The sequence below is a fragment of the Clostridium sp. UBA7339 genome, from assembly GCF_002470865.1.
Taxonomy (GTDB): Bacteria; Bacillota; Clostridia; order Clostridiales; family Clostridiaceae; genus Clostridium_J; species Clostridium_J sulfidigenes.
The window spans coordinates 1-57,671 of record NZ_DKPI01000014.1 but is presented as its reverse complement, the minus strand read 5'-3'; the positions used below and the strand labels follow the sequence as shown (position 1 = coordinate 57,671).

The following is a 57,671-nucleotide window of genomic DNA, read 5'->3' as shown; positions in this document are numbered from 1 at the left end:
AGTAACTACATACTTATGTTTACTGTATTCTAAACTATCCAAAAGTATACCTAAAAAAGTCATATCATAATTTAAAGTCATTCTGCATAAATTAGAAAAATTATTTTTTATAGATATACATAACCCACAATAGTAAGCTTTGAACATTTCATAGTCTTTAATTTTTAATTCCATTTTATAGGGTGTTACATAACCAAACATTATACTCCTTTTACTGATCCTTCACCATTTAATATTTCAAAGATTGTTTTAGAGGTGGTATCCTCCATAGTATATCCAAGTAAAGCTACAATTTCTTTTATTTCTTCCTCATCCGTTGATTCTATTTCTAAATAAGGAAAGGGACAAAAGCTCTTATCATTTATATCAATTTCAATAAGAGAATTCTTATATTTATAACTTTCTCTATGTTTTTTTATTGATGCTACTAGCTCAAGACCAAGGGAGGTGAAGATTTGACTTCCAATGGTGCTATTGTCTATAACAATTTCATTTTCTTCCATAACCTTATACTTTTCTTGGCTTAGAAGTTTTTTTGTAGTCATATAATTTATTATTACATTATTTAAATTATCTTCCACTATTCTAATTCTAGCATAACCTTTTTTACTTAGCAGTCTTCTATCTGGAAAATCATAGAGGTTATTAACTTGATTTTCATCCTTAACTTTTTCACAGCCTAGACTGTTAAGTTTAGATTTTATTTCATCTACATCTATCTTTAAGATTCTAGTTTCCATTTCTTCCAAGGATAGCACCCCTTTTTCTTTAATGATGACATTATACCTTATGTTTAAGATTATAACAAATTTTATTGATATTGTTAAAAAAAAATATATAATTATTCTTATACTGTTAAAAATCTATAGTAGATATACTAGAATAGTAAATATACATAAAGATATGTATACTAAAATTTATGGAGGTAAGTGATGGAGTATATAAATGAAATTAATATAAATGAAGCTATTATTCATATTTTAGATAACAATTCCGATGAGCCAGTTTTAAATGAGTATCCCTTAGAATTAGCAGAAGAGGTGTATACTTTTATTTTTAAACACATTCAAAGATGTTTAAAGGATGAGGAACTTAAATATGCTATTTTTAATAAGGAGAGAAATATTGTAAAGGAAGTATGTCAAGAATATTTGAATGGAGAAAATAATCTAACAAATGTATCTAAGGAGTTAGCTAGTCAGATGTTTATCTTGATGAGATCAAAGGGGAGCATACCTTCCTGTGATTTGCTTACTGTATCCTTTACTACAGAGTATGGAGCATTTATAGGTATATTTAAGATGGATTATATTAAAAATTATATGCACAATGTAGAGTTTGTAGATGGAAAGATTGGAATAGATATAATACCTCAATTTACAGGACTGCCTTCAAGTAGTTCAAGGATACAAAAGTGTGCATTTATCAAGGCTATGGCTAGTGATAATCCTTATGATTTATTAGTAATTGATAAGCAAAGTAAAAGCAATAAAGAAAATAAAGAATATGGAGCTAATTATTTTATAGATAATTATTTAGGCTGTACTATAGTAGAAAATGAAAGAGATAAGACAAAGCAGTTTTTGAAAGTAGCAGAAAAATGGACTCAAAATGCCCTTAGTGAAAATGCAGAAGGACAAGAAACAGTACGTAGAGAAGTTAAGAAGAGGCTCAGAGAAGAAGATTCTATAGACTTGAATAATTTTGCAGAAGAAGTTTTTAAAGAAAATCAGTCTCTAAAAGAGAACTTTAGAACCTTTGCAATTGAAAGTGGAGTAAGTGAAACTGTAGATTTAGATAAGCAGTGGGTAGAAAAGAAATTGAAGAGAGTTAGGCTAAAAATAGATAAAGATATAGATTTATATATATCAGAAGAAGCTTATAATGATATTAATAGATTCGAAATTGAAAGAGTCGGGGATGGTAGTATTAATATGATAATAAAACATATTATCAATTATACTGAAAAGTAGATAAAATAAAAAAACATGGAATAAAAGTTCCATGTTTTTTTTATCTTATTTCATTGAGTCTATTGAACCTAAAACCGTTGTAATTTTATCTTCTACCAATTGTTGAAGATTAGTTCTTGCTACTCCAAGATATTTTCTTGGGTCAAACTCACTTGGTTTATCTGCAAATACTTTTCTACAAGAACCTGTAACACAAAGTCTTAGGTCTGTATCCATGTTAATTTTGCAAACAGCCATAGATGAAGCTTTTCTTAGCATTTCTACAGGTACTCCCTTAGCACCTTTTATGTCTCCACCATTTTCATTACACATTTCAACATATTTTGGATCTACAGCAGAAGCACCGTGAAGAACTATTGGATATTTTTCAAAACCAACTTCTTCTAATTTTCTTGTTATTGTTTCAAGTCTTTCAAAGTCAAGTTTAGCTTCGCCTTTAAATTTGTATGCACCGTGGCTTGTTCCAATAGCTATTGCTAATGAATCAACACCAGTTCTCTTAACAAAGTCAACTGCTTGGTCTGGATCAGTGTAAGTAGCATCTTTAGCAGATACATTTACATCATCTTCAACTCCAGCAAGTTTACCTAGTTCAGCCTCTACCACAACTCCATGAGCATGAGCATATTCTACAACTTCTTTTGTAAGTCTTACGTTTTCTTCATAATCATAGTGAGAACCATCAAACATAACAGAGGTAAATCCATTGTCTATACACTCTTTACAAAGTTCAAAAGAATCGCCGTGGTCTAGGTGAAGAGCTACATCAACTCCACTTTCCTCAACAGCAGCAAGTACCATATGTCTTAAATAAGCTGGTCTCATATATTTTATAGCTCCACTAGAGCATTGAAGTATTACAGCAGAGTTTTGAGCTTTAGCTCCATCTACAATTCCCTGAATTATCTCCATATTGTTAATATTAAAAGCTCCTATAGCATATTTGCCTTCAAAAGCCTTTTTAAACATTTCTTTAGTAGTTACTAATGCCATAACATTATTCCACCCTTCTATTTATAAGATTAAGTCTATAATTTTATTATAGTTCAATCTTTAGTTAAATGCTATATAGAAAACCATATTTTGAAATCGTAACCAAAAACTTATCAAAAAATGTTTCCTATTGATATAGATTCTAATTCTTTTACTTGGTTAATTAAAGTTTTTACCACGTGAATAGATGAAAGAGCTTCATCTTTATTTTTGCATTTAGAATATTGACTAAGCTTTATAACTTCACTATAAATGTTATCAAAGTCTGTATGATTTAAAAATAAAGTTAAGTTTGCCACGTGTCCTTCATAGATGTTTAACAATTCAAAAGACAACATATAGCTTTCATCCCAATTATCATTTACTATGTTTTCTTCTATTTCTGATGAAACATCTAAAAGCTTATCACAAGTTAATACTATATATTTGCTTGCAAAAAAAAGAATGAATATCATTAGAAAGAAGATGATGCATGTTGCTATCATGTTTTTCATTGTATAGGAACTCCTCCTTAACTCTCTTTTTCATTAGCACTAGCATTAGTAGTTTGATTTTTAAGTTGAAAGTAGAACTTTTGGTTATTTGAATAAACTATTGCAATGAGCACATCTTTATAGCTTTTAATATTATTTTTAGCTAGTTTTTCTTCTAACCAATAATTATCTTTTTTAATAGACTTAAGATTGGCCTTGTTTATAACACCATCTAATATTACGGGAATGGGAAGAGGTTCATCTTCTATTTTTATATTAAAATCTTCCCTTGTAGGTGGTTCATAGTCTTTGTAAGGAACAATAGATAGAGAACCATCAGTTTCTAAAATTGCATAATGTATTTCTTGTAAATTAAAATAACCATTTTGTCTAAGCTCACCTAAAAGGTCATCAAGATTATATCTAACTTGCTTTAATTCCTTCACATTTACTAGTCCGTCTTTTATAAGTATACTAGGTTGACCGTTTAGAATAGAGCGAATGTGTTCACTTTTAAGTTCTAAAAAGGAAGTCATTACTTGAAGAAAAACTAAAGTAGTTATAGGAACTATAGCATATATTAGCGGAATTCGGTTATCACCCATAGGGAGAGTTGCAAGTTCAGAAATCATTAGTGCAACTACAAAATCTACAGGTTCTAACTGACCAAGCTGTCTTTTACCCATAACTCGCATAATGAAAATTAAATAAACATATAGTATAACTGTTCTAATTATAAGTATAAACATAAATATCACCTATATTTCTAATATAATGCTAAATATAGTATGCACAGAATATAATAAATTATTTGTGGTTTGTTGGTTTCATATTTACAATTATGTAATATAATAAGTAATACAAATATATAATATAATTTAAGTTTAAATTTTATTAGGATTATGATTTTATTAGTTAATTAAGGGATTAGGAAATAATATATGATAACTAAATAATTATAATAGAGGTGAGGGTATGGATAAAATCAAGATAAGAATAGAAGAAAGAATCATAGAAGTTCATAGAGGAATAACGTGTTATAATTTGATAAAAAGATATGGCCATGACAATAAAGTACCTATAGTTTTGGTTAAAGTGGACGGTAAACTTAGGGAGTTATCAACTGTTCTTGAGAAGGATTGTGATATAGAGTTTGTTGATATTACAGATAAACAAGGAATGATGTGCTATATAAGAAGTTTACAATTTGTTTTAATAAAAGCTACCAAGGATTTATTTCCAGATAGTAAAATAACCATAGAACATTCTTTAAGTAAAGGATTATTTGGTGAAATATATAAAGACATAAATCTAAGCATAGATGATGTATATGCCATAAAAAAGAGAATGCTTGAGATAGTAGATGCTAACATGGAAATTGAAAAGAAAAATTATAGTAAGGAAGATGCTATAGATTTATTTAGAGAAGCTGGCATGGATGATAAGGTTAGTGTTTTTAAAAATGTAAATGAGAGCAGTATAATAATTTATAAGTTGGGTGAAGAAATTGGTTATTTTTATGGACCAATGATACCTAATACAGATATACTAAAATGTTTTGATTTAATTTACTATGATCCAGGGTTTATTCTAAGATTTCCAACTCAAGAAGAGCCAACCCAAATTCCACGATTTGAAAAACATAGGAAGTTAGCAAAGATATTCTATGAAGCTGAGAAATGGGGAGATATACTAAATATAGCCCATGTAGGTGCTTTAAATGATGAGATAGAACATGGTGATATTGTGACTTTAGTACGAGTTGCAGAAGCTTTGCACGAAAAGAAAATAGCTAATATTGCTGATAAAATAAAGAAAAATCGTGATATAAAGTTAATATTAATAGCTGGACCATCATCTTCAGGAAAAACCACATTTTGTAAGAGGTTGGGAATTCAAATGAGAGTTAATGGATTAATTCCAGTACCAATATCACTAGATGACTATTTTATAGATAGAGAGCTTACTCCAAAGGATGAATTTGGAGAATATGATTTTGAAAGTATAACTGCATTGGATTTAGAGTTATTTAATGAACAACTAAAAATGCTTTTAAATGGAGAAGAAGTTGAGCTTCCAACCTTTAATTTTATAACAGGTAAAAGAGAGTGGTTAGGAAATAAAGTGAAGCTTCCAGATAGGGGAGTAATAGTAATTGAGGGAATACATGGCTTAAATGAAGTCCTAACAGCTTCAATTCCTCATAATCATAAATTTAAAGTATATATTAGTCCATTAACTCAAATAAATATGGATGCTCACAATAGAATAGCAACAACGGATGTAAGGATGATTAGAAGAATAGTTAGAGATTATTTGTCAAGAGGATATGATGTAGAATATACACTGAAAATGTGGTCTTCTATAAGACGAGGAGAAGATAAGAATATATTTCCGTATCAAGAAGATGCAGATGTAATGTTTAATTCAGCACTTATATATGAGTTAGCAGTTTTAAAGAAATATGCATTAGAAGAGCTATATAAAGTGAAACCAGAAAGTTCAGTCTACAATGAAGCAAGAAGACTTATAGAATTTTTACATTTTTTTAAAGAAGTAGATAAGGATGTTGTTCCAACAAATTCTTTAATTACAGAATTTATAGGGGGAAGTTGTTTTTATCAATATTAAATTTAAAATGAATATTAATTAAATAGAGCTAGGTAATAATGGTATACAAAAAAAACACTATTACCGAGCTCTATTTATATCGAAAAAATATATATATTGTCAATAAGTTTTATGGTATAAATATTATAGATATATTTTTACATAATTCTTATTTAAAAGTTACATATTTTTAATCTTTAACTAATGGTATTATATAAAATGGATATACTAAGTAATAACTATTAATTCAGGAGTCAATGAAATAATAAATTTTAGTATATTCTATAGTGGTATTTTATAGGAGGAAATTATGAAAAGTTATAGCGTGTTTGACATTCTTGGTCCTATAATGATTGGACCTTCAAGCTCACATACAGCAGGAGCTGCAAGACTTGCAAAATTAGCTGCAAAGATTGCAGAAGATGATGTTAGGGAAGTTAAATTTTTACTTCATGGCTCCTTTGGAAAAACTTATAAAGGACATGGTACAGATAGGGCACTAGTAGCTGGAATTTTAGGAATGGATCCCTGGGATTATAGATTAAAAGAGTCTTTTACTATAGCAGAAGAAAGAGGAGTAAAATTTACCTTTGAAGAAACGGATCTAGGTGATGTACATCCTAATACAGTTAAATTTGTAATGAAGGATTCCAAAGGAATAGAAACCACTGTTACAGGTTCATCCATAGGCGGAGGAAATATTGTTATATTCGAATTAGATGGACAAAGCATCCATTTTACAGGAGAATATCCAACTATTATAATTACTCATCTCGATGTACCAGGAATGATATATAATGTTAGCAATCTTTTATTTAATGAAAATATAAATATAGCTTCAATGAATGTATATAGAAAAGCTAAGGGATTAGAAGCTTCAACGGTGGTTGAAACTGATGGGATAGTGAATCATCAAGTGGTAGATAAAATAAGAAAGATAGAAAATGTGAAAAATGTAGAGGAAATATTACCACCAATGAAAGGAGAGTAGCTTTAATGTTTTTATCAAAGGCAACAGAAATAATTGAATTATGTAATAAAGAGAACATAACCATTGCAGAATATACTATAAGAGAGGAACTGGAATCTTCAGAAACTTCTAGGGAAAAATTAATTGAAATGATGAGAGAAAATCTAAAAGTTATGAAGTCTGCAACTCAAGAAGCTATGGATAAAGAGATTATATCTATAAGCGGTCTTATAGGTGGTGATGCAACTAAGATTAGAAAGTACTTCCAAGAAAAAGAAACCTTATGTGGTAATTTTATAGTCAAAGCTATGGCAAGAGCATTATCTTGTTCTGAGGTTAATGCAGCCATGGGAAGAATAGTAGCAGCACCTACTGCAGGGAGCTGTGGTATTATACCTGCAGCTATTATTACAGCAGGGGAGAAATTAAATAAAACTGATGATGAAATGATAACTGCTTTATTTACAGCTTCGGGGGTTGGGATTTTAATTGCTAAAAATGCAACTCTAGCAGGTGCTGAAGGTGGATGTCAAGCAGAATGTGGTAGTGCAGCTGCTATGGCTGCAGCTGCCATTGTAGAAATGATGGGAGGAACTCCTAAAATGGCATTTGATGCAGGGGCTATGGTAATAAAAAATGTGGAAGGCTTAGTTTGTGATCCAATAGCGGGATTAGTTGAGATACCATGCGCTAAAAGAAATGTAGCAGGAGCGGTAAGTGCCCTTACCATGGCAGACGTGGCAATGGCAGGTGTTGAGAGTAAGATTCCTTTTGATGATACAGTCATATCTATGTACAAAATAGGAAGAGCCTTGCCTAGTGAATTAAGAGAAACTGCCTTAGGTGGTCTTGCAGTAACTCCATGTGGTCAAAAGTTAAAAGAAAAAGTATTTTCTAATAAATAAAAAACTAAAATAAAGTATTTCATTACAGTTACACCTTTAGTAAAAAATATAGGTGTAACTGTTTCTTTATGAAATGAATAGAGTAAATATATATCTATGTTATATTGTGGAGGAAAATATGAAAGACTTTAAGAAAAAAGATTTTATTGGAAAAGAAGAAGTAGTAACATTAACCATAGTATTAATCTCTATTGTACTGCTTTTTATAAATATAAATTCTAACATAATTAATGTTATAATGTATTCATTAGTAATGATCCCTTTAGCCATTTTATTAGGAAGAGGAACTTCAAAAATATCAGATTATATAGGTGAAAAAAGAGGCGGCCTTATTTCAGCTACAGCAGGTAATGTGCCAGAACTTATGATGGGACTTTGGTCTATAAAGTATGGTATGATTTCCATGGCAAAGGCAGGGCTCTTAGGTGCTGTTATTACAAATATGCTACTGGGGTTAGGAATTGCAGTGTTTTGTGGTGGTATAAAATATAGGGAACAAAAATTTAATAAAATAATTGCACGTACAAATTTAAATATGTTATTTTTAGTTATGTTTACTATAATAATTGTATCCGCTTTAAATAGATACTCTATTGTTGATAATGGTAGTTTTCAAAAAATAAGTTTAATCATAGGTGTTGTATTGATATGCGTATATATATTAGGGCTAATATTTTCCTTATATACCCATAGTAATTTATTTATATTAGATGAAAAAAAAATGTTACCTAAGAATGGTGATAAGAACGACACTAGAAAAGTATTTGGGTTAATTATTATTGTAACTATACTTTTATATTTTATAAGTGAAAGATTAGTTGGTGGTGTAAATGCCATTGTTGAAGAATATAAAGTTTCACAAGAATTTTTAGGAATAATATTGATTCCACTTTTAGGCTCCTTTGGTGAAAATGCATCAAGCATAGTATGTGCTTTAGAAAATAAAATAGATGCTAGTCTAGAAACTGCCATAGGTTCTAGTATACAAATTACTATGTTTGTGATTCCTATATTAGTTATTTGCTCTTCCTTTATGGGGTTCCAAGTAAACCTACTGTTTTCAACTTTTCAAATAGTAACCATGTCTATAGCTATGGGAATGTCTTATTTTGTGTTTCAAGATGGTAAGACCTATTGGTTTGAAGGGGCGTTACTTATAGCAGTATATTTAGTGGTTACTCTTTCATACTATTATGTGGTTTAGAATATATTCATGAGTAATATTAAAAGCGACTATTTTTAATAGTCGCTTTTAATATTACTATTTTATTTTTTCTTAATTTGAAAATGACTAACCATAAGGTATGAAAGCAATGTCATAAATACCATTGGAATGATTGATGGGATGGGTCTTACCGTAGAAAAAATCTCAAGTACAGCTAGTAAACTACCAGCTATAGTTATAGGTATGCCAGTAAAAACATTATTAAAATCTGTACAATTATATCTAGCTAAACGAAAAGCTCCTGCCACAGGGAATAATACTAATAAAATTTTACCTAAAAGTCCAAAATTACTAAATCCATATAGGGAAAAGGCTAAAATTGATGGAGCTACGCCAAAGGAAACTAAGTCCGCTAGAGAATCAAGTTCTTTTCCCAGTTCACTATGAGTGTTTAAAAAACGTGCTACAGTACCATCGTATCTATCAAGGATTCCTCCTAATAAGATTAAAATTCCAGCTGTAGTAAAATCATTATTTATAGTAAATTGTATTGATAAAACTCCACAAATTAAGTTACCCAAAGTCATAGAATTTGGGATAATAGATTTATTCACACTATCACCTCTATTTTATTATATACATTTTGGTTACCATTGTAAAATATATATGCAGTGAAAGTAAAAATTAATTGTTAAATATAAAAAAGCATGAATAAATTTTAAAATTTGAAAAAAGGTTTTTAAAATGGTAATATGATATAGATTAAGGTAAATAAAGTATTATATATAATTATAAATAATATTCATGGGTATAATTAAGTTATATTGTTTATAAATAATATAGGAGGAAATTATGAAAAGAGTTAAATTTATTTATAATCCTTACTCGGGAGAAAATTCAATAATAAACAACATAGATAAGGTAATCAAAATTCATCAACAGTATGGATATACTATAGAACCTTTTAGAATTAGTCATGATTCTGATATTAGAGATGCGCTCATTGAAATAGATGAAAGCTATAAGTATATACTAATAGCAGGTGGAGATGGGACTATTGATTCAGTAATAAATAAGATGAAGCAAAATAACGTAGATATTCCTGTAGGCTTTTTACCAGTAGGTACAGCTAATGATTTTGCTAAATACTTAGGAGTGCCTAATGATATATCTGCTTCTTGTAAGCAAATTTTAGATGGGAAGGTCAAGCGTTTTGATCTTGGTAGAATAAATGATAAATACTTTGTAAATGTAGCTAGTGCAGGACTGTTTACAGATATATCTCAAAAAACTGATAATAGTCTTAAAAACACAATGGGAAAGCTGGCTTATTATGTAAAAGCTGCAGAAGAGGTTAAAAATCTAAAAAAAATAGATGTTAAGATTACTTCTCCAGTAGTAAATTTTGAAGGTAAAATATATACTATACTAGTATTTAATGGTCAAACAGCAGGAAATATTAAATTTGCAGATTACTCAGAAGCAGATGATGGATTATTAGATGTGGTTGTTATAAAAAAGGAAATTTTGAAAAATGCTTTTAATAATTTAATTATTATGATGAAAAAGGGTCAAGTTGCTGATATGGATGGAATACTTTATTTCAAATGTAAAGAGCTAACCATAGATTGTGATGAGAATATAGCTACAGATATTGATGGAGAAAAAGGCCCTGATTTTCCACTTAAAATCACCTGCGAACGTAGGTCTATTAAAATAATAGGATGCAAAGAGGAGTAATGTTTTCATAAAACATATAAAAAAGTAATATATATAAATATAATTATTATTTTGGAGTGTGGATATTGAATATTTATATATATTTGTTTTTAATTTTAGCCATGATATTTTTGAGTTATGAGTCTATAACCTCAAGCATAAGGTATTGCCCTGTTAAAATAAAAGAAGTACTTACCATATCTTTTATCCTAATTATATTAAGAATAGTTAGCTTACTAGTGCTTCTTCTAGCAGATAACATGAAAAGTGTATACTTAATGAAGAATTTAGTGTTTTTAAACATTATATATATTCCTATAATTATATATACTTGTTTATATGTTTTTTATAGAAATACAAGGATGGATATAAAATGGTTTTATGGAATTTTTATTATGGGCATAGTTATTTATTTGATATGTATGTTTAAAGTTCCTATGGAGTATTATATATCATTATCCTATGGATATAATGTTATTCTAAGTAATCTGTTACCATATAAAATATTATTGTGTATTAATGGATTATCGTTTTTTATGGGGATAAAAAGCTTTAGGTATAAGCATAGTGTAAAGTGGGGGGCAGCATTAATTGGTATAGCTTCTCTAGTATTTGTAGGAACCACTGCAGTAACATTACAAAGCAGTGAGAATATAGGTTATTTGTTGTTAGGTGATTTATCATGGATGATAGTACTTTATGGAAGCATTAGAACTTTTAAACAGAGAATAGTAAAAGGTATAAGATAGATATAAAATAAAAGGCTATTTGAGATTTATGTTTAATTAAAATCTTAAATAGCCTTTATCAGTTAGATGAATGATAATAAGTTATTTTCTATAAGAAGTTTTCTTAGCTCTTTTATTTGGGGTAGTATTTTTAGATGATTTTTTAAAATTAGTGTTCTTTACATTACTTTTTTCCTTATTATTAGGAGTTTGAGAAGACTTTCTTTTTATAATAGGATTAGTTGGAATTAGACAATTCTTACCGTTACCTATTAAATCTTCTCTATGACAACTAGTTAAAGCTGATTTAACTAGATTGTGATTTTCAGGGTTCCCAAATTGTAAAAGAGCTCTTTGCATATTTTTTTCCTTTTGACTTTTGGTTACATAAACTTTTTTATTAGTAAATGGATTTATACCAGTATAATATATGGTAGTTGATAAACTACCTGGTGTAGGATAAAAGTCTTGAACTTGTTCTGGCATATGTCCCATGGATTTTATATATTGTCCTAGCTCTATGGCAGCATTTAAATCACTACCAGGATGACTAGACATAAGATAGGGTACCACAAACTGTTTCTTTCCTAATTTTTTATTAATGGCATGATATTTTGTTATAAACCTTTCGTAAACATCTTTAGAAGGTTTACCCATTTCACAAAGTACCTTATCACTTATATGTTCAGGAGCTACTTTTAGCTGACCACTTATATGGTGTTCACATAGTTCATTAAAAAATTTTGGATTTTTATCGTATATTAGATAATCATATCTGATACCAGAACGAATAAAAACTTTTTTTACATTAGGTAAGGTTCTAACTTTTTTTAGAAGACTTAAATATTCAGTATGATCTACTATTAAGTTTTTACAAGGTGTAGGAAACATACACTGCCTATCCTTACAAACTCCATGTTCAATTTGTTTTTTACAAGCCCTCTGTCTAAAATTAGCTGTTGGACCACCAATATCATGTATATATCCTTTAAAATCTTTATCTTCAGTTAAAAGTTTAGCTTCCGATACTATAGAATCTTGACTCCTATTTTGAATAACTCTACCTTGATGGTAAGTTAGAGCACAAAAGGAACAACTTCCATAACAACCTCTATGACTAGTTATAGAAAACTTAACTTCTTTAAGAGCAGGTATACCACCAGCTTCTTCATAAATAGGATGATAAGTTCTAGTATAAGGTAAATTATAAACCCTATCCATTTCCCTAGTACTTAAAGGTTTTTGAGGTGGATTCTGAACTACAAATCTATCACCATAAGGCTCTACTAAGGGCTTACCCCATACGGAGTCTTGTTCTCTAGAAGAAAGAAAATAGCTGTTAGCATAAGCTTTTTTATCAGAAGTAATTTCGTCAAATGAAGGCAACAATATATAGTCTTTAATGTCATCTAATTTATTGGTCACGTAAGAAGTTCCTCTAACTGAAGTAATATGATTAATTGGTTTTCCATATCTTAATAAATTGGCAATTTCAACTATAGGTTTTTCACCCATACCATATATTAAAAGATCGGCCTTGGAATCAAGAATTATACTTTTTCTAATTTTATCATCCCAATAGTCATAGTGGGCAAATCTTCTAAGACTAGCTTCTATACCACCAATAATTATAGGTGTATTTTTATATGCTTCTCTAGCTCTGTTTGAATACACTATAACAGCTCTATTTGGTCTATAACGACCCTTACCACCAGGAGAATAAAGATCATCATGTCTTTTCTTTTTAGCAACAGTATAGTGGTTTACCATAGAATCTATATTTCCGGAGTTTATAAGAAATCCATATTTAGGTTCACCAAGTTTTTTAAAGTCTTCACAAGAGTCCCAACTAGGTTGAGCTATAATTCCCACAGAAAAACCTTCGCTTTCTAAAAGCCTTCCAATTATCGCAGTTCCAAAGGATGGATGATCTATATATGCATCTCCAGTTATTATTATAAAATCAAGTTGAGAAATATGATTTTTTTTCATATCTTCTCTAGAAATAGGTAAAAATTGTGTATTACTTTTCATAGGTTTTCTTATATAAACTTACTTCGAGTAATTAAATTCTTAAAGAGAATACTAATGACAATAATAATTTCAATAATATCAGCAAGTTTATAATAAGATACCTCCTTTCTCGCACTAATTTGTACATTAAACTATATTATCATAATAAGAGACAAATATGAATAGGACTATCATAGGAAAATTTTATATAAAAGTTAGATTGACTTAGAATAAGATAGTAAATTGAATAAAAATAGAGAAAAGTCATGATATTAAATAAATATGAAGAAATTCAACCAAATTTGAATAATATAGTTACAAAATTAAAGATGTAGACTATAATAAGTAATATAAATATATTTAATTAGGTGGTGAGAAATTAATGGACGGTGGGCCTTTGTTGTGTAAGGACTGTGATGACATTTATAAATCGAATAGAAATAGAGGAGTACTGTTTATTAAGTTATAGACACTTATATACATATTCCTCTATTGAAGGAGGAATAACATGGATAGACTATCAGAATTTTATCTAAGTAGTATTTTAAACAGATGGGTTTATGATGAATTAAATTATTGTATAGGAAAGTTAGAAGATATTTATGTAACTACAGATTATGGATATCCAAGGGCTATTGGATACAAGATTAAAAATGGAAGAGAAATTGAAAACTTTGAATTTAGAAATATTGATGTGTATAAAGAAAATGGTAAATTCATTATAAAGGTTGTACAAGTTAAAGATATAATTCCAAGGAAATATTCATATCTTTTATCTCAACATTTATTAGATAAAGATATAGTAGATGTAAATGGTAAAAAAATAGTTAGAGTTGTTGATTTGAAAATGGTTAAAAGAAATGGCTATTTAACTGTGATTGGAGTAGAGTCGGGTACTTTAGCAATTGCTAGAAAAATGAAAATTGAGAATCCAATAAAGCATGTATATGCTCTATTTAATAAAGAGCCAAAAGAAAATTTAATAAGTTGGGAGAGCGTTCAATCTTTAGAGATGGTAGATTCTTCTTTAAAGCTAACAACCCCATACAATAAGTTAAGTAAGTTACATCCAGCAGATATTGCTAAAATTCTTGAAGATTTATCATTAGAAGACAGAGTTAAAGTAATAGATGGACTAGATATAGATTTAGCTTCAGATACTTTAGAAGAAGTTGACCATGATATGGTAAAGGATATTTTAAAAAATTTGAGTGAAGATAAGGCAAGGGAAATATTGGATATTATGCCCAATGATGAAATTGCTAATATGCTAGATGATATGGACGAAGAAACTACCAATCGTGTATTAGTGAATTTAGATGATGATGATGAAACTGAAATTAGAGATCTTATGAAATATGAGGATGAAGTAGTTGGTAATATAATGAATACTGATTTTATATCCTTTAATATAGATATAACTGTAAAAGAAACCATTAATATACTAAAAGAGCTTAGACCAGATGAAGAAATAGCTCATTATATATATATTGTTGACAAAGAAGAAAGGCTACAAGGAGCTGTTCCTCTAATTGATTTAGTGATATCTGATTCAGATGCTAAACTAAAGTCAATGATGAATACACAACCATTTAAAGTGGTGGACACAGATGAAATCGATGTTGCTATAGCTATAGCTGTAAAGTATGATTTATACTCTGTACCCGTTGTGGATGAAGAAGATAGGTTATGCGGGATTGCAGTTATGGGAGATATTATAGATGAAATTTTATCTCCAAGCTGGAAGCGAAGAATAAAAAGAATGTCATAGTACAATATAATATATCTTAAATAATTTTAATAGGCACTTGGATTAAGGATTTAATCTAAGTGCCTATTTTTGAAAATTTATAACTACATATTATAATGACTTACTTAGACTCATATATTTTATATATGGAGGTGAATGGTTTGAAAAAAAAGTTTATGGGAATAACTTTTCTATTACTAACAATATTGTTTATTGTTTGTTCTTTCATATTAATAAAGGTACAAATTATTATTAGAAATCATGAAAATTTTATATGTAAAGGAATTAGTATTAACAAAATAGATGTTTCATTATTAAGTAAAGAAGAAGCTATTTTTAAAGTAGATAAAGATATAACAGATATAAATTTAAATAGAAATGTAAAAGTTCAAATTGATGAAAAGAGTTATGAAATATCTTTTAGTGAACTAGGTGTTAGTGAGAATATAGAAGAGATTGTTGATATGGCATTACTTTGGGGAAAGGAAGGCAGTTTTATAGGTAAATATAAAAATATTAAGAAAGGTATAGACAGGGAGTTTTATACGGAAACAAGTCTAAAGGCTGATAGTTTTAACAAGTTTTTAAAGGTTATAGAAAAAGAACAAAATAAGTCACCGGTAAATGCAACAGTAGATCATGAATGGAGTGGATTTCTTATAACGCCTCACGAAATAGGTAGAAAGATAAATGGAGAAGCATTAAATAAAAGTATTATAGAAGCTATAAATAATAGTGTAGATGATGGTGATATTATCATAAATGCGGATTTTAATAAGGTGTTTCCTAAGATTATGGAAGATGACTTAAAAAGTATAAATACTAAGATAGCATCCTATACAACTAGTTTTATAAATTCTAGTTTTGGAAGGTGTAGGAATATTGAAATGGCAGCTAAGTATATAGATAATACTATAATTATGCCAGGAGATGAATTTAGTTTCAATAAGGTTGTAGGTGCAACCACCCCAGGAAAAGGTTTTGAATATGCAAAGGTAATTAAAAACGGAGCTTTTATAGATGAAATTGGAGGAGGGGTATGTCAAGTTTCTTCAACTTTATATAATGCCGTACTAAAAAGTAATTTATATATAACGGAAAGGAAAAATCATAGTAAGATAATATCATATGTGCCCATGGGACAGGATGCCATGATAGCTTATGGAGCTTCAGATTTTAAGTTTAAAAATAATTATAGCTATCCTATTTTACTTGAAGTTATTGTCAAAAACAAAGAAATAACTTTTAATATATTTTCTAATGAAGAAGAACGGGACCCCCATTATGAAATAAGAAGTGAAATTGCAAAGGAAATAAAGCCTAAAAAAGAAATTATTTATGATTATAGCTTAGAAGAGGGCAAAATAGTGATAGAAAAAAATGGTGTAAATGGATATATAGTAAATACCTATAGAATTAGATATGAAAATGGTGAAATAGTAGAAAAGATTTTAGTTGGTGAAAGTATATATGCTAGTAAAAATACTGTTGTTAGAATAGGAAAAGATTAAAATTATTACCCAGATATAGGCATAGAATGTCTATATCTGGGTAAAATTTTTAAAAAATTCAAAAAATTAAAAGGTTTTTTTGGTGATGTTACCGAAATAGTAAGAATAAAATAAGGGACAAAATTGGGAGGATTAAAATGAAAAACAATGTAGAACTTATTGAAAATATTGTTACTAATATAGAAAAAGTTATAGTTGGAAAACAAAAGGAGATTTATGATATCATGAAAGGTATGATTTCAGGAGGTCATATTTTAATAGAAGATGTACCAGGAGTTGGAAAGACAACTTTGATAAAAGCCATAAAAGAAAGTTTGAGCTTAACATATAGTAGAATTCAATTTACACCTGACTTACTTCCATCAGATATTACTGGTATCTCAATTTACAATGCTGGTACAGGGAAGTTTACTTTTAATAAGGGACCTATATTTTCAAATATAGTGTTAGCAGATGAGATTAATAGAACATCACCAAAAACACAGTCTGCACTATTAGAAGTCATGGAAGAAATGCAAGTTTCAGAAGGAGGCATAACCTATGAGGTAGAGAAGCCATTTTTTATAATGGCTACAGAAAATCCTATCGAATATGAGGGAACTTTTTCTTTACCTGAGGCTCAACTGGATAGATTTATGATAAAAGTACATCTTGGTTATCCAAGCAAAATGGATGAAGCTTATATTTTAAATTTGTATAGACAAGAAAATCCATTAGATAAATTAATGCCAGTGGCTTCAAAAGAAGATATAATAAATATTCAAAAACAGGTTAAGGAGATAAAGGTTAATGATGAGATTAACAAGTATATAGTAAATATTATTGATGCCACAAGAAACCATAAAGAGATAGTATTAGGTGGAAGTACAAGAGCTTCATTAGCATTACTTAGGGTTGCACAGGCTACAGCCTTAATAAAGAATAGAAATTATGTAATACCAGAAGATGTTAAAGAAAATGTTAAGTTAGTTCTTTCTCATAGGATAATATTAACCAATGGCTCCATTGCAAGGGGAATAAAGGCTGAAAATGTTTTAGAAGAAATTTTAAATGTGGTAATAGCTCCAAAGGTGAGAGTATATGTTGAAGATTAAAAAGTCCTATTTTATATTAACTATTCTGTCTTATATATTTGCTCTGTTTTCAGGAGGGAATTTACCCTATTCTATTTTTTATTGCTTTCTCTTAGTGTTGATCATTACAAGTATATATATTTATTTTGTAAGTAAAAATTTAAATATTGATGTAGTTAGTGATAAAAAGGAAATAATTGCAGGTGAAAATAATAATATAATTATAAAGGTATACAATGATTCAATATTTCCAATATCATATATGGAAATTGAAAATTCTCTTTTAAAAAGAATTATGAATAAATATAGAGGAGATATTATTTCTATAAAAATAAATGGTAATAAATTTATAAAGAAAGATATAAAAATACCAATTAGAGGTGACTATAGGTTAGGTAGCACAACGAGTATAGTTAGTGATATATTTGGAGTTTTTACTTGGAAATGTTCCTATAGCCATAAAGAAACTATAAAGGTATATCCTAGCATATACACTTTGAAGAGCATTAAAATTAAAGGAGCTAATTTAAGAGAGTTTAATACTAAAACAATAATGCAGGAGCTAAACAAAGGACCAGAAAGCTTAGAAACTATCAAAAATATTAGAGAATATAGAATTGGAGATAGTTATAGAAGGGTAAACTGGAAGGTTACTGCAAAACATGGAAAATTATTTGTAAAGGAATATGAAAGTAGTGAAAGTCCTCGTATACATGTGTTTTTAGACTTAAGAAAAGATCCTCTTAGTATGGATAAAGATGGAGTAAGAGAGGAAGAACTTGTAGAGTTTTTCTTATCTCTAATAAAATATATGCAGGAGAAAAGCGCTAATTCACAAGCTATAATTATAGGAGAAAATACTGAAGTTTTTAATATTAGCAATAAAGAGCATTTAGAAGGATTAAAAACTCATATGGTAAGTAAGTACAGTGAGGGAAGAGGTAAGTTGCCTCTTTTTATGAAGAAGTTTATGTATAATGTGAATAAGAAAAGTGCTGTTGTCATAGTAACCTATGATATGAGTAAAGAAAATATAGATTACTTTATAAATTTATCTACAGAGGGATATGAGGTTACATTATTTTATTTAGATAAAATACCGAAGGTTAGTGATGATGCTATTTCACATATGTTAAATAAAGGTATAAATTGTTATAGCATAGAAGAAATAAGGTGATGCCATGAGAGTGATTGAAGAAAAAATATTAAAATCTTTTTTAGTTATTATAAATTTTACATTAGTAATAAAGCTTATAGTAGATTGTTTTAAAATAGAGGAACTAAATTTTGTATTTTTACTTCTACTATTTGCCATGGGTATACTAATTTACCTGTTTTTTTCTAAAGTACTTAATAGTATAAGGAAAAAAATAATCTTTTTTATTATTGTTTTTATTTTAATAGGGATAATTAGCTATAAAACTTCTGGAATATTTGTATTGAAGGAAATTGAAGTAATATCACTTAATTTAAAAAATATAAATAATGCAGCCCTCAAGGCTAAAAATATTAACTTTGAGGAGTTTATTCATATATTTTCAATAGGAATTCCTTTACTTATAGCTGTGCTTATATCTATAACTCAGAAATTCATATATACTCCTTTGTTTTTTTCAATAGGTGTTTTTGTGATTTTCTGGTACCAAATATTCTATAAAAATGTTATTCCTAACATTCCTTATTTTTTAGTAGCTGTTATTATAACATTAGGAACAGGAGAATATATTAAAAAATGCAGAGAATATAGAGGAAGAGAAGTTAAAATAGATATTAATATAACATATATGATTACGTTAATACTAATACTTGCTTTACTAATTCCTGGATTAGTATTTATGTTACCACAGGAATACAAAGGGAAAACTGTAGACAGTGTTACTACTTTTTTTAGAAATGAATTTGCAAGAAAAAAAGAAAAGGAAAAAAATCCTTCTTTAGAAGCTTTGAAGGGAAGCTTTTCAATGAAGCAAAGTGGGTATAGTGATTCATCTACAATTTTAGGAGGATCAATAGCATTAAATCGTAGAGAGGTGTTTAAAGTAATATCAGATAAGCCTTTTTATTTAAGAGGAAAGGCTATGGATTATTATACAGGAAGATCATGGATAAAATCTGAAGATAAAGTAATGAGAAAGGTTGAGATTAATGAAGCTTCCAATATGCCCATGCATAAACTTATGCAACCAACAAAAGATGAAAGTTTTCAGACTGAAGAAAAAACATTAACTATAATTCCAGGAAAAAACTTTAAAACTACTTCTTATTTTACTCCTAATAATAGTAATAATATTATTAATGATAGTAAGGATTTGTTTGTAGATTTAATTCCTATATTTATGAGTGATGTAGAGATAAAAGAACCTTACAAGGTTAGTTATATATCTTATGGTGATTTTGATAATTATCTTGAAGGAATTCAAAATTCTATGTATAAAAAAACTCCATTGAATGAAATTTATATAATGCCTCAAAGGGAGTTTGGAGTTGATGATTATTCTTATAGAGAAAATTTAATGTCATCAATAGATACATCTAAAGGTATGGAGTATGTAAACAAAGAAAGTTCCTTTTTAAATAACTTTATGCTACATTACATGAATTATCTTCAGCTTGATGCTCCGATTAATGATGAAGTATATAAAATAGTTGATGATATATTAATTGGTGAAGCACAAGCAAAAGAAAAGACTGTGGAGGAACTAACCACTCACGAAAAAGCCTTAGCTATAAGAAGTTATTTGATGAAAAATTATAAGTATGTTACTAATGTTGGAGATAATGATGAATATAACGATTTTGTAAGTAATTTTATACTGTTAGATAAGAAAGGATATTGTACTTATTTTGCGTCTGCAACAGTAATGATGTGTAGAATTGCAGGTGTTCCAGCTAGATATGTAGAAGGATTTAAGATGTCAGATGATAAAGGAGAGGATGGTAGCTATAAGGTAACTAATGCTGACGCTCATGCATGGGCAGAAATACTTATAAACCCTTATAGAAATCAATGGGCCATAGTAGATTCGGCACCAACTCCCACAGAATACGAAGAATCTCAAGAAGAAATTGAATTAGAAAATACAGCAACAGAAAGTAATTCCAATAATGAATCTAATAATAATAAAATTAATAAAAATAAGCCAGGATTTAATGAAGAGGAAAGTGAAATAGGAGAAGATGATAAATTAAATAGATATATAGGAATATATGTAACTACAGGAGCATTAGCTGTAATGATAGCTATATTTGCTGGACTGTATGAGATTAATAAGATGAGAATAGTTAATAATAAAAGCATGATACCTTTATATAATTATTATTTAAAAAGACTAAGAACTCAAGGTATAGTAAAAAGTAAAAGTAGTGGAGATTTAGAATTTGTAGAGTCTATAAGGGATAGAGAACTACAAAATAGATTAAGAGATATTGTAAATTTGGTCTATGATGAATTTTATGGAGAAATATTATCAAGTACATTTGAAAAAAAAGAATATTTCATGTATATTGAGAATTATATTAAGGAAAGAGAAAAATGGTATAAATACATTATTAATAAGTATTTTGTATTTAATCTATGGAGGGACTAATGAAATATAAATTAATTTGTGTTGATATGGATGGCACATTATTAAATAGTAAAAAGAAAATATCTGAAAGAAATTTAAATGCAATCAATGAAGCTCATAATAAAGGAGTTAAATTTGTAGTTGCCACAGGAAGAATATTTGTGTCAGCCAATTATTATGGGGATATAATAGGGGTGAAAACTCCTATTATAGCTTCAAATGGAGCTTATATTAGAGAAAAAGATTTAGATAAAGCTATATATGAAGAGTATCTAAATAAAGAAGAATGTAGAGTCATTTTAAAATTATTAAAAAAGTATGATATTATGCCTCAATTTTATAGTACTGACACAATATATACAGAAGAGATAAAGCATTCAGCATTAATATATAGTAAAGCAAATGCAACCTTACCTAAAAATAGACAGGTAGCCATAAGAATTATAAATGAATGGGAAAAGTTATTTGAAGAAAATGGAAATCTGATTAAGGTTATGGTAGTACATGAGGATAAAGAGAGAGTTATAGCTGCAAAGGAAGAATTTTTAAATCTAAAAAGCTTTGAAGTAGTAAGTTCTATGGAGAGTAGCTTTGAGATTATGAAAAAGGGGACATCCAAGGGAGAAGCAGTAAAGAAAATATGCGAGTATTATGGAATTCATAGAGAGGAAGTAATTTGTATGGGAGACAACGAAAACGACATTTCTATGATTAAATTTGCTGGGGTAGGTGTAGCTATGGGAAATGCTGAAGAATTTGTAAAAAAACAAGCAGATTATGTGGCTCTTAGTAATGAAGATGATGGAGTTGCTCATGTCATTGAAGAGTTTATATTAAAATAGAATGTTAAACAAAGTTTTTAAAGTTATAAACTTTACATAGAAATAGAAATGAAGTATTATATCTTTATCAAGCCTGAATAGGCTTATTTTTAGGAGGACGTAATAGTGAACTTAAACATAGTATTATTTCAACCAGAAATTCCTCAAAATACTGGGAATATAGGTAGAACTTGTGTACTTACTAACTGTAAGCTGCATTTAATAAAACCTTTAGGATTTAGCTTGGATGAAAAAGCAGTAAGAAGGGCTGGACTTGACTATTGGCCACAGTTAGAGTTAGAAATTCATGAAAGTTATGAAGCTTTAAGGGAAAAATATAAGAATGGAACATTTTATTTTTGTACTACTAAAGGAACTAAATATTATAATGAACCCAATTTTAAAGAAGGTGATTTTTTAGTATTTGGTAGAGAATCTAAAGGATTACCTGATTATATAAGAGAAGAAAATAAAGATAATCTTATAAAGGTGCCTATGGTAGATACTACAACTAGATCTCTTAACCTTTCCAACACAGTTGCTATAATTGCTTATGAGGGATTGAGACAAATCGGATTTAAAAATATGAAGTAGTGTATTAAAAAGGATATGATTTAAGGTTATATCCTTCCATATTATTATAAACAGAATAAAAATTTATAATTTAAATTATAATATACAAATAAATTTATTGTACATTGGGCGGTTCAAATATATTTTAATAACAATAAAGTACAGAAATTGATTTATAGAAAAAATAATAACCATATTTAAAAAGTTAAAAAAATATCAATGTATTTTTACGTTTATACGCATAGGCATTTGAATATATCATAAGTAAATTTATTTTAAAATTTTTTTGAAAATGAAAAAAATAGGTATATGAGTATGCTCTAGGGGTTGGTATGCAACGAATTTCTCCATATTAGTAGGGGATATATATGTAGGATATAATGATATATACAATTGACAGAATATTTTCATTAAAAAAACTTTATAGAAACTATAGAAAAATCAAATAACAAAACAATAAAAATATGTAGAATATTAGACAAATATATTATATACTGGTATTAAAGATAGCAAGTAAAGAAAATAATAATTTGGATGATATTTTCGGGAGAGGATCTATTAAATTAGGTAGCCGAAGAAGCAAGTATTTATTTTGCCAAATAAATATGAAACTCTCAGGCAAAAGGACCGAAAATGGACAAAACTCTGGAAAGCGTATATGCACCGAAGGAGCAAAACTCTCAGGTTAAAATACAGAGGCATAGGGCAAAATATATTAATATTTTGCGCTATGCTTTTTTATATGCACCTAATAGGAGGAATTTAAATGATAGAACCATTATTTATTGTAACTAACAATCCTATGTCAAAAGAAAAATTTGAAGAAAAGTTTAAAGTTGAGTTTATAGATGTGCCCCAGTTGGATATACTAAAAAAAGTAAGAAATTATATTCATAAAGGCAATAGAATACTTACTCATCCATTGATGGGAAGTGTAAAGCCCAATGAAACTCCTTACAGAACTGTTTGTGTTTCAACGGAGGTTGTCAATGGAGTTGATTTGCAGTCTTTAGAAATTATAGAAAATGCTATAGGTACAACAGAAAAATTTTTAAGAGATTTTAACACTCCAAAATGGAGTGAAAAAATATTAACAGATTTTCAAGTAATAGATTCAGACTTAATAGATCATGCTATTAACTAAGGGAGGTATATTGATATGTCACAAATTTATGACACTATAATAATTGGAGGAGGACCTGCAGGATTATCAGCAGGACTATATGCTTCAAGATCACGAATGAAAACGTTAATCATTGAGAGGGCGAAATATGGTGGTCAGGCAACAACAACTGACGAACTAGAGAATTATCCAGGTTCAATTGAAGAGTGTACTGGAACAACATTAAGTCAAAGAATGAGACAACAAGCAGAAGATTTTGGTACTGAGTTTGTTAAAGACGAAGTAGTTGAAACTGTTTTAGAAGGTGATATTAAAGTTATTAAATGTAGAAAAGGTGAATATCAAGCTAAAACAATAATAATTGCAACTGGAGCGACTCCAAGACTTGGTGGATTTAAAAATGAGATAGAGTTAAGAGGTAGAGGAGTTTCTTATTGTGCTACATGTGATGCAGATTTCTTTACTGATCTTGATATTGCTGTAATTGGCGGTGGTGACTCAGCTATTACTGAAGCTATATATCTTGCTAAATTTGGTGAAACTGTTACTGTAATTCATAGAAGAGATTCATTAAGAGCAGCTAAATCACTACAAGAAAAAGCTTTTGCAAATCCTAAAATCAAATTTATTTGGGACTCTGTTGTAGAAGAAGCTAACGGAGATGAAATTCTAGAAAGCTTAACTATAAAAAATAGAAAAACTGGTGAAGTTAGTACTTTAGAAGTTAATGGTTGCTTTGTATTTGTTGGATATTTACCAATTTCAGAACTGTTTAAAGGTAAAGTAAACATGACTGAAAGAGGAGATATAATAACTGATGAAGAAATGAGAACTAACATACCAGGAGTATTTGCAGCTGGAGATGTTAGAGAAAAATCATTAAGACAAGTTATTACAGCGGCAGCAGATGGAGCTATTGCGGCTACTAATGCAGAGCATTATATAGAAAATTTACATTAGAATATAATTTATTTACTTTAGGTAAATTATATATTAATAAATATTTATAATATGAAAGGTAGGTAAAATAAAATGATAGAATTAAACAAAGATAATTTTGAGTCAGAAGTTTTAAACAGTGATAAACCAGTTTTCGTAGATTTTTGGGGAGATAAATGTGAAATATGTATAGCTTTAATGCCAGGTGTTCACGATTTAGAACCTAAGTATGAAGATAAAATAAAATTTGCTAGCTTAAACATAGGTGGAGCAAGAAGAGTTGCTATAGGACAAAAAGTTCTAGGACTTCCAACTATGAAAATTTACAATGGTGGAGCTTGTGTAGCTACAATAACTCCAGATAAAATTGCTACACTAGATGATATCGAAGGATTCATTAAAGAATACTACGAAACATTATAATTTCAATTTTCAAGGTTTAAAAGGTTATTAGATGAGGAGGATTACCTCCCATCTTCTAATAAATAAAAAGTGACCTATATATTTTTAGGAGGTGAAGGTTTTGCGTCTAGAGATTGGAAAGATATTTATTAAGGATCTTCAATTTGGACCAGAAACAAAAGTTGAGAACGGAGTTCTTTATGTAAACAAAGAGGAGTTATTAAACGAGGTATCTGGTGACGAAAGAATTGCAAGTATCGATTTTGATATTGCAAGACCAGGTGAGGAAGTTAGAATAATACCTGTAAAAGACGTAGTTGAACCAAGAGTTAAAGTAGAAGGAAATGGTGGAATATTTCCAGGTTTTATTAGTAAGGTAGATACAGTAGGTTCTGGAAGAACACATGTTTTAAAAGGAGCTGCAGTTGTAACTACTGGTAAAATAGTTGGGTTCCAAGAAGGTATAGTTGATATGAGTGGAGAAGGTGCTAAATATACACCGTTCTCAAAAACAAATAACCTTGTGATTATATGTGAACCAAAAGAAGGAATTTTACAACATGATCATGAAGAAGCAGTAAGAACTATAGGATTTAAAGCAGCTACATACCTTGGAAAAGCAGGTAAGAATGTGGAACCTGATGAAGTGAAAACTTATGAGACACTACCACTTCTACAACAAGTTCAACAATATCCAGAGTTACCTAAGGTAGTATATGTATATATGCTTCAAACACAAGGATTATTACATGATACTTATGTATATGGTGTAGATGCTAAGAAAATAATTCCTACATTTATTTATCCAACAGAAGTATTTGACGGAGCTATCGTAAGTGGAAACTGTGTATCTGCTTGTGATAAGAACCCTTCTTATGTTCATATGAATCATCCAATAATAGAAGATTTATATGAGAGACATGGCAAGGACTTTAACTTCTTAGGTTGCGTTATAACAAATGAAAACGTATATCTAGCTGATAAAGAGAGATCATCAAATATGGTTGCTAAGTTAGTAGAATTCTTAGGAGCAGATGCTGCTATAATTTCTGAAGAAGGATTTGGAAATCCAGATGCGGACTTAGTTATGAACTGTAATAAGGTTACAGCTAAAGGCGTTAAAACTGTTCTAGTTACAGATGAGTATGCTGGTCAAGATGGTATGTCTCAATCATTAGCAGACTCAACTCCAAAGGGTGATGCTGTAGTAACTGGAGGTAATGCTAACGAAGTTGTTATTTTACCACCTATGAAAAGAGTAATTGGTCATGTAGATGCTGCAAATACTATTGCTGGTGGACACATGGGAAGCTTAAGAGAAGATGGATCAATTGAAGCTGAAATCCAAGTTATTACTGGAGCAACTAGCGAAGTAGGATTTAACTACTTAACAGCAAAAGGATATTAATTTTAAAATATAACTAAAAAGTTTAGTTTAATGATTATGAGTACATTGAAAAGGAGATAGATACTATGTTACAAGGAAAAAAAGCTATCTGTATAGGAGATAGAGACGGAATACCAGGACCAGCTATAGAGGCTTGTGTTAAATCAGCAGGAGCAGAAGTTGTTTTTGCATCAACAGAGTGCTTTGTCTGAACAGCTGCAGGTGCAATGGATCTGGAGATCCAACAAAGAGTTAAAGATTTAACTGAAAAATATGGTGCAGAGAACATGGTGGTAGTAATCGGAGGAGCAGAAGCGGAAGCATCTGGATTATCTGCTGAAACAGTTGCTGCTGGAGACCCAACATTTGCAGGTCCTTTAGCAGGAGTTGATCTTGGATTATCTGTTTTCCACGTTGTAGAGCCAGAAATGAAAGCAGAATGTGATGAAGCTATTTATGACGAACAATGCGGAATGATGGAAATGGTTCTTGATGTTGATGCTATTATAGAAGAAGTTAAAAATGTAAGAGACCAATTCTGTAAATATCTTTAATAAATAATTTTAATAGAAAATGTTAAATTAATTGACCTAAGAAATAGAATTTCTAGAGGGCAAGTCCCATGAAAGGGGGAACACCTATGTTAAAAGTTGTTCATTATATAAACCAATTCTACGCAGGAATAGGCGGAGAAGAAAAAGCTGATATTAAACCTGAGGTTCGTGAAGGGTTTGTAGGACCTGGACTTGGATTAAATGGGTTATTAAAGAAAGAAGACGTTGAGATAGTTGCTACAGTTATTTGTGGAGATTCTTATTATGCTGAGAATACAAAAGAAGCACAAGCTGAAATTATCGAAATGGTAAAAAAATATAATCCAGATTTATTTATAGCTGGACCTGCATTTAACGCTGGAAGATATGGTGTTGCATGTGGAGATGTATGTAAGGCAGTTAAAGAAGAGTTGAATATACCTGTATTATCTGGAATGTACATTGAAAATCCAGGTGCAGACATGTATAAAAAAGATTTATATCTTATCTCTACAAGAAATAGTGCTGTAGGTATGAGAGATGCATTACCTAAAATGGCTAAATTAGCTATTAAATTAGCTAAGGGAGAAGAAGTAGGTTCTCCAGTAGAAGAGAACTACATTGAAAGAGGAATAAGAAAGAACTATTTTGCAACTGAAAGAGGATCTAAGAGAGCAGTTGACATGCTTGTTAAAAAATTAAAAGGTGAAGAATTCGTTACAGAATTTAAAATGCCTGACTTTGATAGAGTTGATCCAATGCCAGCAATAAAAGATATAACTAAAGCTAAAATTGCTATAGTTACATCTGGTGGTATAGTTCCAAAAGGAAACCCAGATCACATAGAGTCATCTTCAGCTTCTAAAATTGGTAAATATGATATAGAAGGAATTAATGATTTAACTGGAGAAACTTTTGAAACAGCACACGGTGGTCATGATCCAGTGTATGCTAATGAAGATCCAGATAGAGTTATCCCAGTAGATGTTCTAAGAGATCTTGAAAAAGAAGGGAAAATAGGAGCATTACACAGATACTTCTATTCTACAGTTGGAAATGGTACAGCTGTTGCATCTTCTAAAAAATATGGTGAGTTTGCAGCTAAAGAATTAATAGCTGACGGCGTAGATGCAGTTGTATTAACTTCTACGTGAGGAACTTGTACACGTTGCGGTGCAACGCTTGTTAAAGAAATAGAAAGAGCTGGACTTCCAGTAGTTCACATGTGTACTATTACTCCAGTATCTTTAACTGTTGGAGCTAATAGAATAATTCCTACAGTAGCTATTCCTCATCCACTTGGAAATCCAAACTTAACAAAAGAGGATGAATATACATTAAGAAGAAAACTTGTTGAAAAGGCTTTAAAAGCTCTTGAAACAGAAGTTGATGGACAAAAAATATTTGAATAATTAAAATTAATGATTTAGTAATTAGGGGATTACCCCTAATTACTAAATATATTAATAAGAAGATGTCTAGTTTGCACAATGTACAATGAATAGTTTGTACCTATTTATTATAGATTGTGCAAATTACAAAATAAATTATTATAAACGCACATTATTAAGGGAGGTTGAATTAAAAATGAATTTTCCAGTTATAAAGAAAGCATCTTATATTTTAGTGAATACTCCAGATATGGTAATACATAATGGAACTACACAAACATTAGAAAAACAAACAAATCCAGATTCAGAATATTTAAAGGCTATAAAAAATAATTTAAGAAGTTTTGAGGATGTTGTAGCTTATGCACCAAATCAAACTTATATAGGAAACATTACACCAGAAGAGTTAGGCGAAATGCCAAGACCATGGGTTGGAAAGAATGTAGAAAATGCTAATAGATTTGGTAAATACGGCGAAATAATGCCACAAGATGAATTCTATGGATTAATGAAGATATCTGATGTATTTGACTTAGTTTTATTAGAAGAGTCTTTTGTTGAGACTATAAAAGAAAAATTAGCTAATCATCCATTACTAAAAGAAAAAGCAGGAAAAATTACTGGGGATGAAATGGCTAAAATTGAAGAGTTAGTTAATAATGCTGGAGCAGAAGGATTATATGTAGATGGAAACCTTGTTGGTTGTGTAAGAAGAGCACATGAGTTTGATCCAAACCTTTCAGCTCACTATATGCTTGAAAATTTAGCAGTTAAATCATCAGGAGTACTTGCTGGAATGCATCTAGTTGACAATTTAGATATTCCTGTAGAAGAAATAGGTTATATAATAGAATGTTCAGAAGAAGCAATAGGAGATATGAACCAAAGAGGCGGCGGAAACGTAGCTAAATCTATAGGTGAAGTTGTAGGTCTTTCTGGAGCTACTGGTTCAGATATGAGAGGATTCTGTGCAGGACCTACTCATGCATTAATAAATGCAGCGTCACTTGTTAAGAGTGGAATATTTAAAAATGTATTAGTAATTGCAGGTGGAGCTACTGCGAAGCTTGGAATGAATGGTAAGGATCACATAAAAAAAGAATTACCAGTACTTGAAGATTGTTTAGGAGGATTTGCTATTCTTGTTTCAGAAAATGATGGAGTAAGTCCAATTTTAAGAACTGACATAATTGGAAAACATACAATTGGCCATGGTGCTTCTCCACAAGCTGTACTTGAAGCATTAGTACTTGATCCATTAACAGCAGCTGGATTAAAAGTAACAGATGTAGATAAGTATGCACCAGAAATGCAAACTCCAGATATAACTGAACCTGCAGGAGCTGGAGATGTTCCAACTCAAAACTATAAAATGATTGGTGCTTTAGCTGTTAAGAAGGGTCAATTAGATAGAAAAGAATTACCAGGATTTATAAAAGAACATGGATATCAAGGTTACGCTCCAACTCAAGGACATATACCATCTGGAGTGCCAATAGTGGGACATGGAATAGATCACATAAAAGATGGCATTTTAAATAACTTTATGATCGTAGGAAAAGGAAGTTTATTCTTAGGAAGAATGACTAACTTATTTGATGGAGTTTCTATACTAGTTGAAAAGAATACTGGAAAACTAGACAATGAGTCAGGTGTTAGTAAAGAAGAAGTTAAATCAATGGTAGCAGATGCCATGAAGGATTTTGCAAGCTTTTTAATGAACTCTGATAAATAGAGCCTTAAAACTCAGAAGGATAATTGCTCCTACTGAAGCTTAACAATTACTAATTTATCTCTTTAAATATAAGAGGTTATTAAAGAAACGGGGTGTAGAAATGAGTCAAAATGCTACTAAAGCAATGATTGCTGAAGTATTTAATGATATAGCAACAGGAATAAAAAGCGGACAATTCAAGAAAAAAGTTAGAATAGGTTTAACTATACTAGGTTCTGAACATGGAGTCGAAGAGATGGTTAAAGCTGCTGAACTTGCAAAAGTAAAATATGGCGATTTTGATATAGTTTTAATTGGACCTAAAGTAGATGCTGATTTTGAAGTAATAGAAGTAGAATCAGCTGAGGAAGGTCATAAAAAAATGACATCTATGTTAGAGTGTGGAGAATTAGATGGTTGTGTTACACAACACTTTGATTTTCCAATAGGAGTTTCTACAGTAGGTAAAGTAATGACTCCTGGAAAAGGAAAAGAAATGATAATTGCTACAACTACAGGAACTACTTCTACAAATAGAGTTGAGGGTATGGTTAAAAATGCCATATCTGGGATATCTGTAGCTAAAGCTAGTGGTATTAAAAATCCAAAAGTTGGAATACTAAATCTTGATGGTGCTAGACAAGTAGAAAGAATTCTAAGAGAAACTCAAGAAGGTGGATATGACATATCCTTTACTGAATCATTAAGAGCTGATGGTGGAGCTGTAATGAGAGGAAATGACCTTTTAGCAGGAACACCGGACGTTATGGTTTGTGATTCATTAACAGGAAATCTTTTAATTAAGATATTCTCTTCATTTACTACAGGTGGGAATTATGAAACTGTAGGAGCTGGATATGGTCCTGGAATTGGAGAAAACTATGATAAGTTAGTTAATATAGTTTCTAGAGCTTCAGGAGCACCGCTTATTGCAGAAGCATTAAGATTCTGTGCAACTTGTGCAGAAAACAAGGTTTTGGATATAGCTAGGGATGAGTTTAAGTCAGCTAATGTAGCTGGATTAAAAGAATTTATAGATAAGACTACAAAAAAAGCTAACAAATCTCAAGAAGAGGAAGAGGTAAAAATGCCACCTAAAAAGGTAGTAACTTTCTCTATAGCAGGTATAGATATACTAGAGCTTGAAAATGCATGTAAAGCGCTTTGGAAAGAGGGTATATACTCAGAGAGTGGAATGGGTTGTACTGGGCCAATAGTACTTGTAGCTGATGAAGACGGTGAAAAAGCTCAACAGGTATTAAAGAATGCAGAGTTTGTATCTTAAAATATAGATAATAAAAATAAAATTGACTGTAGTCTTACAGTCAATTTTATTTGATTTTTACGGATAATTATGGTATATTCAGCATATAAATATATGAAATTAAATAATACTGAATATATTTATTTACATGATAAAAATTTTTTATTAGGTTATAATACATACTATAATAAAAATTTTTATATATTTATATTACTTATTTATTTCAGGAGGGTTTAAGATGAAAATGAAAAAAATAGTTGCTCTTATGGCAACGGTTGCTATGACTGCATCCCTACTTGTAGGTTGCGCTGGTAACGGAAACGATGACAAAGGCACAGCAAGTGAAGGCAAAGATACTCCTAAATCAGAAGTATCAGTAGGTCTTTCAACAGATGAAGGTGGATTAAATGACAAATCATTTAACCAATCAGCTGATGAAGGAGTTAAAAAAGCAGTAGAAGAGTTTGGAGTTAAATACACTTCAGTTGAAGCTCAAAAGAAAGAAGATTATGAACCAAACCTACAAGCATTAATAGATGGTGGTTCTGATCTAACTTTTGCAATTGGATATCAATTATATGATGCAGTTGCTAATGTAGCTAAAAACAACCAAGATTCAAAACTTTGTATCATAGACTCTGTAGTTGAAGCTGATAACGTAATGTCAGTAACATTTAAAGAAGAAGAGGGTTCTTTTTTAATGGGAGTTATAGCTGGTTTAACTACTAAAACTAACAAAGTTGGATTTATAGGTGGAAAAGATACTGAAACAATACAAAAGTTTGAAACAGGATTTGCAGCTGGAGTTAAAGCTGTTAATCCAGAAGCGGCTGCTGGACTTATAAGTGCAGATGGCAAGAACCCAGGAATAACAGTTAAATACGCAGATTCTTTTGCTGATGGAAACAAAGGTAAAGAGTTAGCTATATCACTATACGGAGCTGGATGTGATGTAATATATCATGCAGCTGGAGGAGCTGGTACAGGGATGTTCCAAGCTGCTAAAGAATTAAGAGATTCGGGTAAAGAAGTTTGGGCTATTGGTGTTGATAAAGATCAAGCAGTTTCTCTTCCAGAATTTAAAGATGTTATTCTTTCTTCGATGATGAAAAGAGTTGATAATGCTACTTATGATGTAACAAAATCAATTGTTGAAGGAACATTCAAAGCCAAGCATATTGAATTAGGAATTGCTGAAGGTGGAGTAGGAATGTCTGCAACAACTAAAGACAATACTGCTGCTGATGTAATTAAGAAAGCAGAAGAGTTTGAAACTCAAATTAAAGAAGGTAAAATTAAAGTGCCTGCTACAAGACAAGATGTTATTGATTTTAAATAATCAATGAAAAAGAGATAAAAAGCTAGATTTTACATCTAGCTTTTTTTTATACCTTTTGATAGTATATTTTTATGAAAGTAAAATAGTATGAAAAATAAAAATAATATTCAATGAAATATTTTTATGGTATAATGGGAGATGGATTCTATAAAGTGCATATCGTATTTTAACTAATGTTAAGTATTTTAATGTAATATGTAAACGTAGGTAATATTATAAGGAGGAAGGGAAATGGAAAAAGTAATTGAAATGAAAGGTATAACTAAAGTTTTCCCTGGTACCATTGCAAACGACAGTGTAGACTTTGATTTATTACAAGGAGAAACTCACGTATTGCTAGGTGAAAATGGTGCAGGAAAAACTACCTTAATGAATATACTTTATGGCTTGTATCAGCAAGAAAAAGGTGATATTTATGTTAATGGAAATTTGGTTAAAATTAACAATCCTAGTGAAGCGATAAAGCTTGGAATAGGGATGGTTCACCAACACTTTATGTTAGTTCACAACTTTACAGTAGCTGAAAATATTGTACTTGGATGTGAACCCAATAAAGGATTATGTATGGATAGAAAAAAATCATATAAAGATGTAAAGGAATTATCAGATAAATATGGATTTTCTATAGATCCTAATGCTATTATTGAAGATATATCTGTAGGACAACAGCAAAAGGTGGAAATTCTTAAGGCTCTTTATAGAGGAGCAAAGATTCTAATTCTTGATGAACCAACAGCGGTTCTAACACCACAAGAAATTAAGGAACTAGGCAAAATATTAGATAATTTAAAAAATGAAGGAAAATCTGTCATTCTTATAACTCATAAATTAAAAGAAGTTATGAGTATGAGTGATAGAGTTACTATAATTAGAAGAGGTAAGGTTACCGGTATTGTTAATACTACTGATACTAGTATTGATGAATTAGCAGAGTTAATGGTTGGAAGAAAGGTAAACTTAGTGGTAGAAAAAAGAGAATCTGAATTAACAGGAGAAATTCTTAAGGTTGAAAATCTATATGCCAATGATCAAAGAGGTATTCCTGCTGTGAAAAATGTTTCCTTTACTGTTAATGGGGGCGAAATTTTAGGAATTGCAGGAGTAGATGGGAATGGACAAACAGAACTATTAGAAGTACTTACAGGTCTTAGAAAAGGTCACAATGGAAAAGTATTATTAAATGGAAAAGATTTATATGGAAAATCTCCTAGAGAAATTATTGACTCAGGTATTGGACATATTCCTGAAGATAGACATAAAAGAGGACTTATACTAAAATATTCATTATTTGAAAACTCTATTCTTGGAATTCATAAAAACAAAGAATTTAATAAAGGTATTATGATGGACTATAAGGCTATCAAAAAACATTGTGACACACTTATAGAAGAGTTTGATGTAAGAACACCTAGTAATGAAGTAAATGCATCTGCTTTATCTGGAGGTAACCAACAAAAGTTAATTGCAGCTAGAGAAATTTCTAAAGACCCAACATTATTAATTGCTGCTCAGCCTACAAGAGGTATAGATGTAGGTGCTATTGAATATATTCATAGTAGACTTGTAGATGAGAGAGATAAAGGGAAAGCGGTACTTTTGGTATCTTTAGAATTAGACGAAATTTTAGCTCTTTCAGATAGAATTGCTGTTATGTATGACGGTGAAATAGTAGATATTTTAGATAGAAAAGATGCAGATGAGCAAAAGCTAGGAATATTAATGGCTGGTGGAAGCTTAGATAAGAAAGGGGAAGAGAAATAAAATGAGTAGTAAAGTTAAGGATACAATTAAAGCTATACTCTTTCCTGTAGTAGCAGTTATACTTTCTTTGTTTATATCAGTATTTTTTGTTATGTGGGCAAAAGGATATTCAATAACTCAGTACTTTACAGCATTAACTGATTTAGTTTCGGTTATATGGAAGGGGAGCTTTGGAACATCAAGAAATGCAATGACTACATTAGCAGAAGTGACACCTTTGATTTTTACAGGTGTAGCTAATGCTGTAGCTTTTAGATGTGGACTATTTAATATTGGTGTAGGTGGGCAATTTGTATTAGGTATGGTTGCAGCTGCTATAGTAGGAACCATACCAGGATTAAGTCCTATAGTACACATTCCATTAATAATTGTAAGTGGTATAGTTGCAGGAGGAATTTGGGGAGGAATACCGGGATTTCTTAAGGCTAAGTTTGGAACTAATGAAGTTATAAATACAATTATGATGAACTATATTTCTATAGCTTTAGCTAACTATATTATACTTAGAACCTCTTTCGGAGTTTATGGAAAATCAGCAACTCCAATGATAGAAGACAGTGCAAAACTTGCAAGATTTGTTCAAGGAAGTTCAGCTAATATAAGTTTATTTATAGGTATTATAACAGCTATTATTATGGCGTTTATATTATGGAAAACTACCATTGGATATGAGATAAGAGCCGTTGGTATAAATCCTCATGGTGCAGAATATGGTGGAGTAAATGTTGCTAAGAATGCAGTTTTAGCTATGGTTTTATCAGGAGCTATAGCTGGACTTGGTGGAGCTACACATGTAGCTGGTGTGAAACATTTAATTCAAGATTTTATGGTGGTTCCTAGCTATGGGTTTGATGGTATAGCAGTAGCACTGTTAGCTAAGAAAAATCCAGTAGCATGTATTTTATCAGCCATATTGTTCGGAGCTTTAAATAGTAGTTCAAGAGCTCTTCAAATTAGTGGAATACCAAAAGAAATAGTATTTTTAATTCAATCAGTAATTATTATATTTGTAGCAACAGATTACATTGTGACTTACTTTGGAAATAAGAAAAAGAAAGGGGAGATAATGAATGGATAATATAATTGTTGTTAGTATCATTTCATTAATAACAGCTACTTTAAGAATAGCTACACCTCTTATTTTCACATCCTTAGGAGGAGTGTTTTCTGAGCGTTCAGGAGTAGTAAATATAGGTCTTGAAGGTATGATGACCATAGGAGCATTTTTTGCTGTATATGGAACATATATAACAGGTAGTCCTGTAGTAGGAATAGTGTTTGCTTTAGTATCGGGTGGATTACTTGCATTAATTCATGCAGTTCTTAGTATCCACTTAAAATCAGACCAGGTTATTTCTGGTACAGCTATTAACTTGTTTGCTACAGCTCTAGCTAGTTTCTTGATATATATATTATTCAATGGAAAGGGAGGTCAAACAGACTTGGTAACCCTTCTTCCTTACAACTTACCAGAATTCATTGTGAATATTCCTATTATTGGTGATATTTTATCTGGGTTAAACTGGTTTGTAATAATGGCAATAGTATTGGTATTTGTAGCCCATTTTGTACTTTACAAAACTTCTATTGGACTTAGAATTAGATCTGTAGGAGAACATCCAAAAGCTGCAGATACACTAGGAATAAATGTATACCTAGTAAGATACATTTGTGTAATATTATCAGGAATGTTAGCTGGTCTTGGTGGAGCTGCTTTATCAATTGGTGTTACACCGATATATAGAGAAGGAATGATAGCAGGTAGAGGATTCATTGCTTTAGCAGCTGTAATCTTTGGTAACTGGACACCTATCGGTTCCTTTGGAGCATGTTTGTTGTTTGCCTTTGGTGAATCATTCCAGATATTTGCCCAAGGGCTTGGATGGTCATTACCATCTGAAGTGTTTACAATTATACCATATCTATTAACTATGTTAGCACTTGCTGGCTTTGTAGGAAAAACAAATGCTCCAGCTGCTTCAGGAGAAGCATATGAAAAGAATGGTAGATAATATTTAAATTAATTTAAATTGTAATATAGTTTAGAGAGTTAGTTTGTTATAGGCTAACTCTCTTTTTATAAATTATTGTCGGGGAAATATGGATTGTCTCTATTTAGTTAGAAATATCATATAATTTATGATATGATTAGTTAATATGAGTAGGAGGGATATTTATGAATTTAGGCTTTGATTTAAGGCTATCACAGGAACAAAAATTGATTATGACAATGGAGATGCAACAATCAATAAAGTTATTACAAATGTCATCCTATGAACTTTTACAACATATTGATAAGGAATTACAAGAAAATGTAGTTTTGGAAGTAGAAAACAATTTAGAAACAACTAAAGAAGAAATAGTTGATAATGAGTTGAGAGAGTATAGAGAATTAATTAGAGACATGGCCATGGATAATTATAATGATAGATCATACTACAAACATGAAGAAGATGATTTGGTATCACCTTTTAATTTTATAAGTAGCAAGCCTACTATTAAGGATTATTTAAGAGAACAAGTTATGCATAGTAATTTAGATAGACAAGATGAGTGTATTTGTAGATATATTGTAGATAATATTGATTATAGAGGATATTTAGATGAAAAGATTATAGATAATTTAATGGAAGAACTGAGTATTCCAAAGGATTCTGCGATGAGATGTGTAGATATAGTTCAGGGACTTGAACCGCCTGGAATATGTGCTAGGTCACTGAGTGAATGTTTAATACTTCAACTGCATAGGAAAAATATAATGAATAATTATGTTGAGGAAGTAATAAATAATTATTTATATGAGTTATCAAAAGGAAAATATCAATTAATAGGTAAAAAACTTGGAGTTTCGGCTAAAATAGTTCAAGAATGTGAAGATATAATAAAAAAATTGGAACCTAAACCTACCAGGGGGTTTTTTACTGGTGAAGAGATTGGATATTTGATTCCAGATGTTTATGTAAAAAAAATAAGTGATGAATATGTAGTTTTAATGAATGATAATTTATTACCTAAATTAATAATTAATAATACATATAAAGATGTAATTAATAGCAGTAATGATTCGGAAGCTATAGATTATGTAAAAGACAAAATAAGTAGTGCTATGTTTTTGATTAAAAGTATACAAAATAGAAAAAATACTTTGTGTAAAGTCATGGAGGAAATAGTTAAAAATCAAGAGGAGTATCTAGATAAGGGGAATAATTATATAAAACCTATGACTATTAAATATATAGCTAATAGTCTAAATATGCATGAATCTACGGTTGGTAGAGCTATTAGAGATAAATATGTAGCTCTTCATACAGGGGAAATTAAGAGAATAAAGGATTTATTTACTAATAGTGTAAACATTTTAAGTCAAGATATATCATCTGTTAGTGTAAAAGATATGATAAAGAATATAATAGAATCTGAAGACAAGTCAAAACCACTATCTGATTCAGTTATATGTAAACTAGTTAATGAAAAAGGCATAGATATATCTAGACGTACTATAGCCAAATATCGAGAGGAGTTAGGAATAAAATCCTCATCTCAACGAAAAAGATTAATATAGATTTTGATATTCCATATGAAACATTAATTTATTATTATGATTTATATGGAATTATTTTTTTGTATAAATTGTAGATGAATGTAGAAATATAACTTATATAAAACTAAAATTAACATAAGTACTTCACAAACAATGAATATTGGCATATAATATAAATAGAGGTTTAAAATGTTGATGGGACAAATAGTGTCCATAGGGACATATTTTGTCAATGGGGTGAAAGATGGAGAAGTTATTGAAATTACAACAGAAAGTAGTGCCGGAATTGCTAGAAGTTTTAGATATGCGATATACCATATTAAAAAATATAAAGTATAGAGAACCCATAGGCAGAAGGCTGCTGTCAACCATAGTGAATTTAAGTGAAAGGGTTGTAAGAAGCGAAACAAATCTATTGAAAACTCAAGGATTAATTGATATTAAGTCCTCTGGTATGTATATTACTGAAGAAGGTGATGAAGTTTTTATTGGACTTAAGGCTTTTATGAAGGAATTAAGTGGGTTAAATCACTTAGAAGAGGAATTGAAGAAAATTCTTAAAGTTAGAGAAGTAATAGTTATTAACGGAAATGTAACAGAAGATAATTCATTATATACTGAACTTGGTAGGGTAGCGGGTAATTATTTAAAAAGTATTATTAAAGATGATATTACAATATCCCTTACAGGAGGACGAACAATTAAGGAGGTAGTTTACAATTTCCTTCCAATGACTAAATATAAAAATATAAAGGTTTTACCTGGAAGAGGTGGTATAGGAAAGGAAACAGAAATACAATCTAATACCTTAGTAGAGATTTTAGCAAATAAGTTAGATGCTACTTATGAATTGTTACATATTCCAGATAACATAAGTAGTGATTCTTTTAAAGCGTTGATTAAGGAATCAGATATTAAGGAAACTTTTGAACATATAGAGAAATCAAATATTCTTATCCATGGTATAGGACTGGCTAAAGATATGTGTGATAAGAGAAGTCTAGGTAAGGACATAAAGGAAAGAATATTAGAATTAGGAGCTATAGGAGAAGCTTATGGACATTATTTTAATAGCAAAGGTGAGGTTGTATATTCTATGCCTTCAATTGGAATAACTAAAGATAGAATTAAAAATATCCCTAATGTAATAGCTGTAGCAGCTGGTGTTGAAAAGGCAGAAGCTATCATGGTTATACAAATGGATAAATTAAATTCAACATTAGTTACTGATGAAGCTACGGCAAAAGAAATTTTAAAACTATTTTTAAATAAAGTTGGTTGTTAATACTTAATGATTTTATCCTAGAGTTACTTATTAAAGTACTTATATGTTTTTAAAATTAATATATTATGATTTTTAGGATTCTATGCTTTAAAATCAATATGTATATAAGGAAATGTATCTCTAGATAAGGATTTTTAGGATTAAATCTCCTAAAAATCTGTTTATATCAATTAAGTTTAATATAAAAATTATTAAATTAAATGTTGGAGGTATTTTATAATGGTTAAAGTTGGAATTAATGGATTCGGTAGAATTGGAAGAAATGTATTTAAGGTTTTGGTAGATAAATATGGAAATGACATAGAAGTTGTAGCAATTAATGATTTAACAGATCCTGAGACACTAGCACATCTTTTGAAGTATGATACCCTTTATGGAAAATTCAATGGAACAGTTGAAGCTACTGAGAATTCAATTATAGTTAATGAAAAGGAAATAAGAATATTTGCAGAAAGAGATCCTAAAAATATACCATGGGGACTTCAAGGTGCAGATATTGTAATAGAATCTACAGGATTATTTACAGATGCTACAAAAGCAAAGACTCATATAGAAGCTGGAGCTAAAAAGGTGTTAATTTCCGCACCAGCAAAAAATGAAGATATAACAATTGTACTGGGAGTAAATGAAGATAAATATGATGCTAAAAATCATAATATTATTTCAAATGCTTCATGTACAACTAACTGTTTAGCTCCTTTTGCAAAAGTTTTGGATGAAAAGTTTGGTATAGTACAAGGGCTTATGACTACAATACACTCATATACTAATGATCAAAAAATATTGGATGCTCCACATAAAGATTTAAGAAGAGCTAGAGCTGCAGGAGAATCAATGATTCCAACAACTACAGGAGCGGCAAAAGCGGTCGCATTAGTTTTACCACAGCTTAAAGGAAAATTAAATGGTATGGCAGTAAGGGTTCCAACACCAACAGTTTCAATGACTGATTTAGTATGTGAACTTGGTAAGTCTGTGAGCGTAGAGGAGGTTAACGGGGCTTTAAGAGAAGCGGCAGAAGGAAAACTTAATGGGATTTTAGGCTTCTCTGAGGAACCATTAATTTCAATGGACTTTAGAGGTGATGAGAGATCTTCAATTGTAGATGCATTATCAACTATGGTTATGGGAGATAATCTAGTTAAAGTAGTAGCTTGGTATGATAATGAGTGGGGTTACTCAAATAGGCTAGCAGATTTAACAAAATATGTTGCAGATAGATTATAATCTTCAAAATGTGTTAAAATAGGTATGTAATAAAAATCTAGTTCTATGATTTATGATTGAACTAGATTTTTATTACAATAAGTTTAAAAAAGGAGATTTTAATATGTCATTTAACAAGAAATCATTAGAAGACATCAATGTGAAAGGTAAAAAGGTTTTAGTAAGGTGTGATTTTAATGTACCTATAGTAGAGGGTAAAATTACTGATGAAAATAGACTTCTAGGAGCAATACCTACTATAGAGTACTTAGTTAACAATAATGCAAAGGTTATATTATGTTCACATTTAGGAAAACCAAAGGGGGAGCCTAAACCAGAGCTTTCGCTATCACCAGTAGCAGCAAGATTAAGTGAACTATTAAATAAGAAGATAATTTTTGCAGCGGATGATAATGTAGTGGGAGATAAAGCAAAGTCAGCTATTTTAGATATGAATGATGGAGATATAGTACTATTACAAAATACTAGATTTAGAAAAGAAGAAACTAAAAATGAAGAAAATTATTCTAAGGAATTAGCTTCTCTTTGTGATTTATTCGTAAATGATGCTTTTGGAACAGCACATAGAGCACATTGTTCTACAGTAGGAGTAACTGAATTTGTAAAAGAGTCAGTTTGCGGATATTTAATTCAGAAAGAGCTTAAGTTTTTAGGAGAAGCTATAGAAAATGCTGAGAAACCATTTACTGCTATTTTAGGAGGCTCTAAAGTATCAGATAAAATTAATGTAATAAATAATCTTTTAGAGAAAGTAGACAATCTTCTTATAGGAGGAGCCATGGCATATACTTTCCTGAAAGCTAAAGATTATAAAATGGGTATATCAAGGGTAGAAGAAGATAAAATTGATTATGCACTAGAGATGATGGATAAGGCTAAAGAAAAAGGAGTAAAATTATATTTACCGATAGACCACGTAGTAGCTACGGAATTCGATAAAAATGCAAATCCAGTAATAACAGAAGATGAAAATATTCAAGATGGATATATGGCTTTAGATATAGGACCCAAAACAAGAGAATTATATGCAGAAGTGATAGCAAAATCTAAAACTATTATTTGGAATGGTCCAATGGGAGTTTTTGAATTTGAAAACTTTAATAAGGGAACAATAGCAGTAGGAGAAGCTATGGCTAATTGTGATGGAATCACAATAATTGGTGGAGGGGATAGTGCTGCGGCTGTTAATATATTTGGTCTAGGAGATAAAATGACACATATTTCAACAGGTGGCGGAGCTTCCTTAGAATTTTTAGAAGGAAAAGAACTTCCAGGAATTGTTGCTTTAAATGATAAATAAATGTAAAATCTATAAAGAAAGTAATAAACAAGATAAAATCTTGTTTATTTACTTTCCTTTTCGAGAGTAATATATTATATTTGATTTAGAGAAAAAAATGTAATATGTCTCTTAAGGAAAAAACTTGGATATATTAGCATCATTAAAGATGTGTTGCAAAGTTATTAATAGGAGGATTAATCATGAGAAAAGCAATAATAGCAGGAAACTGGAAGATGAATAATACAATAGAAGAAGCAGTAAATTTAGTTAAGGAATTAAAGCCTTTAGTAAATGATGCTAGCTGTGATGTAGTAGTTTGTCCCACTTTTTTAAGTTTACCAGCAATAGTTGAAGAATGTAAGGGAAGCAATATTATGGTTGGGGCTCAAAACATGCATTTTGAAGAGTCAGGTGCTTTTACAGGAGAAGTTTCTCCATTAATGCTTAAAGAACTAGGAGTAAAATTTGTTATAATTGGACATAGTGAAAGAAGACAGTATTTTAATGAAACTGATGAAGCTATTAATAAAAAATTAAAGACTGCTTTTCATCACAAGATTACACCTATATTATGTATAGGTGAAAGTTTACAGCAAAGAGAATTAGGAATAACTGAAGAAGTATTAGGTGCTCAAATAAAGCAAGATTTAATAGGAATAAAAAAAGAGCAAGTTGAAAATATGGTTATAGCCTATGAACCTATTTGGGCAATAGGGACAGGGAAAACTGCAACTGCAGATGATGCTAATAATACAATAGGATTTATTAGAGGAGTTATATGCAAGTTATACGGAGAAGAAGTTGCATATAAAGTTAGAATTCAATATGGCGGATCAGTTAAGCCATCAACTATAAAAGAGCAAATGTCAAAGGAACACATAGATGGAGGATTAATAGGTGGAGCTAGTCTTAAAGCTTCAGATTTCGCAGCTATTGTAAATTACTAATAAAAGGATGGTCAAATATTATGAATAAAAAACCAGTAATGCTAATGATATTGGATGGTTTTGGAATAAGCGATAATGTGGATGGAAATGCAGTTAGAGAGTCTAATAAGCCTAACTACGATGGATTAAAGGCTAAATATCCTCACACCGCATTATCAGCTTCTGGTCTAGATGTAGGGCTTCCTGAGGGGCAGATGGGTAACTCAGAAGTTGGACACTTAAATATAGGTGCGGGAAGAATAATATATCAAGAATTGACTAGAATAACAAAATCAATTAAAGATGGCGATTTCTTTGAAAATAAAGCTTTTAATACTGCTATTGATGATGCGTTAAAAAATAACTCAGCTGTTCACTTAATAGGATTATTATCAGATGGAGGAGTTCATTCTCATATAAATCATGTAAAAGCTCTTATAACTCTTTGTAAGAGAAGGGCTGTAAAAAAAGTTTTTGTTCATTGCTTTTTAGATGGAAGAGATGTATCACCAACATCTTCAAAAATATTTATAGAAGAGTTACAAAACCATATGGATAGTGAGGGAATAGGAGAAATTGCAACTATTTCGGGTAGATATTATGCTATGGATAGAGATAATAGATGGGAAAGAGTACAATTGGCCTATAATGCAATGGTAAAAGGTGAAGGAAATACTAGTACTTCTCCATTTGCAGTTATAGACGATGCTTATCATGATAATAAAACAGATGAGTTTGTAATTCCTAGTGTAATTGTGAAGGATGGTAAACCGGTAGCTACTATAAAAAATAAAGATTCCATAATATTTTTTAACTTTAGACCAGATAGGGCAAGAGAGATAACTAGAGCTTTAAAAGATAAGGATTTTAAAGGTTTTGAAAGAGAAAGTTTAGATGTAACATATGTATGTATGACTCAATATGATAAAACTATTGAGGATGTACAAATAGCTTATAAACCTGAGAGTTATGAGAATACATTAGGTGAATATGTTAGTAGCAAAGGATTAAAGCAGCTTAGAATTGCGGAAACAGAAAAATATGCTCATGTAACTTTCTTCTTTAATGGTGGAGTAGAGGAACCTAATAAGGGTGAAGATAGGGTATTGATTCCATCACCTAAAGTAGCAACCTATGACTTAAAACCAGAAATGAGTGCCTATGAAGTTACTGATGCAGTATTAAAAAGTATTGAAAAGGATGAATATGATTTAATTATATTAAATTATGCTAACCCAGACATGGTTGGACACACTGGAGTTATTGAAGCAGCAGTAAAGGCTATTGAAGTTGTAGATTATTGCTTAGGCAAGGTTGTAAATAAAGTACTAGACCATAATGGTACAGTGTTTATTACAGCAGACCATGGTAATGCTGAGTCTATGATTGATTACTCTACAGGCAAACCAATGACTGCACATACTACTAATCTGGTTCCATTTACATACGTAAGTAAAGAAGTAGGAACACTTAGAAGTGGAGGAATACTTGCAGATATTGCTCCAACTATCTTAACAAAGATGGAATTAGATATTCCAAGTGAAATGAGTGGAAAATCATTAATTTAAGTTGTTAAGTTAAAATATTTAGCCATGCTAAATTTATTATAAACATAATATGAAGGAGGAAAAAAAATGAAACAATATGTTGAAATTATTGATGTCTATGCAAGACAAATATTAGATTCAAGAGCGTTCCCAACAGTAGAGGTTGAAGTTGTTCTAGAAGATGGTACAGTAGGGGTAGCGGCAGTACCTTCAGGAGCATCAACAGGTCAATTTGAAGCTGTTGAATTAAGAGATGGAGATAAATCTCTATACAATGGAAAAGGTGTATTAAAAGCTGTTGATAATGTAAACAACATAATAGCAGAAGAATTAATTGGAATGAATATATTCGATCAAGTTGCTATAGATAAGACTATGATAGAATTAGATGGAACTCATAATAAAGAAAAATTAGGTGCTAATGCTACTTTAGGAGTGTCCCTTGCTTGTGCAAAAGCTGCAGCTAATTACTTAGGACTTGGTTTATACCAATATATTGGTGGAGTTAATGCTAAAGTTTTACCAGTACCTATGATGAATATCTTAAATGGTGGAAAACATGCTGATAATAATGTGGACTTACAAGAGTTTATGGTTATGCCAGCAGGAGCTACATCTTTTAGCGAAGCTTTACGAATGGGAGCAGAAGTTTATCATGCATTAAAAGGAATCTTAAAAGCTAAAGGACTTGGAACAGGTGTAGGTGATGAAGGTGGATTTGCTCCAGATTTATCATCAAATGAAGAAGCAATAAAAGTTATAATCGAAGCAATAGAAAAAGCTGGATATGTTCCAGGAAAAGATGCTTTCATAGCACTTGACCCAGCATCTTCTGAATTCTTTGAAGATGGAAAATATAATCTTGCTGGAGAAGGAAGAATGTTAACTCCTCATGAGATGGCAGATTACTATGTAGAATTATGTGAAAAATATCCAATAATATCTATTGAAGATGGTATGGCTGAAGAAGATTGGGAAGGATGGAAGTACTTAACTGATAAAATAGGTAAAAAAATTCAATTAGTTGGAGATGACTTATTTGTAACTAATACTTCTAGACTTGGAATGGGAATTGAAAGAGAAACTGCAAACTCAATTCTTATAAAATTAAACCAAATAGGAACTTTAACTGAAACTTTAAATGCTATAGAAATGGCTGCAAGAGCTGGTTATACTGCAGTGGTTTCTCACAGATCTGGAGAAACAGAAGATACTACAATAGCTGACTTAGTAGTAGCTACAAATGCAGGTCAAATTAAAACTGGAGCTCCTGCAAGAAGTGAGAGAGTTGCTAAATACAACCAGTTATTAAGAATCGAAGAAGAACTTGGTGACATGGCTGAATTTAGAGGATTAAAATCTTTCTTTAACATAAAAAGATAACTAATTTCTATAATAAAAACATNNATGTTTTTATTATAGAAATTAGAAGTATATATTAATTTAATATATATATTTACATTTATTACTCTTTCCATTGTAAAAATATTTTTACTGTGATAAAATATATTACATGTATAAGGATAAAGAATTAAGGGGGCATAATAATGATAACAGCATTAAAGGTTGTAATAATTATTTCCGCATTAACAGTTATATTGGCAATATCTCTTCAAGAAAGTAAATCATCAGGCTTAGGTGGATTAGTAGCTGGAAGTTCAGAAACTTTTTATAGCAAAAATAAAACTAAAACAAAGGAATCATTCTTAACTAAACTTACTATAGTATCAGCAGTTGTTTTTGCAGGGTCAATTATAGGAATAAACATATTTATACTTTAACTAAAAGCTATCCAGGGGGATAGCTTTTGTATTTAATGTCTGATAAAATTATATTAAAGATTAAATGTTTACACTTTAATATGATAACTTTATAATGTATATAGATGAATTTTTTAGTGATAGGGGAGAAAATAATGAGTGGATATGTTTCAAAACTTGAAACTTCAGAAATGGATTATCTTGTTGATGCAATTAGATCTCTTAAAACCAGAGAGGAAGTATATAGGTTCCTTGAAGATGTTTGTACAATAAATGAAATAAAAGCTATGGAGCAAAGACTTCAAGTTGCAAGAATGCTTAAAGAAAGAAGAACTTATTTAGATATCGCTAGTAGTACTGGAGCTAGCACTGCTACCATAAGTAGAGTTAATCGTTCTTTAAATTATGGAAATAATGGATATAAGGTAGTATTTGAAAGAGTTGATTGGAATGAATATGAAGATAAATAGAAAGTTGTAAGTAATCATAGATTAATTATAAGAAAAAGCTTTACTTTGAAGAGAGTAAGGCTTTTTCTATTTAATCAATTTATTAGAAATTAAAATAATTACAATATAAGGTTATGGTGTATTAACCATATTGAGTAATTATTTATATGTCGTTTATAAATTCATAGTATATGGTATAATAAAGAATAGGTTAAATATTCATAGTATAGTATTATATTATAGGATAAAGAAGATTAATAAATTACATTAGATAACTATAAATTTAGGAGTGATTAGATGGATTTAAAAAAGCTATTAAACAAGGAGCAATACGAAGCAGCTGTTACCGTAGAAGGCCCCTTGTTAATTTTAGCAGGTGCAGGATCAGGAAAGACTAGGGTTCTTACTTATAGAATGGCACATATGATAAATGATTTAAATATATATCCCTCACAGATTTTAGCTTTGACTTTTACAAATAAAGCAGCAGGAGAGATGAAGGAAAGAGTTAAATCATTAGTAGGAGATATAGTTGATACAATGTGGGTTTCAACTTTTCACTCTAGCTGTGTAAGAATTTTAAGAAGAGAAATTGATAAGTTAGGATACAATAAAAATTTTACTATATATGATAGTTACGATGCCAAATCACTAGTAAAGCAGTGCATGAAAGAACTTAATATCAATGATAAAGACATAACTGATGGAGAAATTATCTCAAAAATTTCCGATGCTAAAAATAAATTAATATCTGCTAAGAAGTTTAAAAAAGAAAATGAAGGAAACTTTCGAATGAATAAGATAGCAGATGTTTATCTAACCTATGAAAAGAAATTAAAGACTACAAATTCTTTGGATTTTGATGATCTAATTTATTTAGTTGTTAAACTGCTTAAAGAAAATGATGAGGTTAGAGAGTTTTATAGAAGAAAATTTAAATATATTCTTGTAGATGAGTATCAAGATACTAATAAATGTCAATATGAATTGATAAAGCTTTTAGTTAATGAAAATGAAAATATATGTGTAGTTGGAGATGACGATCAATGTATTTATGCATGGAGAGGTGCAGATATAAATAATATATTGGACTTTGAAAAGGATTTTCCAAGAGCAAAGGTTATTAAGTTGGAGCAAAACTATAGGTCGAAATCAAACATATTAGAGGCTGCTAATAAGGTTATAAGAAATAATGCGCAAAGAAAAGATAAAGTGTTAAGAACTGAAAGTGAATCTGGAGAAAAGCTAAAAGTATACAGAGCCTATAGCGACATAGATGAAGGAAACTTTGTAGCAACTCAAATTAAAAGGATGATAAGAGAAGAAAATAGAAGCTTAAAGGATTTTGCTATACTTTATAGAATGAACTCCCAATCGCGTATATTTGAGGAAGCCTTTAGAAGGAATGAGATAACCTATAAAATAGTAGGGGGACTCAGATTCTATGAAAGAAAAGAAATTAAGGATGTTATGGCTTACTTGAAAGTGATAAATAATCCTCTTGATGATATAAGTTTAAAAAGAATTATAAATGAGCCTAAAAGAAGTATTGGAGACACAACCATAGCTAAGGTACAGGAATTTGCAGCAGAAAATAATATATGCATGTATGATGCACTTTTAGATGCAGAATTTATACCAAATCTTTCTGCAAGAGCTATAACATCTATAAATAAATTTGTGAGCTTAATGAATACTCTTATAGTGGATGCAGAGAATATAAGTGTACCTGAACTAATTGAGGATATTTTAGATAGAAGTGGATACATGAAAATGCTTAAGGGGTCTAGTAGTGCCGAGGATGAAAGTAGAATAGAAAACTTAAAGGAACTTGTATCTGATGCTGTAGTCTTTGAAAATTCTTCAGAAGATAAATCCTTAAGTGCCTTTTTAGAAAAGGTAACTTTAGTTTCTGATATAGATAATTTAGATGAAGAGAATAATGCAGTAGTAATGATGACTGTTCATAGTTCAAAAGGACTTGAATTTCCAGTAGTTTTCTTAGTTGGAATGGAAAATGGAATATTTCCAGGAATGGCTTCTTTGAATAATTTTAATGAGATGGAAGAATCAAGAAGACTTTGCTATGTTGCTATTACAAGAGCTGAAGAGATGCTATATATATCATCGGCAGAACAGAGAATGGTATTTGGTAGAACTGTGGGATATCCTATATCAGACTTCATAAGTGAAATACCTAAGGAATTAAAATATGATTTGAATGATGATGGAGGAACTCAATCCAAAGGAAGTTTTGATAATATTAACAATAAGGTAAATAATAAGGTTAATAATAATCCTCACTCCTTTAGAAGTGGTTTTTATAATTCAAAGAAACCTATGGCTTCAAGTGAAATTAGTGGCATTGAATGTGGAGTTGACAAATGTGCAGTTAAAGAAGAACTTACTATAGGGGTAAAAGTAAGACATGGTAAATTTGGAGTGGGAACTGTAGTATCTATATCCTCAGACAATGGAGAAACTATAGTTACTATAGCTTTTAACAATATGGGAATCAAAAAGCTTATGCTTAATAAGGCAGGTCTGGAACTAGCTTAATATAGTGTAAGAAAGTCACGAAGACAGCAGAATAAGTTTATTATAGGCTATGTTTTAGATGTTAATAAAACATAGCCTATAATTAAATTTTAAATATATAAGAGCTATTTTTAAGTTAATAGGAGGAAGCGTTATAATGAGTGATGATAAGCGTAGTAAAATGCTGAAGTTAGTAGAGGAGTTAAATAAATACTCCTATGAATACTATGTACTAGATAATCCTATCATATCTGATAAAGAATATGATAAAAAATATGATGAACTTAAAGTATTAGAAAGTGAACTTGAAGAGGTTTTACCTTATTCACCAACGTTAAGAGTAGGAGATATAGTTTTAGATGAATTTAGAAAATATAAACATAGAGCTCCTCTTTGGAGTTTAGATAAGGCTCAATCCATAGAACAAATTAAGAATTGGCATAATAGAAATATTAAAGCTATAAACGAGTATAATAATAATAATGAAGAAAAACTGCCAAGTGTTAAATATATTGTTACTAAAAAGTTTGATGGACTTTCTATAAATTTGACCTATAACCAGGAGGGGATTTTAATAGTTGGATCCTCTAGAGGGACTGGAGAAATTGGAGAAGACATTACTAGTCAAGTAAAGACTATAAAATCTATTCCACTCATAATAGATAATCACAGTATAATCGAAGTTCATGGTGAAGCTATTATGACAAAGGAAGCTTTTGAAAACTATAATAAAAATGCTTCTATCCCATTAAAGAACTTAAGGAATGGAGCAGCTGGAGCTCTTAGAAATTTAAATGTAAAGGAGACTGCCAGAAGAAATTTATCTGCTTTTTTCTATGATGTTGGATATAATGAAGGAAATCCGTTTAATACATATACTGAAATGATGAATTTTATAAAAAAAATGGGACTCCCTATGGATAATTATATGGAAACATGCACTAATATTGATGAGATAGAAAAACAAGTTGAATATATTAATAGTATTAGAAACAACTTGAATTATGACATAGATGGGGTAGTTATAGCAATTGATGATATAAAAACTAGAGAGGTATTAGGATATACAATTAAGTTTCCTAAGTGGGCAATAGCTTATAAGTTTGAAGCAGAAGAAACAACTACTAAGCTTTTGGATGTAGAATGGAATGTAGGTAGAAGTGGAAGAGTTAGTCCTACTGCAATTCTTGAGCCAGTAGAGTTAGGTGGTGTAACAGTTAAAAGAGCTACTTTGAATAACTTAGATGATATTCAGCGTAAGGGAGTGAAAATTGGAGCTACAGTATTTGTTAGAAGATCTAATGATGTAATTCCAGAAATAATGGGAGTAGTAGAGGAGTCATTAGAAAGAAGTATTTCTATTGAAGAGCCTAAGGTATGTCCTAGTTGTGGGGAAGAATTATTTAGAGATGGAGTGCATTTGTTTTGTGAAAACACCTTGGCATGTAAGCCTCAAATGGTAAAAACTATAGTTCACTACGCTGGCAGAGAAGCTATGAATATAGCTGGATTTAGTGAAAAAACTGCTGAACAGTTATTTGAAAAACTTGGAATAAAGTCCATAGCAGATTTATATAGAATAAAAAAAGATGAATTAGTTGGATTAGAAAAGTTTGGAGATAAGAAAGCTACAAATCTTTTAACAGCATTAGAGAATAGTAAAGAATGTGAATTATCTTCATTTATATATGGACTAGGTATTCCTAATGTGGGTAAAAAGACAGCTAAGGATCTATCAAAGAAATTTAAAACTTTAAAAAATATTGAGAAAGCATCCTTTGAAGAATTAATATCAGTTCCTGATATAGGAGATATAGTTGCAAAAACTATAGTTGAATTCTTCTCATTAGATAAATCTAGAGAAACCATAAATGAGCTATTAAATTTGGGTGTAACTCCAAGGGAGGAACAAGTTCAGCAAATAGATGAAAATCCTTTTAAAGATAAAACTATTGTAGTTACAGGAAGTTTAAAAGAATTTTCAAGAAATGAAATTAAAGATAAATTAGAAAGTTTCGGTGCAAAGGTAGCAGGTTCTGTAAGTAAAAAAACAGACTTTGTTATAGTTGGAGAAGACCCAGGTTCTAAGTATAATAAAGCTATAGAATTAGGAATTAGAGTAATTTCTGAAGAAGAGTTTAAGGGAATGATTTAAAGTAGAAAGCATTAGCCCCATGGAGTTTTTATCCATGGGGTTAATTGCTATAGTAAATAATCTGTATTGTACTATACATCTAATCAATATAAATTTTTCTGTTGATTAGGAGTATCATCCATAACTAAATAATTATTATTCTAGATAGTAGAGTCAGAAGTGCTATCTAAAAGCTCTGAATTAGAGTTTTCATCAATTATTTCAGATTTTTTTTGTTGTTCCTTTTCCTTAGCTTGCATATCTATACATGAAATATTTAATATATGTGAGATTTTTTCAAGTATATAATTACTATATCTCAGCTGGCTATATATAGAATTGAAAACAACAAATCCCCAAATGATTATTATCATAAAAGTTATTAAAGATAAGATTCCTAATATTTTCAATATAATATCTAAGTAAACCATAAGATACCTCCAATTTATTTACACATTATTATAAATATTATATCACATGTTTACAATTGGAAAAGAAGAATTTTGTGTTAACTTGCTCAGAATTGTTTATTTTGAAATAAATAAGTAAATAATTTTAAATATAGGAGGTGTTGTGGTGAAGAAAATAATATTTACAGTACTTTGCATTATAATAATTTTAGCAGGAATATCTATTGAGAAAGATAAATTAAATTCTGTAAAATATAGTAAAGTGAATTATATAACTTACAATATGAATGTAAATCCTGAAGATTTACAGTTAACAAGAGAAAATACTGTAAGAGATAAAGATTTGCTAATAACACTTTTTGAAGGTTTAGTAAAAGAAGATAACAATGGAGAAATAGTACCAGCACTTGCAAAGGAGATAATAACTTCAGAAGATGGCTTAGAATACACTTTTATATTAAGAGAGGATATATATTATAGTACAGGAGAAAAAATTACTGCAGAGGCAATTAAGAGTTTTTTTAAAGGATTTTTAAGTGATAGAAATAATGTATATGCTAGTAGTTTAGATTGTATATATGGAGCTAAGGAGTTTAGAGAAGGAATTGGTGATTTTTCAAATGTGGCAATAAACGTAAAAGATGATAGTACCATAGCTATTAGACTAAATTATAAAAATCCTTATTTTATTAATATCATAGCTAACCCAGTATTTAACATTAGAGATTACGGAACCCTGGATAAGTATAAGGAAAATTTTACTTCAATAAGGTATACAGGTCCCTTTGTAATTAAAGATGTAAAGAATGATGGGATCTACATAGAAAAAAATCAAAAGCATTATGAAAGAATTAAAATTACTGATGAAACTATTAGAATTACATTTTTAAACAGCGAAGAAAATACTTTAGCTATTTTTGAAAAGTCGACGGATACCAATACAGATTATTTTTCAGGTGGTATTGATATAATGATGGATGCTCCAATAAATGAACTTTTAAGATTATCTCAAAATTCAATGGTGAAAAGTTTTAATGGTTCAGCTGTATATTATTTAAGTTTTAACCCGGATAAAGAAACTGTTGGTGGAGATGTAAATTTTAGAATAGCTATAAACTCACTTTTATCAAAGGAATACTACTCTCAACTTATATGCAAAGAATTACTTACTCCAGCTACATCCTATGTGATGGAAACAGATGAAACAGAACAAGTATTCTCGATTTTTGGAGATACTGAAAAAGCTAAAGAATTCTTTAACAAGGTCAATATCAATGAAAATCCTGAAATAAGAGTAATTTTTGAAAAAAATAACTTGAATAGGAGAATTGTTGAAGATTTAAGTATTGATATTAAAGAGTGTACTGATTCAGAAATAGTTTTAAAAGAATATTCTAAAGAAGAGTTGAAAAATGCTGTTGATAAAGGAGATTATGATATAGTATTGCAGAGGTTTGATTTCAGCTATAGAAATCCTGGAGAGTATTTTGAGAGTTTCCATAAGATTTCTAATAATAATCTTATTTCATATGAAAATGAAGAATATTACAATCTTATTAATTCTGCAAAATATGAAATGAATGACGAAAAAAGAAAAATTATTTATGAGGAATGTGAAAAAATACTAAGAAATCAGTTAATATCTATACCTATATATAATATTAACAATGTTATTTGCGTTAAAGAAGGTATAAACCAAGTGTATGTAACTACCACTGGAAATATAAGATTAGAAAAAGTTAAAGAAGTACCTTAAATTTAAGGTACTTCTTTATTAGAAATCTAAAATTGTATTTAAATAAATAATTGTAAAAAAGTTAAACATGTTTTTACAAGAATCAAAACTATGTTTATAATGTTTATAACTTTCTTTCTTTCTATTTAAAGAAATATTTTTAACAAAAATAGGTGCTAAATCATTAGTATCATTATTTACATAAGAAGAAAATCTAAAATAATTATCATCTAATAGGTCTTCTGCCTTACATGAAAAATTCCTATATCTTTCAGGGTTATCAAGACTAGGAGCTTCCGGCCACCTAAGTATAATTCCAGAGCTTACTACCTGTTTTTTATAAAGACCATGAATTTTAGAAGCTAGCTCGGTTTTTTCATTGTCACTTAATAAAGACTCTTGAATCATAAATACATAAAGATATAGAATTATTTCATCTGAAGAAAATTTGTTTTCTTTTTCAGAAATGTCTTTTATAAAAATACCATCATCATTATTATATAATTTTTCTAGGTTATTAAAGATTTTAAAGGCTGCATCTTTAAAATGAGATAAATTGGTATTTTTATAAGTTAATATAGAGTTTATATAGCATAAACAAGAAATATCTATATTATCTCTAATTACAGAAGGTGGCATATGATTGATGTTTTCAATCATTAATTCAGAAAAATCTACTAGTAATTCCTTAGCTTTCTCCAGTTTTGAACATTCATAAAGAATATTGAAGGCTAAACATATTTTAACTAACTCATCGTGAGAAGTATTATATATTTCTTGTTTTAGACTTGAGAATAGATTCATTATATCTAGAGCAAAGGATTGAAAGTTTTCATTATTGTCTTCTGAAAGTGTAGCACATTTATAATATGCTGCCATAAGAAGAGCTTGTGTTGAAAATTTAAACTTCATATTCTTGTCTGTAAGAAAATATTCTTTTTGAAGAGGATCAGTAGAATCATATTTATCAACAAATACCCCCTCACTATTACGGCAATAAAGAGCAAAAAATTCTAATTGCTCAATGGATAGGTCAACATAGTATTTGCTAAGTTTATATTTATCCTCATCAATATCTTTAAATTTTCTATAATAGTCAGATAAGTACAGCAAACCAAGGGTCATATACCCATTAGCACATATGTTTATTTCTCTTTTAAACTTGCGATGATTCCAAAGTAATTTATCTTTTTCTTTCAAAAGTTTTCCGTCAGCTTTTCTATATACACATAATAGTGGAGAAATAACGCTATTTGTGATATCATCATCATTAGGTAAAGGTTTAATTTTTAAGTTTGCATTTCTAGATATAATTCCACATCCAGAGTGTAGAACTATATGTCTAAGGGACTCTTTAGAAAAATGAAACAATTGACTTTTTATATTGTCATTGTTTAGTATGTTAATTCTTAAAAAAGGTCCTATATATCTCAAAATAACACCACCAGAATATTAGTTATATTTAATAATATGATATGAGAAGTGAAAATGTGCTAAAAACACAATAGTTTTTTTAGGTTAGGAGAATTTATATGAGGGTAGGAAAATTAAATTGGAATGAACTAAAGTACATAATAGATAACCATAAAGGGAAAGAGCGGAAGGAAGTAGAAGTATCTAACGGCATAGGAGAAGATTGTGCCATTATAAATTTTGGCAGTAATCAATGCGTAATTTCTACAGACCCTGTAACTGGTGCAGAGGAAAATATAGGTAAAATTGCAGTTAACATTAACTGTAATGATATAGCTTCCTGTGGAGTCGAGCCATTAGGAATCTTGGTTACCATATTAGCACCACCAAAGACTACTATACAAGAATTACATGATCTTATGAAAGAAATTCATGAAGAAGCATGTAAAGTAAATGTTCAAATTATAGGTGGCCATACTGAAATAACAGAAGCTGTTAATAAGATAGTGGTTTCGTGTACGGCTATTGGAAAAAGTAATGTTAATAGTGCTATTAGCACATCAGGAGCAAAAGTAGGGGATAGCATAATAGTTACTAAACAACTATGCCTTGAAGGAACTTCAATATTGGTTAATGATTATGAAGAGAGATGCAGGAGTATATTAACAGATGAAGAGATTGAAGAAGCAAGAGGCTATGTGGAGAGCATAAGTGTAGTGAAAGAAGGAAAAATAGGTGGAATAGCTAAAGCAACATCTATGCATGATATAACAGAGGGTGGAGTTTTAGGAGCATTATGGGAAGTTGCTAATGCAAGTAATGTAGGATTTAAGGTTAATAAATCTAAAATGCCAATTACAGAAATTACAAGGAAAGTATGTAAAGAATTTAATATAGATCCATTAAGACTAATATCATCAGGTAGTATGCTTATAACTACTGATAATCCAGAAAAGTTGTTAAAATCTTTTGATGATAATGGAATTAAGGCTACTGAAATAGGAGAAATAACTAAGAGTAAAGGTATAGTAATAGATGATAAAGAAATCAATGAAGTGACTCCGCCAGAAGCAGATGAGTTATTTAACATATAGTAGACATTTAAGAAGGAGAATTTGTAATGAAAAGAGTAATAGTTGCTAGTAATAATCATCATAAAATTGTAGAAATAAAGGAGATTCTTAAAGAGTTTGATTTAGAGGTAGTATCTTTAAAAGAAGCTGATATAGATATAGATGTAGAAGAAACAGGCACTACATTTATGGAAAATGCATACATAAAGGCTAAGGCAATTCATGAAATTTGTAAAGATGTACTTGTTTTATCTGATGATTCAGGATTATCAGTAGAAGTATTAAATGGAGCTCCGGGAATATATTCTGCTAGATATAGTGGTGAACATGGAAATTCAGTGGGAAATAATAAAAAGTTAATAAGAGAGTTAGAAGGTGTGCCTTTTAATGAACGAAAAGCAAAATTTATATGTGCTATGGTTTTAATAGTTAATGATAAAGATATTATCAAAGTTCAAGGTGAAGTAGAAGGTTTAATATTAGAGAAATACAAAGAGTGTGAAGGATTTGGATATGATCCTTTATTCTACGTGCCAGAACTAAAGGCTACATTTAATGATGTACCTTCTAAAGTGAAAAATGCTATAAGTCATAGAGGAAATGCATTATCTAAGTTAACAGAAGAGATGAAAAAATATTTATAGTCTACATATAATAATTTTACTTGTTATATATTTAAATAGTTCCATGTATAAATATATTTATTTTTACATAGTGAACTATTTAAATTTATTCCGTGTGTTGAGTATTAAGTTACATAATTTATTAATTGCATTTAAGTTTATTTTGATATAGACAGAGAATTTAGTAGTAACAATATAAGTCATTAGTATTTATAAGGTATATAAGAGAAAAGAAGGTAAAATAAGGACTTGAAGAGAATTTACAATAAAAACTGTCAAAATTTAATTAAAAACTTCAAAAAAGGTGTTGACTAATTAAAGGGAAGTCTGTATAATAAATTTTGTCGTTAAGGTTATTAATCAAACGGCACTGATTAAGATATATCGGGGTGTGGCGCAGATGGGAGCGCGCGTGGTTTGGGACCATGAGGTCGCAGGTTCAATCCCTGTCACCCCGACCATTTTAAATTAAATATATGCGGGTGTAACTCAATGGTANNTCCCTTAAGACGCACCATATATGGTGAACGTAGTTCAGTTGGTAGAGCGCCAGATTGTGGTTCTGGTTGTCGTGGGTTCGAGTCCCATCGTTCACCCCATTAAATTTTGGGATATCGCCAAGCGGTAAGGCACCAGACTTTGACTCTGGCATTCGTAGGTTCAAATCCTGCTATCCCAGCCAGATGGTTCACTAGCTCAGTCGGTAGAGCACATGACTTTTAATCATGGTGTCCGGGGTTCGATCCCCCGGTGAGCCACCAAAAATGAAACATGCAGGTGTGGCGGAATTGGCAGACGCACTAGACTTAGGATCTAGCGCCTTAGGCGTGGGGGTTCGACTCCCTTCACCTGCACCAATCATAAAAATAAAAAAAATGCGGGAGTGGCTCAGTGGTAGAGCGTCACCTTGCCAAGGTGAACGTCGCGAGTTCGAATCTCGTCTTCCGCTCCAAATGCGGGCGTAACTCAATGGCAGAGTGCGAGCCTTCCTAGCTAGTTACGAGGTTTCGATTCCCTTCACCCGCTCCAAAA

49 protein-coding genes, 7 tRNA genes and 2 riboswitches (1 of these 58 running past the window's edge) are annotated in these 57,671 nt (G+C 30.2%); of the genes, 47 read left to right on the top strand and 9 right to left on the bottom strand.

The features are described from left to right. A protein-coding gene (locus B2S02_RS14470) for a DUF5685 family protein (RefSeq protein WP_346877844.1) crosses the window boundary here: on the bottom strand, positions 1 to 201 show its start. Its footprint begins 672 nt before the window's first position; the window shows 201 of its 873 coding nt (coding positions 1–201); the start codon lies at positions 199 to 201; the stop codon falls past the left edge of the window. Further along, positions 201 to 749: a class IV adenylate cyclase gene (locus tag B2S02_RS14465; RefSeq protein WP_346848958.1), complete on the bottom strand. Its 549-nt coding sequence runs from the start codon at positions 747 to 749 to the stop codon at positions 201 to 203. Before B2S02_RS14465 ends, B2S02_RS14470 begins: the two co-directional genes overlap by 1 nt. Positions 750 to 932: 183 nt before the next feature. Here B2S02_RS14465 and B2S02_RS14460 point away from each other — a divergent pair, with 183 nt between their 5' ends. Continuing rightward, a complete protein-coding gene (locus B2S02_RS14460; RefSeq protein ID WP_346848959.1) occupies positions 933 to 1,973 on the top strand; it encodes a nucleoid-associated protein in 1,041 nt (346 codons plus the stop codon). A 45-nt stretch (positions 1,974 to 2,018) separates the two neighbouring features. On the opposite strand, the gene fba is transcribed toward B2S02_RS14460, so the two are convergent. The 3 genes from fba to B2S02_RS14445 all read right to left on the bottom strand — a co-directional run bounded on the left by fba (position 2,019) and on the right by B2S02_RS14445 (position 4,188). Beyond that, positions 2,019 to 2,966, bottom strand: coding sequence for a class II fructose-1,6-bisphosphate aldolase (gene fba / locus B2S02_RS14455; protein ID WP_035132444.1), 948 nt, complete (start codon positions 2,964 to 2,966; stop codon positions 2,019 to 2,021). 113 nt (positions 2,967 to 3,079) lie between these two features. Then, positions 3,080 to 3,460, bottom strand: a complete 381-nt coding sequence (locus B2S02_RS14450) for a DUF4363 family protein (RefSeq protein ID WP_150844052.1) — start codon at positions 3,458 to 3,460, stop codon at positions 3,080 to 3,082. A 17-nt stretch (positions 3,461 to 3,477) separates the two neighbouring features. Further along, on the bottom strand, positions 3,478 to 4,188 hold the full coding sequence (locus B2S02_RS14445; RefSeq protein ID WP_346848960.1) for a DUF421 domain-containing protein: 711 nt from the start codon (positions 4,186 to 4,188) through the stop codon (positions 3,478 to 3,480). Between the two features lie 226 nt (positions 4,189 to 4,414). On the opposite strand from B2S02_RS14445, the gene B2S02_RS14440 reads away from it, so the two are divergent. The 4 genes from B2S02_RS14440 (at position 4,415) to cax (ending at position 9,128) form a co-directional block, all read left to right on the top strand. After that, entirely contained in the window at positions 4,415 to 6,070 is a 1,656-nt protein-coding gene (locus tag B2S02_RS14440; RefSeq protein ID WP_346878385.1) for a nucleoside kinase, read from the top strand. 289 nt (positions 6,071 to 6,359) lie between these two features. Further along, positions 6,360 to 7,040 carry an L-serine ammonia-lyase, iron-sulfur-dependent subunit beta gene (gene sdaAB / locus B2S02_RS14435; RefSeq protein ID WP_346848962.1) on the top strand — a complete coding sequence of 227 codons (681 nt, stop codon included), beginning with the start codon at positions 6,360 to 6,362 and terminating at the stop codon, positions 7,038 to 7,040. Positions 7,041 to 7,045: 5 nt separating this feature from the next. After that, the gene (sdaAA, locus tag B2S02_RS14430) at positions 7,046 to 7,924 is read left to right on the top strand and encodes an L-serine ammonia-lyase, iron-sulfur-dependent, subunit alpha (protein ID WP_035132434.1); all 879 of its coding nucleotides are present in this window, start codon (positions 7,046 to 7,048) and stop codon (positions 7,922 to 7,924) included. 118 nt (positions 7,925 to 8,042) lie between these two features. Continuing rightward, a complete protein-coding gene (cax, locus tag B2S02_RS14425) occupies positions 8,043 to 9,128 on the top strand; it encodes a calcium/proton exchanger (protein ID WP_346848964.1) in 1,086 nt (361 codons plus the stop codon). Between the two features lie 62 nt (positions 9,129 to 9,190). Here the strand turns inward: cax and pssA are convergent, their stop codons facing one another. Then, complete coding sequence (pssA, locus tag B2S02_RS14420) at positions 9,191 to 9,703, bottom strand: CDP-diacylglycerol--serine O-phosphatidyltransferase (protein WP_035132430.1); 513 nt, start codon at positions 9,701 to 9,703, stop codon at positions 9,191 to 9,193. 238 nt (positions 9,704 to 9,941) lie between these two features. Here pssA and B2S02_RS14415 point away from each other — a divergent pair, with 238 nt between their 5' ends. Together B2S02_RS14415 and B2S02_RS14410 are read left to right on the top strand one after the other, a co-directional pair. Continuing rightward, positions 9,942 to 10,829, top strand: coding sequence for a YegS/Rv2252/BmrU family lipid kinase (locus tag B2S02_RS14415; protein ID WP_346848965.1), 888 nt, complete (start codon positions 9,942 to 9,944; stop codon positions 10,827 to 10,829). A gap of 65 nt (positions 10,830 to 10,894) precedes the next feature. Continuing rightward, entirely contained in the window at positions 10,895 to 11,557 is a 663-nt protein-coding gene (locus B2S02_RS14410; RefSeq protein ID WP_346920951.1) for a hypothetical protein, read from the top strand. Positions 11,558 to 11,638: 81 nt separating this feature from the next. On the opposite strand, the gene B2S02_RS14405 is transcribed toward B2S02_RS14410, so the two are convergent. Continuing rightward, positions 11,639 to 13,570, bottom strand: a complete 1,932-nt coding sequence (locus tag B2S02_RS14405) for a YgiQ family radical SAM protein (RefSeq protein ID WP_346920950.1) — start codon at positions 13,568 to 13,570, stop codon at positions 11,639 to 11,641. Between the two features lie 487 nt (positions 13,571 to 14,057). Here B2S02_RS14405 and B2S02_RS14400 point away from each other — a divergent pair, with 487 nt between their 5' ends. The 30 genes from B2S02_RS14400 to ligA all read left to right on the top strand — a co-directional run bounded on the left by B2S02_RS14400 (position 14,058) and on the right by ligA (position 51,406). After that, a complete protein-coding gene (locus B2S02_RS14400) occupies positions 14,058 to 15,320 on the top strand; it encodes a magnesium transporter MgtE N-terminal domain-containing protein (protein ID WP_346848968.1) in 1,263 nt (420 codons plus the stop codon). Positions 15,321 to 15,460: 140 nt separating this feature from the next. After that, positions 15,461 to 16,810 carry a VanW family protein gene (locus tag B2S02_RS14395; protein ID WP_346877838.1) on the top strand — a complete coding sequence of 450 codons (1,350 nt, stop codon included), beginning with the start codon at positions 15,461 to 15,463 and terminating at the stop codon, positions 16,808 to 16,810. 137 nt (positions 16,811 to 16,947) lie between these two features. Beyond that, positions 16,948 to 17,904, top strand: coding sequence for an AAA family ATPase (locus B2S02_RS14390; RefSeq protein WP_035132421.1), 957 nt, complete (start codon positions 16,948 to 16,950; stop codon positions 17,902 to 17,904). A 94-nt stretch (positions 17,905 to 17,998) separates the two neighbouring features. Continuing rightward, positions 17,999 to 19,060, top strand: a complete 1,062-nt coding sequence (locus B2S02_RS14385; protein ID WP_346848970.1) for a DUF58 domain-containing protein — start codon at positions 17,999 to 18,001, stop codon at positions 19,058 to 19,060. A 4-nt stretch (positions 19,061 to 19,064) separates the two neighbouring features. Further along, on the top strand, positions 19,065 to 21,470 hold the full coding sequence (locus tag B2S02_RS14380; protein ID WP_346920949.1) for a transglutaminase-like domain-containing protein: 2,406 nt from the start codon (positions 19,065 to 19,067) through the stop codon (positions 21,468 to 21,470). Further along, the gene (locus B2S02_RS14375; RefSeq protein ID WP_346848972.1) at positions 21,470 to 22,291 is read left to right on the top strand and encodes a Cof-type HAD-IIB family hydrolase; all 822 of its coding nucleotides are present in this window, start codon (positions 21,470 to 21,472) and stop codon (positions 22,289 to 22,291) included. Before B2S02_RS14380 ends, B2S02_RS14375 begins: the two co-directional genes overlap by 1 nt. 105 nt (positions 22,292 to 22,396) lie before the next feature. Next, positions 22,397 to 22,864, top strand: coding sequence for a tRNA (cytidine(34)-2'-O)-methyltransferase (locus B2S02_RS14370; RefSeq protein WP_035132416.1), 468 nt, complete (start codon positions 22,397 to 22,399; stop codon positions 22,862 to 22,864). A gap of 513 nt (positions 22,865 to 23,377) precedes the next feature. Next, positions 23,378 to 23,483, top strand: a riboswitch (glycine riboswitch). Positions 23,484 to 23,486: 3 nt separating this feature from the next. After that, positions 23,487 to 23,541: riboswitch (glycine riboswitch) on the top strand. Positions 23,542 to 23,609: 68 nt separating this feature from the next. Next, positions 23,610 to 23,987 carry a GrdX family protein gene (locus B2S02_RS14365; RefSeq protein ID WP_035132414.1) on the top strand — a complete coding sequence of 126 codons (378 nt, stop codon included), beginning with the start codon at positions 23,610 to 23,612 and terminating at the stop codon, positions 23,985 to 23,987. A 15-nt stretch (positions 23,988 to 24,002) separates the two neighbouring features. Then, positions 24,003 to 24,926, top strand: coding sequence for a thioredoxin-disulfide reductase (gene trxB / locus B2S02_RS14360; protein ID WP_346848973.1), 924 nt, complete (start codon positions 24,003 to 24,005; stop codon positions 24,924 to 24,926). A 72-nt stretch (positions 24,927 to 24,998) separates the two neighbouring features. Then, positions 24,999 to 25,328 (top strand): thioredoxin family protein, encoded by a 330-nt coding sequence (locus B2S02_RS14355; RefSeq protein ID WP_035132410.1) that lies wholly within the window; start codon positions 24,999 to 25,001, stop codon positions 25,326 to 25,328. A 100-nt stretch (positions 25,329 to 25,428) separates the two neighbouring features. Further along, the gene (locus B2S02_RS14350) at positions 25,429 to 26,715 is read left to right on the top strand and encodes a glycine/sarcosine/betaine reductase component B subunit (protein ID WP_346848974.1); all 1,287 of its coding nucleotides are present in this window, start codon (positions 25,429 to 25,431) and stop codon (positions 26,713 to 26,715) included. A 65-nt stretch (positions 26,716 to 26,780) separates the two neighbouring features. After that, a complete protein-coding gene (grdA, locus tag B2S02_RS14345; protein ID WP_343826952.1) occupies positions 26,781 to 27,248 on the top strand; it encodes a glycine/sarcosine/betaine reductase complex selenoprotein A in 468 nt (155 codons plus the stop codon). An 86-nt stretch (positions 27,249 to 27,334) separates the two neighbouring features. Next, a complete protein-coding gene (gene grdB / locus B2S02_RS14340; protein ID WP_346848975.1) occupies positions 27,335 to 28,639 on the top strand; it encodes a glycine reductase complex selenoprotein B in 1,305 nt (434 codons plus the stop codon). A 175-nt stretch (positions 28,640 to 28,814) separates the two neighbouring features. Beyond that, entirely contained in the window at positions 28,815 to 30,353 is a 1,539-nt protein-coding gene (gene grdC, locus B2S02_RS14335) for a glycine/sarcosine/betaine reductase complex component C subunit beta (protein WP_346877836.1), read from the top strand. A gap of 100 nt (positions 30,354 to 30,453) precedes the next feature. Further along, the gene (gene grdD / locus B2S02_RS14330; RefSeq protein WP_346848977.1) at positions 30,454 to 31,617 is read left to right on the top strand and encodes a glycine/sarcosine/betaine reductase complex component C subunit alpha; all 1,164 of its coding nucleotides are present in this window, start codon (positions 30,454 to 30,456) and stop codon (positions 31,615 to 31,617) included. A 217-nt stretch (positions 31,618 to 31,834) separates the two neighbouring features. Further along, positions 31,835 to 32,935 carry a BMP family ABC transporter substrate-binding protein gene (locus B2S02_RS14325; RefSeq protein WP_346848978.1) on the top strand — a complete coding sequence of 367 codons (1,101 nt, stop codon included), beginning with the start codon at positions 31,835 to 31,837 and terminating at the stop codon, positions 32,933 to 32,935. A 231-nt stretch (positions 32,936 to 33,166) separates the two neighbouring features. Continuing rightward, positions 33,167 to 34,696 (top strand): ABC transporter ATP-binding protein, encoded by a 1,530-nt coding sequence (locus B2S02_RS14320; protein ID WP_346848979.1) that lies wholly within the window; start codon positions 33,167 to 33,169, stop codon positions 34,694 to 34,696. Position 34,697: 1 nt separating this feature from the next. Continuing rightward, complete coding sequence (locus tag B2S02_RS14315; RefSeq protein WP_346848980.1) at positions 34,698 to 35,774, top strand: ABC transporter permease; 1,077 nt, start codon at positions 34,698 to 34,700, stop codon at positions 35,772 to 35,774. Then, positions 35,767 to 36,708 carry an ABC transporter permease gene (locus B2S02_RS14310; protein ID WP_346848981.1) on the top strand — a complete coding sequence of 314 codons (942 nt, stop codon included), beginning with the start codon at positions 35,767 to 35,769 and terminating at the stop codon, positions 36,706 to 36,708. The genes B2S02_RS14315 and B2S02_RS14310 overlap by 8 nt, the downstream gene beginning before the upstream one ends. Positions 36,709 to 36,872: 164 nt before the next feature. Further along, entirely contained in the window at positions 36,873 to 38,258 is a 1,386-nt protein-coding gene (rpoN, locus tag B2S02_RS14305) for an RNA polymerase factor sigma-54 (RefSeq protein ID WP_346920948.1), read from the top strand. 223 nt (positions 38,259 to 38,481) lie between these two features. Further along, a complete protein-coding gene (locus B2S02_RS14300; protein ID WP_346848983.1) occupies positions 38,482 to 39,522 on the top strand; it encodes a sugar-binding transcriptional regulator in 1,041 nt (346 codons plus the stop codon). 219 nt (positions 39,523 to 39,741) lie between these two features. Then, a complete protein-coding gene (gene gap, locus B2S02_RS14295) occupies positions 39,742 to 40,749 on the top strand; it encodes a type I glyceraldehyde-3-phosphate dehydrogenase (protein WP_035132381.1) in 1,008 nt (335 codons plus the stop codon). 103 nt (positions 40,750 to 40,852) lie between these two features. Further along, entirely contained in the window at positions 40,853 to 42,049 is a 1,197-nt protein-coding gene (locus B2S02_RS14290; protein ID WP_346877832.1) for a phosphoglycerate kinase, read from the top strand. Positions 42,050 to 42,231: 182 nt separating this feature from the next. Continuing rightward, positions 42,232 to 42,978 carry a triose-phosphate isomerase gene (gene tpiA / locus B2S02_RS14285; RefSeq protein ID WP_346848985.1) on the top strand — a complete coding sequence of 249 codons (747 nt, stop codon included), beginning with the start codon at positions 42,232 to 42,234 and terminating at the stop codon, positions 42,976 to 42,978. A 20-nt stretch (positions 42,979 to 42,998) separates the two neighbouring features. Further along, positions 42,999 to 44,525, top strand: a complete 1,527-nt coding sequence (gpmI, locus tag B2S02_RS14280) for a 2,3-bisphosphoglycerate-independent phosphoglycerate mutase (protein ID WP_346848986.1) — start codon at positions 42,999 to 43,001, stop codon at positions 44,523 to 44,525. 66 nt (positions 44,526 to 44,591) lie between these two features. Further along, positions 44,592 to 45,887 (top strand): phosphopyruvate hydratase, encoded by a 1,296-nt coding sequence (gene eno, locus B2S02_RS14275; protein ID WP_035132373.1) that lies wholly within the window; start codon positions 44,592 to 44,594, stop codon positions 45,885 to 45,887. A 164-nt stretch (positions 45,888 to 46,051) separates the two neighbouring features. Further along, positions 46,052 to 46,285: a preprotein translocase subunit SecG gene (secG, locus tag B2S02_RS14270; RefSeq protein ID WP_035135246.1), complete on the top strand. Its 234-nt coding sequence runs from the start codon at positions 46,052 to 46,054 to the stop codon at positions 46,283 to 46,285. Between the two features lie 134 nt (positions 46,286 to 46,419). Further along, entirely contained in the window at positions 46,420 to 46,734 is a 315-nt protein-coding gene (locus B2S02_RS14265; protein ID WP_346848987.1) for a YerC/YecD family TrpR-related protein, read from the top strand. A 276-nt stretch (positions 46,735 to 47,010) separates the two neighbouring features. Further along, complete coding sequence (gene pcrA / locus B2S02_RS14260; protein WP_346880638.1) at positions 47,011 to 49,272, top strand: DNA helicase PcrA; 2,262 nt, start codon at positions 47,011 to 47,013, stop codon at positions 49,270 to 49,272. A 136-nt stretch (positions 49,273 to 49,408) separates the two neighbouring features. After that, positions 49,409 to 51,406, top strand: a complete 1,998-nt coding sequence (gene ligA, locus B2S02_RS14255; protein ID WP_346848989.1) for an NAD-dependent DNA ligase LigA — start codon at positions 49,409 to 49,411, stop codon at positions 51,404 to 51,406. Between the two features lie 140 nt (positions 51,407 to 51,546). Here ligA and B2S02_RS14250 read toward each other — a convergent pair whose 3' ends face one another. Next, positions 51,547 to 51,816 carry a hypothetical protein gene (locus B2S02_RS14250; protein ID WP_346848990.1) on the bottom strand — a complete coding sequence of 90 codons (270 nt, stop codon included), beginning with the start codon at positions 51,814 to 51,816 and terminating at the stop codon, positions 51,547 to 51,549. Positions 51,817 to 51,961: 145 nt separating this feature from the next. Between B2S02_RS14250 and B2S02_RS14245 the strand changes: the two genes are divergently transcribed. Further along, positions 51,962 to 53,551 (top strand): ABC transporter substrate-binding protein, encoded by a 1,590-nt coding sequence (locus tag B2S02_RS14245; protein ID WP_346848991.1) that lies wholly within the window; start codon positions 51,962 to 51,964, stop codon positions 53,549 to 53,551. A gap of 18 nt (positions 53,552 to 53,569) precedes the next feature. Here B2S02_RS14245 and B2S02_RS14240 read toward each other — a convergent pair whose 3' ends face one another. Continuing rightward, positions 53,570 to 54,964 (bottom strand): hypothetical protein, encoded by a 1,395-nt coding sequence (locus B2S02_RS14240; RefSeq protein ID WP_346848992.1) that lies wholly within the window; start codon positions 54,962 to 54,964, stop codon positions 53,570 to 53,572. Between the two features lie 98 nt (positions 54,965 to 55,062). On the opposite strand from B2S02_RS14240, the gene B2S02_RS14235 reads away from it, so the two are divergent. From B2S02_RS14235 to B2S02_RS14195, 9 genes are all read left to right on the top strand, one after another. After that, complete coding sequence (locus B2S02_RS14235) at positions 55,063 to 56,037, top strand: AIR synthase family protein (protein WP_346848993.1); 975 nt, start codon at positions 55,063 to 55,065, stop codon at positions 56,035 to 56,037. A 26-nt stretch (positions 56,038 to 56,063) separates the two neighbouring features. Further along, positions 56,064 to 56,660: an XTP/dITP diphosphatase gene (locus B2S02_RS14230; RefSeq protein ID WP_346920947.1), complete on the top strand. Its 597-nt coding sequence runs from the start codon at positions 56,064 to 56,066 to the stop codon at positions 56,658 to 56,660. Between the two features lie 364 nt (positions 56,661 to 57,024). After that, positions 57,025 to 57,100, top strand: a tRNA-Pro gene (locus B2S02_RS14225). A 62-nt stretch (positions 57,101 to 57,162) separates the two neighbouring features. After that, positions 57,163 to 57,238, top strand: a tRNA-His gene (locus tag B2S02_RS14220). A gap of 8 nt (positions 57,239 to 57,246) precedes the next feature. Then, positions 57,247 to 57,321 (top strand) — tRNA-Gln (locus tag B2S02_RS14215). 3 nt (positions 57,322 to 57,324) lie between these two features. Beyond that, positions 57,325 to 57,400 (top strand) — tRNA-Lys (locus tag B2S02_RS14210). 12 nt (positions 57,401 to 57,412) lie between these two features. Then, positions 57,413 to 57,496: transfer RNA gene (locus B2S02_RS14205), tRNA-Leu, on the top strand. Between the two features lie 20 nt (positions 57,497 to 57,516). Next, positions 57,517 to 57,591: transfer RNA gene (locus tag B2S02_RS14200), tRNA-Gly, on the top strand. A gap of 3 nt (positions 57,592 to 57,594) precedes the next feature. Beyond that, positions 57,595 to 57,668 (top strand) — tRNA-Gly (locus B2S02_RS14195). Positions 57,669 to 57,671 lie beyond the last annotated feature (3 nt).

Bases quoted from the DNA above. Each gene is read 5' to 3' on its own strand.
- B2S02_RS14460 (WP_346848959.1), top strand. From the start codon at position 933: ATGGAGTATATAAATGAAATTAATATAAATGAAGCTATTATTCATATT.
- fba (WP_035132444.1), bottom strand. From the start codon at position 2,966: ATGGCATTAGTAACTACTAAAGAAATGTTTAAAAAGGCTTTTGAAGGC.
- B2S02_RS14450 (WP_150844052.1), bottom strand. From the start codon at position 3,460: ATGAAAAACATGATAGCAACATGCATCATCTTCTTTCTAATGATATTC.
- B2S02_RS14445 (WP_346848960.1), bottom strand. From the start codon at position 4,188: ATGTTTATACTTATAATTAGAACAGTTATACTATATGTTTATTTAATT.
- B2S02_RS14440 (WP_346878385.1), top strand. From the start codon at position 4,415: ATGGATAAAATCAAGATAAGAATAGAAGAAAGAATCATAGAAGTTCAT.
- sdaAB (WP_346848962.1), top strand. From the start codon at position 6,360: ATGAAAAGTTATAGCGTGTTTGACATTCTTGGTCCTATAATGATTGGA.
- sdaAA (WP_035132434.1), top strand. From the start codon at position 7,046: ATGTTTTTATCAAAGGCAACAGAAATAATTGAATTATGTAATAAAGAG.
- cax (WP_346848964.1), top strand. From the start codon at position 8,043: ATGAAAGACTTTAAGAAAAAAGATTTTATTGGAAAAGAAGAAGTAGTA.
- B2S02_RS14415 (WP_346848965.1), top strand. From the start codon at position 9,942: ATGAAAAGAGTTAAATTTATTTATAATCCTTACTCGGGAGAAAATTCA.
- B2S02_RS14405 (WP_346920950.1), bottom strand. From the start codon at position 13,570: ATGAAAAGTAATACACAATTTTTACCTATTTCTAGAGAAGATATGAAA.
- B2S02_RS14400 (WP_346848968.1), top strand. From the start codon at position 14,058: ATGGATAGACTATCAGAATTTTATCTAAGTAGTATTTTAAACAGATGG.
- B2S02_RS14390 (WP_035132421.1), top strand. From the start codon at position 16,948: ATGAAAAACAATGTAGAACTTATTGAAAATATTGTTACTAATATAGAA.
- B2S02_RS14380 (WP_346920949.1), top strand. From the start codon at position 19,065: ATGAGAGTGATTGAAGAAAAAATATTAAAATCTTTTTTAGTTATTATA.
- B2S02_RS14375 (WP_346848972.1), top strand. From the start codon at position 21,470: ATGAAATATAAATTAATTTGTGTTGATATGGATGGCACATTATTAAAT.
- B2S02_RS14365 (WP_035132414.1), top strand. From the start codon at position 23,610: ATGATAGAACCATTATTTATTGTAACTAACAATCCTATGTCAAAAGAA.
- trxB (WP_346848973.1), top strand. From the start codon at position 24,003: ATGTCACAAATTTATGACACTATAATAATTGGAGGAGGACCTGCAGGA.
- B2S02_RS14355 (WP_035132410.1), top strand. From the start codon at position 24,999: ATGATAGAATTAAACAAAGATAATTTTGAGTCAGAAGTTTTAAACAGT.
- grdC (WP_346877836.1), top strand. From the start codon at position 28,815: ATGAATTTTCCAGTTATAAAGAAAGCATCTTATATTTTAGTGAATACT.
- grdD (WP_346848977.1), top strand. From the start codon at position 30,454: ATGAGTCAAAATGCTACTAAAGCAATGATTGCTGAAGTATTTAATGAT.
- B2S02_RS14325 (WP_346848978.1), top strand. From the start codon at position 31,835: ATGAAAATGAAAAAAATAGTTGCTCTTATGGCAACGGTTGCTATGACT.
- B2S02_RS14320 (WP_346848979.1), top strand. From the start codon at position 33,167: ATGGAAAAAGTAATTGAAATGAAAGGTATAACTAAAGTTTTCCCTGGT.
- B2S02_RS14315 (WP_346848980.1), top strand. From the start codon at position 34,698: ATGAGTAGTAAAGTTAAGGATACAATTAAAGCTATACTCTTTCCTGTA.
- B2S02_RS14310 (WP_346848981.1), top strand. From the start codon at position 35,767: ATGGATAATATAATTGTTGTTAGTATCATTTCATTAATAACAGCTACT.
- rpoN (WP_346920948.1), top strand. From the start codon at position 36,873: ATGAATTTAGGCTTTGATTTAAGGCTATCACAGGAACAAAAATTGATT.
- B2S02_RS14300 (WP_346848983.1), top strand. From the start codon at position 38,482: ATGGAGAAGTTATTGAAATTACAACAGAAAGTAGTGCCGGAATTGCTA.
- gap (WP_035132381.1), top strand. From the start codon at position 39,742: ATGGTTAAAGTTGGAATTAATGGATTCGGTAGAATTGGAAGAAATGTA.
- B2S02_RS14290 (WP_346877832.1), top strand. From the start codon at position 40,853: ATGTCATTTAACAAGAAATCATTAGAAGACATCAATGTGAAAGGTAAA.
- tpiA (WP_346848985.1), top strand. From the start codon at position 42,232: ATGAGAAAAGCAATAATAGCAGGAAACTGGAAGATGAATAATACAATA.
- gpmI (WP_346848986.1), top strand. From the start codon at position 42,999: ATGAATAAAAAACCAGTAATGCTAATGATATTGGATGGTTTTGGAATA.
- eno (WP_035132373.1), top strand. From the start codon at position 44,592: ATGAAACAATATGTTGAAATTATTGATGTCTATGCAAGACAAATATTA.
- secG (WP_035135246.1), top strand. From the start codon at position 46,052: ATGATAACAGCATTAAAGGTTGTAATAATTATTTCCGCATTAACAGTT.
- B2S02_RS14265 (WP_346848987.1), top strand. From the start codon at position 46,420: ATGAGTGGATATGTTTCAAAACTTGAAACTTCAGAAATGGATTATCTT.
- pcrA (WP_346880638.1), top strand. From the start codon at position 47,011: ATGGATTTAAAAAAGCTATTAAACAAGGAGCAATACGAAGCAGCTGTT.
- ligA (WP_346848989.1), top strand. From the start codon at position 49,409: ATGAGTGATGATAAGCGTAGTAAAATGCTGAAGTTAGTAGAGGAGTTA.
- B2S02_RS14250 (WP_346848990.1), bottom strand. From the start codon at position 51,816: ATGGTTTACTTAGATATTATATTGAAAATATTAGGAATCTTATCTTTA.
- B2S02_RS14235 (WP_346848993.1), top strand. From the start codon at position 55,063: ATGAGGGTAGGAAAATTAAATTGGAATGAACTAAAGTACATAATAGAT.
- B2S02_RS14230 (WP_346920947.1), top strand. From the start codon at position 56,064: ATGAAAAGAGTAATAGTTGCTAGTAATAATCATCATAAAATTGTAGAA.